Genomic DNA, 57,671 nt, shown 5'->3' on the forward strand with positions numbered 1-57,671 from the left:
TTTGCAATCGTATCGCGCCTGTCTTTAACAGTTTTATCAGCGGCAGTATCTTTAACCACAGTATCCCTGGTGGCAAATACAAAAAACTCACCCATTTGCTCAGTTACTGCTTTATATGGAATTTGTACCCGCTCGCCCGACTGGCTGTTTAGCACCTGCAAAACGCAGCTCATGCCATCCTTTAGCACATCATCCTCATTCGGGAACTGGATCCGCACTTTAATACTACCGGTTTGGTTGCTTACCCCCCTGTCAATTGCCAGCACTTTACCTGTCTTGTTATATTTGCTACCATCGGGCAGTACCAGTTTAAAGGTGCTATCGGTACTTGACTTTTGCAGACCATAAAAGCGGTTGATATCCTGCTCGTTGATCACTACATCGACACCTATAGGGTGCTCAGCAGATATGGTGTTCATTAATGTAGTACCTGCTACAACCTGTGTTCCGAGCCTTACCTGTGATATACCTATGCGCCCGGTAAAAGGTGCAGTAATAGTGGCATATGACAAATCGGTACGGGCAGATTCAAGCGCAGCTTTGGCTACAGCAACCTGGCTTTTATTAGTTTCATAAGCAGCCTGTGCCTGATCTACCGTTTGGCGGGCAATAGCATCGCTTTTCAACAGCATATTATACCTGTCAATGTCTTTTTGCGCTTTAACCAGATTGGCTTCGGCGCTTAATACATTGGCTTTGGCCTGATCAAAAGCTGCCTGGTATTTGCGTTTATCTATTTCATACAATACTTTGCCTTTTTGTACAACATCGCCTTCTTTAAAAAAGATCCCGGTAACAAAACCCGGTACCTGGCTGCGCAGTTCGACAGTATTTACCGAAACTACAAGCCCCTGGTATTTATCATAATATACCGCTTCAGCTGTTTTAGCCTCGGCAAGATATACAGGTGTTGGGGGCATGGCCGCCGGCCCGCCCTTTTGAGGTTTACCGCATGATGCCCATGTTAAAAGTACTGCAGGGGCTAACCAATATATGTATGTATGTTTCATGTAGAAATAGGTTGTTCGTTTGTTGCTGTAGTTTTTGTTTTTATTACGATATTTTATGGTTGCTGAACAGGCAGGATACCCAAAGCTTTCTCCAGATCAATTTTACTGCTTAGCAAATTGAACAAGGCATTGTAATAGCTCAATTCGGCAGTACGCAGATCGGCTTGCGATATTATTACATCGAGGTACGTTTTCACTCCCTCGCGGTATTGCAGGCTTACTACCTTATATACATCCTTTGCAAGGTTCACATTTTCGCGAATAAGCTGGTAGCTGGTGTAATTACTTTTGTACGCGGCCAACGCTTGAGTATACTCGGTATAAATGCTATTTTTTGTGTTGATCAAATCCAGATCAGTACGCTCAACCTGTAGTTTGGCTTTAGCCAGGTTTTGGAGGCGTTTAGTCCCTTGAAAAATTGGTACCGCCAACGTTAGGCCAACATATCCTGTAGGAAACGAACTGTTGTACAGGTCAGAAAAATCGTGACTAAAGTATGCATGCTGATAACTGCCTACTGCCGATAACGAAGGCAAAAAACCAAAACGGTAATAATTTACATTGAGATTGTTGAGTGCCTTTGTTGTCTCCAGCAAACGGTATTCAATGCGGTTATTTACATTCAGCGCCTGCAAAGTATCAATACTGGCTTCCTGTTCATAACGGGTTGAATCATAAGAAAGGCTTAGCTGAGTAGCAGCGCTTACGCCCATAATCTGCTTCAGCAAAGCAGTTTTACTTTTTATCGCCTCTTCCGTTTGTTTACGGGTAGCCAATGAATTATTTAAAGAGATGGTGGCCTGCTTATAATCTGTAGGATCAGATACTCCGGCAGTGTACCTGCTTTTGGCATCTTTCAGGCTTCTTTGTAACCTGACGATATCTTCGTTGGTGATGTCGAGCTGTTTTTCCGAAAGTAAAACATCAAAAAAGGCTTTACTTACATCACTCACTACGTCGATCTGGCTGCTTAAGGTGTTTTGCTTATAATACTCACGTGAGTATTTCTTGGCCCTCGAAGCCAGGAACACATCATTGTTATATAAAACCTGAGATGCCGTAACTCCCAGCGTTGAAAGGTTACGGATGGTACCAGCATTGCTTGGGATATTAGCTCCTGATGCTCCTGCCTGCGGGCTGCCTTTATAATAATAGTTATAAAGCCCCGATCCGTTTACCTGCGGCAGCCAGGCCGACAGGCCTATTTTAATGTCGCGCTCGTTGATCTGCCCATCAATTGAAGCTTGCCTTACTGCTGGTTGGTTACGCAGCGCAAAATCAATAGCCTGTTTTAGCGAAACCGGGCCACTGATGCTATCAGCAGCATTTTGGGCATAACTATTGCTATGTAAACTAAATGTTAAATTAAGTACAATAAGTGCTAAAAAGTACTTGTGTTTTTTCATACGGTAGCTGTAAATAACGATGTATATCAAGCAAAAATCATAAAGAAAAGTTTTATAATTACTGCAGGATTTATACGGGGGAATGCGAATATGTAATTAATATTACGATTTTAAAATCCGGAACAAGAATTTTACGTAAAATTTTACAAAAACGCGGGATAGTGCGGGCTTTTTGGGCTTTTGACAAAAAAATGAAAATAATAGGCTCGATATAAACAAAAAAATTAATTAATTTGCCGTGTAAGAATTTGTGTGCTTCTTAAGTAGTATTGATACGTTAATAGGCATTATTTTAAAAAAATTTACACACACCGTATAAGTTATATGCTTATTCATGGTATTTTTACACAAAATTTAAGCAGAGTTAATATACATGGTTAAAAAACTACATGGGAAAATCGCTCAGTTTCAAGTGGCAAATATGCTGCGGGAACGGGGGTTATATCCTTATTTCAGGCCTATTGAGTCTGCACAAGACACTGAGGTAATTATTGACAACAAGCGGGTATTAATGTTTGGTTCTAACTCATACTTAGGCCTTACCAATCATCCAAAAATCAAAGAAGCTTCAAAAAAAGCAATTGACAAATATGGTACAGGTTGTGCCGGTTCACGTTTTTTGAACGGTACACTTGATATCCACATTGAGCTTGAAAACAGGCTGGCCAGCTATGTAGGCAAAGAAGCCACTGTTTTATTCAGTACAGGTTACCAGGTAAACCTTGGTGTACTTTCATGCGTTACCGGCAGGAATGACTATATCATACTTGATGAGTATGATCATGCCTGTATCATTGACGGCAGCCGCCTGTCGTTTTCAAAAGTGATCAAGTATACCCATAATGACATGGCCGATTTGGAGCGCAAATTAAGCATACTTCCTGAAGATGCCGTGAAGATTATTGCCGTTGACGGTATTTTCAGCATGGAAGGTGATATCGTTAAGTTGCCTAAAATTGTTGAGCTTGCCGATACTTATGGCGCTAACATAATGGTTGATGATGCGCACAGCCTTGGCGTAATTGGTGATAAAGGTGCAGGTACAGCCTCACACTTTAATTTGACCAACGAGGTTGACCTGATCATGGGTACCTTCAGTAAATCATTAGCATCATTAGGTGGTTTCATTGCCAGCGACCAGGACACTATTGATTATATCAAACACCGTGCACGTTCATTGATGTTTAGCGCAAGTATGCCTCCGGGCTCTGTAGCCAGCGTAATTGCCGCATTGGATATCATTGAGTCGGAACCTGAACGTATCGAGAAATTATGGGATAATACCAATTATGCCATGAAGCTTTTACTGGAAGAAGGTTTTGACCTTGGCCCTACCGAAAGCCCTATTTTGCCGATCTACGTTCGTGATAACGAAAAAACTTTCGCGGTTACCAAACACCTGCAAGCATCCGGTGTATTTGTTAACCCGGTTGTATCCCCTGCCGTTCCTTCCGATTCGTCGCTGCTTCGTTTCTCATTAATGGCCACCCATACCTTTGAGCAAATTGACGAAGCTGTTGAAAAACTGTCAAAAGCCTTTAAAGAAGTTGGTGTAGCCGCTTCTGTTAAAGAAAAAATATAATGAAGAACTCTGTTGTGCATTTAGCTGCTTTTATTTTAAGGTAAGCTAAATGCACATTATTATTTTAAAGCATGCCAATTTGCTTTATTCAATCATTTACCACACATGATTACAATTGTAACGGTTAAATCAAAAAAAGAACTGGCTTCATTTATTGATTTTCCGCATGACCTGTATAAGGACGATCCTTACTATGTTCCCGAACTGTTTATTGCCCAAAGGGACCTGTTAACCAAACATCCTTTTCATAAACATAATACGGTACAACCGTTTTTAGCTTATGCTGGCGATAAAATAGTTGGCCGTATAGCAGCCATCCTTAACAACGGCCATAATGAATATAGCCATGTTAACGATGGCTTTTTTGGTTTTTTTGATTGCATTAACGACACAACGATATCTGACCTGCTTTTTGAAACCGTTACCAAATGGCTTAAAGAAAAAGGCGTAACCGGCAAATTATTAGGCCCTACCAACTTTTCAACCAATGAGCCTTGCGGTTTGCTGATTGAAGGTTTTGACAGTTCACCATTTCTGATGAACACTTATAATTTTGCGTATTATGCCGGCCTGGTTGAACATTTTGGCTTTAAAAAAGATGTTGACCTGATTGGATGGCATTGGGAAGGGCAAGCCTATGATGACAAATCAGTAAGGTTATTAAATGCGCTTGAAGACCGGTTAAAACGCAACGATATCATTATCCGCAAAATCAACCTTAAAAATTTCAAGGAAGAGGCCGCTAAGCTTCGCGACGTTTATAACTCGGCCTGGGATAAAAATACCGGCTTTGTGCCACTCACCAACGAAGAATATGATTACCTGGCCAAAGATCTTAAACTGATCCTTGACCCTGACTTTGCCATTGTTGCCGAACAGCGCGGTAAAATAGTTGCATTTGGCCTGGCCCTGCCCGATTACAACGACATCTTCAAAAAAATAAAACGCGGCCGTTTACTGCCTACAGGTATTTTCAAATTATTGTTCGGTAAAAAGAGCATCACAGGTATCCGCATTTATGCATTAGGGGTTATTGAAGATTATCGCAAAATGGGCATCGAAGCCTGCTTATACGGCACTATCATAAGGGAATATAAGGCCAAGGGCTATAAGCATGCCGAAGCCGGCTGGACACTGGAAAACAACGACATGATGAACCGTGCCATTGAAGCCATTAAAGGCGATCCATATAAAAAATACAGGTTATATCAAAAGGCAATATGAGGGAACGGGTTTTAATAACCGGCGGAAGCGGATTTGTTGGATATCATTTAATTGAAGAGGCTTTACAAAACAATCTGGAGGTTTTTATAGCCGTCAGAAAAAGTAGTAAAATAAGTCACTTAAACGATTTAGATATTCAATATATTTACCCCGAATTTAACAATAAGGAAACATTAAGTAAACAACTGGCAGAAATTAAACCCGATTACATTATACACGCTGCAGGCGTAACCAGCGCCCGCTCCGAAGCTGAATATAACCGCATAAACGCTACGTACACTTATAACCTCGCATCGGCAGCTCAAGAATCCTGCCCCGATCTGAAAAAGTTTGTACTTATTGGCAGCCTCGCATCAGTTGGGCCGCTTAATTCACTAACCGGTACCATTACCGAAGCAACTACTCCGCACCCGGTTACAGCTTACGGCCGGAGTAAATTACTTGCCGAAGAAAAATTAAAAACAATAACCGGCCTTAATTATACTATACTAAGGCCCACCGCGGTTTACGGACCACGGGATACAGGCATATTTATATTTTTTAAACAGGTAGTAAAAGGCATTGAGCCCTACATTGGCAATACTCCGCAAAAGCTGAGCTTTATATATGTTAAAGATTTGGCCAAGGCAAGTATCAAGGCTTTGTATGGTGGTAATAACAAGACATTTAATCTGAGCGATGGGAATTTTTATGACCGTTATGAGTTAGGCAACATTACCAAAGATGTGCTTAAACTAAAAACGATAAAGTTTCATCTGCCTGTAAATTTTGTAAAAATCATTGCAGCTGTGGCCGAAAAAGTAAGTTCTTTGAGCAACAAGGCTGCGGTACTAAATATAGAAAAGCTTAATGAACTGACCGCCATTAACTGGAATTGTGATATTGAAGCAGCTAAATCCGACCTGGGTTTCTATCCTTTATACAATCTGCAAAACGGTATGGCCGAAACGCTAAAATGGTATAAAGCCAACAAATGGCTTTAGCCAGTTAATTTTAAATAAATAATAGTTACATAAATGAAAATCAACATTACACCTGCCAAAGGTAAGCTTGGTATCCTGATCCCAGGGTTAGGCGCCGTGGCAACTACCCTGATTGCCGGCGTTGAAGCCGTTAAAAAAGGCATCTCGCAGCCAATTGGCTCCCTTACTCAAATGGGCCACATACGTTTAGGAAAAAGGACCGAAAACCGTAATCCTAAAATTAATGAGTTTGTTCCGCTCGCTAACTTAAACGATTTAGTTTTTGGTGGCTGGGACGTTTATGAAGATAACGTATTTGAATCTGCATCAAATGCGCAGGTACTTGAACCATCTCTTTTACAAGCAGTTAAAGCTGAATTGGAAGCTATAAAACCAATGAAAGCTGCGTTTGATAAAAACTACGCTAAGAACCTTGATGGTACCCACGTTAAAACCGGAACCAGGCTTGAGCTTGCTGAACAGGTTATGGAAGATATCAAAAACTTTAAAGAGGCTAACGGTCTTGACAGGGTTGTTTTGGTATGGTGCGGTTCAACCGAGATCTATTATGAAGCATCGGCTGTACACCAGTCATTAGCTGCTTTTGAAGAAGGTTTGAAAAATGATGATAAGCTGATCGCCCCAAGTATGATCTATGCTTATGCAGCTTTAAAATTAGGCGTTCCTTTTGCTAACGGCGCTCCTAACTTAACAGTTGATATCCCTGCATTGATCGAGCTGGCTAAACTGACCAAAACTCCAATTGCAGGTAAAGATTTCAAAACCGGTCAAACTTTAATGAAAACTGTATTGGCCCCAGGCCTGGCAGCACGTTCATTAGGTGTACACGGCTGGTTCTCAACTAACATTTTGGGTAACCGCGATGGCTGGGTACTTGATGATCCGGATAACTTCAAAACTAAAGAAGTATCAAAACTGGGTGTGTTGGAAGATATCTTCAAACCTGAAGATAACCAGGATCTGTATGGAAACATTTACCACAAGATCCGTATCAACTACTACCCTCCGCATGGCGACAACAAAGAGAGCTGGGATAACATCGACATTTTTGGTTGGTTGGGTTACAAAATGCAGATCAAGATCAACTTCCTTTGCCGCGATTCGATCCTTGCCGCCCCTATCGCGCTTGACTTAGCTATCTTCTGCGACCTTGCTAAACGTGCCGGCATGAGCGGTATCCAGGAATGGTTATCATTCTACCTGAAATCGCCTCAAACTGCACCAGGCTTACACGCAGAAAACGATATCTTCAAACAACTGATCAAATTGGAGAATACCCTTCGTTACCTGATGGGCGAAGACCTGATCACCCACTTAGGTTTGGACTACTATGACGATATGTTCGCTACTGAATAATCGTTAAATTACTAAATACCGTCAAAACAGCCGTAAGCAGTTGAACCCCTGCTTCACGGCTGTTTTGTTTTTGTGAAGTAAAAAAATCATGACGAGGTAACATTATTTTAAAGCAATAATCCTATCGGCACTAATGTTTATTTGTTAAATAATGTTATTTGTTAGTCCAAAAGACTTCATTTCTAAAGGCAAAAAACAGAAAATAAAATCTAAATATCAGCACATTACGTAATTATCAATGTATAAGCAGCCAACAACAGGGATACTAACAGCGGTTGAAAGCCGTTGTTTGGATTCACTTATAGTTATAGTAATATGATAGTATAAACAGGTGTAAACAATATTTGACTTTTTGACCACATTAGTCTGTAGTGATTTTTTTTACCTTTGGCCTGTTAATTGTAAACTCCATAATAACCCATCTGCCGGGAGTGTACAAAGCGTGGTAAGCGGGGAAGGATTAGGGGGGCAGAACAATGAAAAACATACGGAGGCAGGCATAATCAATCTGCCAAAAATATTTGAATAACTGATACATACCTCTTTATCTGATAATAAAAGTGTTAAACCGAAAAAAGAAGTTTGTATTTGCACAATGCACAAAGTACATGGATTGTAAAAAATTTTATAAAAGCTTATTTTTCTTAATACTGTTCTTTTCTGCTTCGGCATTATATGCACAGCAAACGGTTATAACAGGTACCGTTACCGATGCCGGCAACAAGCAAACCTTGCCTTCTGTTAGTATTTCCTTTACAGGTACAACAACTGGTACCACTACCGATGTTAACGGTAAATATCGCCTCGTAACAAGTAATCAACAGTATAAACAAATCAAAATTTCATTTTTAGGTTACAAAGATGCCTTTTTAGCGGTTGTACCGGGTAAAGAGCAGGTTATCAACGTAAAATTATTTCCAGCTTCACAACAACTTAATGAGGTTGTGGTAAAATCGGGCAAAAAACCTAAATACCGTAACAGGGATAATCCGGCTGTTGAGCTGATCCGCAAGGTTATCGAAAACAAAGAAAAGAACCGTCCTGAAGCATATAACTACGTAGAGTACAAGGAATACGATAAAATGATGTTTGCGTTGAGCAATGTATCGGCACAATTTTCGGATAGGAAATTTTTCCGCAAATACAAATTCATTTTAGATAACCGTGATAGCTCGCTGGTACCGGGAAAATCGTTGTTACCTATTTATCTTGATGAAAAACTGCAACAGGTTTATTACCGCAAAAACCCTGAAAAAACCAGGGAAAATATAACAGGTCAAAAAAGTGTGAATTATGGCCCAGGTATTGATAACGAGGGGCTTACCCAGTACTTCAAGCACTTGTATAACAAAGTTGACATTTATACCAATAACGTATTTTTAATTACCAGCCAGTTCCTGAGCCCAATCTCTGATAACTCGCCAAACTATTACAAATACTTTATTGCGGATACTATTGTTGATGCTCATAATAACAAACTTGTAAAGCTTGATTTTACGCCTCGTAATACCACCGATGTACTTTTTGAGGGTAGTATCTACATAACGCTTGATGGTAATTATGCTGTACAAAAGTGCGATCTGACAATCAACAAACACATTAATATCAACTTCATCAGGTCGATGACCGTGAACCTGGAGTTTCAGCAAAACCCTGATGGCCGTTACCACCTGAGCAAGAGCACTACCATTGCTGATTTTGGCGCATCCAAAAAGGATGCAAAGAGTGGTTTGTTTGGTATAAGGGCAATAACATACAGCAACTATGTTGTAAACAAGCCCCGGCCGGATACAACTTATCAGGGTTCGGAATACGCCGAGTTGAGTGACGAGGTAAAACATCGCCCCGACTCATTCTGGCAGGAAAACAGGCCGGATACTTTAACGCTTGCCGAATCAAAAGTTTATAAAAACATTGATAGTTTGCGTAACATGCCGTCGTTTAAACGAACGGTTGATATAGCAACGCTGTTACTTGCAGGTTACAAAGGCTTTGGTAAGTTTGAATTAGGCCCCGCCAATACATTTTATAGCTTCAACCCGGTTGAGGGTTTCCGCTTACGTGTTGGTGGCCGTACAACGCCCGAATTAAGCAAGCGTTACTATTTCGAAACTTATGCGGCTTACGGTTTTAAAGATGAGCGCTGGAAATACTTTTTAAGTGCAACTTATTCACTTAACGATAAATCTATCTATCGTTTCCCGCAAAACTATATCAGGGCAAGTTTTCAGCGTGACACCAAAATTCCGGGTGCAAGCCTGCAGTTTGTGCAGGAGGATAACTTCCTGCTATCGTTTAAGCGTGGTGTGAATGATAAATTCCTGTACAACGACTTTTACAGGTTTGATTATGTACACGAGCTGGAAAGCCATTTCTCATATGCTGCAGGTTTCAAAAAATGGACTCAGGAGCCGGCAGGGTCATTATATTTTGATAATGTTGTTAATGACTTGCCAAATTCTATTCATCATTTAACCACCACCGAGCTTACCGGAAGCGTTCGATGGGCACCTCATGAGCAATTTTACCAGGGCAAAATCTACCGTATCCCTATCCCTAACAAATACCCGGCATTTGAACTTGACTATGCACAAGGCATAAAAGGGTTCTTTAATGGCGAATACAACTATCAGAAACTTGATTTCCGCGCCGATAAACGTTTCTACTTTTCGCAGTTAGGTTATGCGGATATCAATGTTTCGGCGGGTAAAATCTTCGGTTCGGTACCGTACCCATTGTTAACTATTCACAGGGCTAACCAAACCTACGCTTATGACCTCGACTCATATAACTTAATGAACTTTTTAGAGTTTGTAAGTGATAAATACGCAAGCTTCAGGATAGACCAGCACTTTAGCGGTTTCTTCTTCAATAAAATACCTTTGTTAAAGAAACTGAAATGGCGCGAAACTGCATCAGTAAAAGTATTATACGGTGGCCTGTCTGATCAAAACAATCCGTCAATACATCCGTCATTATATCAATTGCCAGTTGGTGCCGATGGCGTACCCATCACTTATACTTTAGGCAAAACACCTTACGTTGAAGGTAGTGTTGGTATTGAAAATATATTTAAATTTATACGCATAGATTTTGTGAGGCGCTTTACCTACCTTGACCAGCCAAACGTTGCCCAATGGGGACTGAGGACAAGGGTTAAATTCGACTTCTAATCATTGCACCTAAATAAGCAGAGAGAAAAATGGAACAGCAAACAACAACACTTAGGAGATCATTCAGAACCAACTTGCAATTAGGCATTTATAAGGTTATTGATCCGTTTGTGAAGGTCCTTATAAAAATAGGCTTAACCCCTAACGCCGTTACTACCATTGGTTTTGTACTTAACGTAGGTGTTGCCGGTATATTTATTTTAGGTGCCGAAGAGGGTAACCGCGGCGACCTGAGCTATGTAGGCTGGGCTGGTGGCCTTATCCTTTTTGCTGGTTTATTTGATATGCTTGACGGCCAGGTAGCCCGCTTAGGCAACATGAAATCAACCTTTGGCGCCCTGTATGATTCTGTACTTGACCGCTACAGTGAGTTGATCATGTTTTTAGGCATTTGCTATTACCTGGTGGCACATCACTACTTCGTGAGCTCGATAGCGGCCTTTATCGCGCTGATTGGCTCAATGATGGTTAGCTACGTACGCGCCCGTGCCGAAGGTTTAGGTGTTGAAATTAAGGGTGGCTTAATGCAAAGGCCCGAGCGTGTAGTAACCATCGGTTTATGTGCAGCCTTATCTGGTATAGTAGCTCAGTACATTGGCGGTAACTACAAATTGTTTGTTCCCGGCATTAAATTCCATGTATTTGAAACCATATCGATATTTACTATTCCGCTGGTAATACTTGCCGTTTTGACCAATATTACAGCTTTTAACAGGTTAAGAGATGCTAAAAAAGCTTTAACGAAACTGGAAGAAGGAGAAGAATAGTTTTCAGTTGGCAGCGGCAGTTGGCAGCTTCCGAGTCGACCGCGAAGATTTAAATTCTCGACGTAAGATTTTCTACTCAAGACTTAGAACTTCGAACTTACGACTACCGGCAAAATATCATATCTTCGTAACAATAAAATAAAGGCATTTACTGGTAGTAATATCTTTGCTAAAATTGCCTTTTGTTGGTTTAAGGCCAGCCATTCTGAACAATTTTAACACCATAAACAGGCAGAGAGATCGTAAAACATTTTAAAACCTGATTATAACAATGAAAAAGAAATACATATCCAACTCGCAGGAATCTGTGCGAATGTTTAAGAGCGACTTTTTAGAAGGCTTATCAAAGGTACATTATACCGTGCCCCTGTACATTTTTGTGCCGGTTATTGGATATTGCAGCTATAAATTCTTTGATTTAGGGCTAGATGTGTTGACTTATCTTGGCTTGTTTATTTTCGGCCTCTTCATTTGGACCATTACCGAATACATTATGCACCGTTTTGTTTTTCACTATCAGCCAAGTGAAAAACTGGAATGGGCGCAACGCCTGCACTTTATTATGCACGGTGTACACCATGATTACCCGAGTGATGCCAAACGTTTGGTATTACCTCCGTCGCTGAGCATCCCGCTGGCTACAGGCTTTTTCTTTTTGTTTAAATGGATGCTGCCTATAAACTACATCTGGGGCTTTTTCCCGGGCTTTATTTTAGGATATTTGTTTTATGACATATCTCATTATGCCATGCACCACTTTAATTTCAAAAGCGGGCTGTTCAAAAAAATAAAGCAGCACCATATGTTGCACCACTACCAGGATCCTGAGAAGGGTTACGGTGTAAGTTCGCCTTTTTGGGATAAAATTTTCCGTTCAGATTTCTTAAAAAAGTAGCAATGACCAATGCCAACAACGGCGTAACGGTAAATATCCGCTCGATAGTTATTGTTTCGCTGCTTTCCATTGCTTACTTGGCGCTGTCAACGTTCCTTATTGGTTATAAACCGGATGAGCTTACGCTGGTAGTCATTTTTAATGTGCTGTTTTATGCATCGGCCATAACCCGCAAGTTTATATTGGGCTTCACTATTTTTATAGTGTACTGGATCATTTTTGATTACATGAAGGCCTTTCCTAATTATAACTATAACCCGGTACATATCGCGCAGCTCTACAATGCTGAAAAATACTTGTTCGGCATTCATTTCAACGGGAAACTGCTCACCCCAAACGAATACTGGCTGGCTAACAGTAATACTTTTATTGATGTAGTATCGGGCCTGTTTTACCTGTGCTGGATCCCTGTGCCGCTGGGTTTTGCAGCTTACCTGTTTTTTAAAAACAAAAAGCAGTTCCTCAATTTTTCGCTCACCTTTGTTTTGGTGAATATTTTAGGCTTTATAGTTTATTACGCCTACCCTGCTGCACCGCCCTGGTTTGTACAATACCATGGCTTTCATTTTATCCCTTTAACTATGGGGAATACGGCAGGGCTGGCCAGGTTTGATGCTTTTTTCCACGCAGGGATTTTTAAAAACATTTATACCAAAGGTTCAAACGTATTTGCAGCTATGCCATCGCTGCATTCCTCCTATCCGGTTATAGTGCTTTACTACGGCATAAAAAACAAGCTGGGACTTATTAATATCTTCTTTGCTGTGGTTACTGTAGGTATCTGGTTTACCGCTGTGTATGCGAGCCATCATTATGTGCTTGATGTGTTAGCTGGCATTACTTGTGCGGCATTAGGCATTACGCTTTACAATGTGTTGTTAAAGAAATTTGACGGCTTACGATCGGCCTTAAATAAATACGAACGGGTGATATCATAGCATCACAGTTCAGCATAATCTTCTTTTGCATACACATTTCACCTTTAAAGGTATTGCTGTGGAAAACATATTAATAATTGTTGATTACTATTTTCAGTGCTATCTTCCTGAAAAACAGCCCATACAGCTCAAAAACAAACAAAAAACTTTATAACCCTGCAAACAAGCATAGAAGTGATCTTAAACAGGCACGCTATTTGCCTAATTATAAGCAGATTATTGTTATTTTCGAGTAATCTGTTATATGAAGAGACTTATTACCTTACTTTTTATTCTGACAGCCGCGTTTAAATTGTCTGCACATGCAAGTGATCTGGATAGTCTTAAGCAAAAATTACAGGTCACCGGCGACTCGCTGAAAGGTCCTATCTACACCCAAATAGCAGCTTATTATTTAACGTACGATACTGTATCAACCAAGCGGATGAAATACTATTTCCAGACCGAGGCGCTTAACTATACCATGCTCGCGCTGCATTACTATTCTACATATAATGATACTTTAGGCCAGCGTACAAGCTTTAACGCGCTGGCGAAGGTTTACCGCTCACAACGAAAGTTTATCCAGGCCAAATGGTTTATATTACAATCGAACACTATATCACGCCAAAGAAAAGACACGCTCAATATCATCACCTCACTTATCGAGCTCGCAGCCATAAAAAGTGATATCAAAGACTACAAGCTAAGCATGAAGGATTTGAACGATGCTTTAAATTTATCACTCAAAACGCATGACCCTAAAAAAGAATCGGTAGTGCAGGTAGGTTATGCCGAATTGTACCGAAAAATGAATGATTTTGATAAGGCAGCCGCAGCAATTAAACGCCATGAATTTTTGGACGATAGCCTCAACCAGGTTACTGTTGACAGCATTGCCAAAGTAGCTGCCGCAGATTCGATAAAGATCAAAAAGAAAGATTCGGTATTGGCTAAAAAAAAAGTATATACCAGCAACTTCAGGCGCAGGCCAATGCTAAGATACGCCAGGCACATAACGTCATTGTCGTTCTCGCCTGCACCACTATTGTTCTCGTCATTATAGCTTTAATTATCATTTACAGGCGAAAGAAAACCGGTCGCTGGCGTTCTGCCATCAGGCGGCCCAAACAATAATTTAAACCCCAAGCGTTTAAGATTGTCAAACCTTCAAGATGAAAAAGTTAATCGTGTTATTTGCTGCGCTGATATGCCTGGGTCATGCTTACGGCCAAAGCAGCAAACGTTTCCGAACTGAGTTTTTAAACAGCATTAATGCTACCCGACAAAAGGGTTGTAACTGTGGTAGCAAATACTTTCCGCCAGCACCCCCACTTACATGGAACAACGACCTGGAAGATGCAGCCGAAGGGCACGCCAGGGACATGGCTCGTCAAAACTATTTTAGTCATGATAGTAAGGATGGTCGCAGTATGGAAGATCGGATTGTTTATGCTGGCTATAAATTCAAAGGCTTCAAAAGTTTTGCCATAGGCGAAAACATAGCACAAGGCCAGCAGAGCATTGCAGAGGTAATGGCGGGTTGGTTTAAAAGTGAAGGCCACTGCCGCAACCTCATGAACCCCGACTTTAAAGAGGTTGGCGTTGCCGAATACAAAACCTACTGGGTGCAGGATTTTGGCGGCCGTACATCGTTTTCGGCTCAGCAGCAAAGGTTGATTAAATCAGGGAGGTATAGATTGATACAGGAAAAACCAGTGGAAGGGCACTGAACCGGGATTTTATCGGATTTTCCGGATGACAGGATTTTCTTTTCTAAAATCCAATTAACTTCCTCTTTGCGTCTGCAAAGCAAATCCAATAAATCCGGTTAATCCCCCCAAATCCCGGTTCTACTTCCCCGCCTCCGGTTTCGGTTTTGGCTCCCTCGGACCACGTTTATAAATGATCAGGCCATTCAGAAAATTCCGCAGGATTTGATCGCCACAGGGTTTAAAGTTGGGATGGTCATCAGCACGGAATATAGCGCCGATCTCCGCTTTGGTAATCCTGAAATTGGCCAATGCCAAAACCTTGATGATATCATCATCAGTAAATTTCATAGCCACCCGCAGCTTCTTCATGATATCGTTATTGCTCATTATATCTTTCTTTTTAACAAAATTACCTCGAAATTTCCATCTTCACCTTTTTGCCTTTAATTTTTTCGGCTTTTATCTGCTTTACCACACCTTCTATCCTATCCCGTTTTATGGCAGCATATGACGAGTAGTCCAGCACTTCTATGAGGCCAAGGTCCTCCTTTGCCAGCCCTCCTTTTTTGAGCAGCAGGCCAACTATATCAACCTTGTTTACCTTACCCTTTTTTCCGGCGGCTATATACAACGTAAGCCATGGTGATGCCGGTGGCAATATCAGTTTCTTAGGCAATTCTTCAACCTCGGGCAGTTGTTTTAAATATGGCAGCTTTTCGTCAGGTGTTAACATCAGGTATGATGTGCCTTTCGCGTTCATCCTTGCCGTGCGACCGTTACGATGTAAAAAAGCTTCCTCATTGTGCGGCAACTGGTAATGCACCACATATTCTATCTCAGGGATATCCAGCCCGCGCGAAGCCAGATCAGTGGTGATTAGTAACTTATGACTTCCGTTTCTGAATTTGATCAGGGCGCGCTCCCTATCCTCCTGTTCCATACCGCCGTGGAAAACATCATGCTCCAATCCCATATACCAAAGCGACTCACTAATCCTGTCAACCGCTTCGCGATGGTTACAGAATACGAGCGTTGCATTACTACCTATTTTGCAAAGCAATGCAAAAAGGGCTTCAAGCTTATCCGCAGCTTCGGTTATAACAGCTTTTTGTTTAATATCCGGTGCCGAAGTAACATTACTTAAAAAGTTAACTTCAACCGGTTCATCAATACCGGTAAAAGCAGGGATCTCATCCATTTTTGTAGCCGAAGTCAGGATCCGCTTTTTAATAGCAGGCAATTGCCTGATGATATATGACATATCCTCCTGAAAACCAAATTCAAGGGCTTTATCAAACTCATCGAGTATCAGGGTTTGAACAGTATCAGTACTGAAGTTTTCTTCGCGCAGGTGAAAGGCGATACGTCCGGGCGTACCAACCAAAACCGCCGGCGGATGTGAGAGGTTGTTTTGTTCAACTTTTACTGCATGTCCACCGTAGCAGCAATTGATTTTGAAACCGGTACTCATTGCTTTCCACACCTGTTCAATTTGCAATGCAAGCTCGCGCGATGGCACCAGGATCATCACCTGTACCGTATCAATATCGGCCCTAACTAAGTTTAACAAGGGCAATAAAAACCCAAGTGTTTTTCCTGAACCGGTAGGCGATAAAAGAATTACGTCGCCTTTTTTGGCGGCACTAAGCGCGGCAAGCTGCATGGGGTTAAGGGCAGTTATGCCGAGGTTACTCAATGCCTTATCAATCATGATTTATTTTTGTTGAGGCGCAAAGATACGGTAAAAAATATTGGCACCATTAAGCACTACCCGCGCAGGTTTAAGCGTCCTTCGCTTGAATCTTCCGGAAAGTTAAGCGTGGACGCTCCTATTCGTTGGCATTCAAGCGAAGGACGCTTGAACGTGCATATCTATCTTCTACTCAGCTACCTGCTCGCTAAAATTATGTTTAATAAACCTTGCTATCTTTTTTGCTTCCCGATGGCTTAAATTCCCCATGCAGGTATATTCCCATTCGTGCATCTTATCATCAAAAACAATATCTCCCAAATCTGTTTCGCCCTCACTTAAACTGAATACACCTGTTGCATACACATGTGTACCGGGTATAAGCTGGTGTACCGCTTCAATGCTGATCCGGCGTATACCGTCTTGGGTATCCAGATCATAAATCACCGACTTTTCCATGTATTTAACTACAATATTAAACCTGTTTTGTTTAATATTTGCCTGGTGGTTAGTACCCTTACCAGCCCATAATTTCCATAACACGCGTAAACTCGGGCTGAAGTTGGGCTTCTATTTTTACTACATCATTAGTTACAGGATGTGTAAAGCTCAACTGCGAGGCATGCAGCAACATGGTGGTCATCTCCCATTGCTCTAAAAAGAGTTTATTTTGTTTGTTACAGCCATGGGTACGATCACCTATAATCGGATGAAAAATATGGCTCAGGTGTTTACGGAGCTGATGCATCCGCCCGGTGGTAGGCACAGCCTCAATCAGCGAATATCTTGAAGTTGGATGTTTACCAAGAGCAATATCAAGTTCGGCCCTCTTTAGGGTTGTATAAGTTGTAAAAGCATCCTGCAGGGTGCCGTTTTCTTTGCGTAAAGGATAATCTATATCCTCCATATCGGGCGTATGGCCACGCACTATAGCCAGGTATTTTTTGCTTACCCGGTTCTCCATAAATGCCTTTTGCATGGCAATTTCAACTTCTTTATTAAAAGCAAAAAGCAGGATTCCGCCTGTTTTACGGTCTATACGGTGAACAGGGTTAACTTTAATACCAATTTGATCGCGAAGTAATTGCAGGGCAAACTCTGAAGCATCTGCAGCTATGGGCGAACGGTGCACCAGCAAACCATGCGGCTTATTGATGGCAATGAGGTGTTCATCGCGGTAAATGATCTCTAACATCGGCATAATTACAAGACCGCGAATTTACGGCAGCATTTTGGATTTATTTTTGAAATCTTTTTAAACCACTTTTAAAAGTCCATCTATATAAAAAAATAATTTTAAATAGTGTTGCTTTTCCTATCTTTAGTTCAAACCTGAAATACACTTAAACTAATGGCTACCACAGCAAACCAGGCAAGCGCCAAACAGGCCGACGATATTAATACCGCCCCTACCCGTTTATTTTCATTGGATGCCCTGCGTGGCTTCGACATGTTTTGGATTATGGGTGGCGAGGAGATTTTTCACGGTATGGCCAAAGCTACCGGTTCACCTTTTTGGGGCGCAATAGCCAACCAGTTCACCCATCCCGATTGGAATGGTTTTCACCTGTATGATCTTATTTTTCCGCTGTTCCTGTTCATGGCCGGAGTATCAACGCCATTTTCTGTAGGGCGCGAACTGGAGAAAGGTAAAACCCGCCAGCAGTTATTGCTCCGGGTTATAAAAAGGGCATTTATTTTGGTGCTGCTGGGCCTTGTTGTTAACAACGGAATAAAAATTATGCCTATTGCCGAAATCAGGTTCCCGAGTGTACTCGGTCGCATAGGTATTGCTTATATGTTTGCCAACATCATTTACCTGTACAGTAAAGAGCGTTGGCAAATGTTTTGGTTTTGCTTTTTTATTGTTGGCTACTGGTTGCTACTTAAATTTACTTCGGCCCCCGGTTTCCCAATGGGCGACCTCACCATGAGGGGCAACTTCGCTTCATACGTTGACCGCAGCATATTACCGGGCCGTTTGTATTTAGGCATCCACGATCCTGAAGGACTTTTCTCAACAATTCCGGCCATTAGTACAGGCATATTAGGGATACTTACCGGCCTGCTGCTAAAAAAGGGCGGCGTTACACAAATGCGTAAGGTAACTACTATGGCTGTGGTTGGTGTTATCTTCATGATCCTCGCCCAAATCTGGAACCTTGATTTCCCGATTAATAAAAACCTGTGGACAAGCTCATTTGTGCTGCACGTAGGTGGGTTAAGCTTGTTACTGATGGCACTATTTTACTACATTATCGATGTAAAAGGATATCAAAAATGGGCTTTCTATTTCAGGGTGATAGGAATGAATTCCATCCTCATCTATATATCCGGTCACTTTATTAAATGGGACTATACTACCGAAGGCTTCTTCGGATGGATAGGTCAGTTAGTTGGCGATCCGTACAATATTGTGGTAATGGCTATTTGCTACGTGATGGTAAAATGGCTGTTTTTGTATTACTTGTATACTAAAAAGACATTTTTAAGAGTCTGAACCGCTGATAGGTGTGATTTCGCTGATTGCGTTGATTTTTTCCGGAACCTTGATTAATGGATTTGTAGGATTTTATGGCATCCGGCAAATCCTTCAATTAAAAAACCCGATGTTAAAGTAAAACCCGCTCAATCCTCAAAATCCTTCCAAATCCAGGTTCAGGCATCAGCGAAATCAACGCAATCACAAATAAATCAACGGTTAACTTTACCCCACACTTGCTGCTCAACAGGTGTTAAATAAGTCCAGGCCATAATACGGCTTACCTTTTGACCTTGCGACATGTTGATAGTTTGCACATCTTTAACGCCTTCTTTTTGAAGGGCATTGTATAAAATGCGGAGGTTCTCTTTTTTAGATACCAGCGTTGTGAACCATAAAACCTGTTTCTCAAATGGCTTACTTTGCGCAGCCATTAGCTTCAGGAAAGCCGCCTCGCCGCCGGGATACCAAAGCTCGGTGTTTTGACCACCGAAATTCAATATTGGTTGTTTATCTTTTCTCAAACCCAGGTTATCCCATTTACGGGCCGAACCGGCAGCAGCCTCTTTGGCCGAAGCGTGGAACGGCGGGTTACAGAGGGTAAGGTCAAATAACTCGCCGGGCTTGATGATCCCCTTAAAGATATCAGCCTTTTTGCTTTGCTGCCTTAACTCAACAGCAACCTTTAAATGGCTGTTTTGCTCCACAATGCTTTGTGCCGATGCCATCGCCTCCAGGTCAAGCTCGGAGCCAACAAAGTTCCAGCCATATTCTTTAAATCCCACTATTGGATAAACAAGATTAGCCCCTGTTCCGATATCAAGCACGCGCACTTTGCGGCCTTTGCGTACAACCCCGTCATTAACAGAAGCAAGCAGATCGGCAGCATAGTGGATATAATCGGCACGTCCCGGAATAGGCGGACATAAAAACCCTTCGGGAATATCCCAATGATTTACACTATAATAATGTTGCAACAGCGCCTTATTAAGCGTTTTTACGGCCTCCGGATTGGCAAAGTTAATGGTAAAATTATCGTATTCATTGGTACGCACAAATGGCCTTAAGGCTGGCGTGGTTTTTATTAATGCCTTAAAATCATACCCCTCGCGATGTTTGTTGCGTGGGTGCATATTGGTTTTAGCCTCAGGCTGATTGGGTTCTTGTGCTGACAATGGAATAGTATTTTGATATAAATTAACCTACGATACCTTTCAGATCGGCAGGCGAATAATTGATAGATTTTAATGTTTTATGATCAGATGTGCGGTACACCAGGTAAAGGCCATCTATTTCTTTATAGTACGCGTCTGTATTGGCCGTATTTTTATAATGATCGATGGTTTTTTCGGCCTCTTCAACTGTTTTGCAGGCTTTACTCATATTTGAGCGGTGTACCTCATCAAACAGCTCTTTAAATTTTGAACCTAAACCAAATTCAAGCACAGCGCCCGACAATACATACTGCAAGTCGCAAAGGGCATCAGCCACTTCAACCATGTTATTATCATTAACGGCCTGCTGCAACTCTTTCAACTCTTCGGCGATAAGCTCAATACGCAGATCGCTGCGTCCTTTTGAGGGTATTGCAGGTTTTTCAACTATAGGATGCTTAAAAGTGGTATGAAATTCGGCTACCTGTGTTAATGCGCTTAAATCTTTGATCATGTTATTTTAGGGCGATAAATAAACGGCTAAGTTATGAATTAACTTAAAGGCTTTCAAAAAATTAGTGTAAGCTGTATTGTATTACCATGTTATTCAGCATAAAAATAAACAAGCAGTAAATAATCAATAAGCCTGATTATCAGTTAATAAAAACTTAACATATACGTCAGTTGTTAACACAAACATAATATTAAAAACATATTATATTAACCTAACTTTGCATCGCGAAGAAAAAAATCCGCTTCAAATCGATTTTCTAATCCATTCACATGACAAACATAAAAGATAAGGCCGCTACCAAACAAGCCCGCAAAGCTCTTAAAAAACAATTAAAAGAAAAATTAGTGATCCAGATTGAAACCCTGGTGAGCGAATTTGGCCCCGATATCAGCAAGGCTAAAAAAGCTATCGACAAAGCTGCAAAAAACCTGGCAAAAACATTGGCGGGTAAATTAAGCCCTGAAGTACATGCTGCACCTGCTGAGCCAAAAGTAAAAAAAGAGAAAAAAGCTGCCCCTGCAAAAGTCGCTGCGCCTAAAAAAGCGAAAGTTACCGAGCCAGAAAAAGTTGTTTAATTAAAAAACAACAGCAAAAGGGCATTCCATTTATTTTTTAAATCCCATAAAAGCCAATTATTAAAGATTAATCCTCTTTAATAATTGGCTTTTTTACTATTATTTAAAATAATTAAATAAAAAACAGACAAATACATTAATATTTTACCTTATTCCATAAAAAACATAAATTCAAAATACGAATTTTCAAATAAAATCAATACAGCATTGAAAATTGTTTAATAATTATTAACTTACATTAAAATAAACATTATCAATTCAGCCAAAACCTCCGTTTTATGAAGAAAATTTTACTATTTATCCTTATTATGCTAACCATAACTCCCCTATTGGTGTTAGCACAAAAGAAAACTATAACCGGAACCATTACCGATGCGGCAAACAGCGCGCCGATGCCCGGCGTATCAGTACACATTAAAGGGAGCAATTTAGGCACAAGCACCAATGCTAAAGGAATATTCTCTATTTCTGCGGCGGCAACCGATGATCTGGTCATAAGCTACACAGGCTATAAAACCTTGACGGTAGCCATCAGCGGGCGCAGCAAAATTGATATTACTTTGATAAGCGACGTAGCCCAGTTAAACGAAGTAGTATTAATAGGTACGCGGTCGGCCGGGCGGGTAAAGCTGGAAACTGCAGTTCCTGTTGATATCGTTAATGTAGGCAAAGCCGCTTCTGTTACCGGCCGTATGGATATTACCGATATCCTTAATTACTCAGCTCCGTCATTTAACTACAATAAACAATCGGGCTCGGATGGTGCCGACCACGTTGAATTGGGTACATTGCGCGGCTTAGGCCCCGATCAAACCCTGGTTTTAGTAAATGGCAAACGCCGTCATTCCACTGCGTTCGTTTCTGTATTTGGTACCCGTGGGCGCGGTAACTCAGGTGTCGATCTGAGTTCTATCCCAACCGCATCTATCGACAGGATCGAGATCCTTCGTGATGGCGCTTCGGCCCAATACGGCTCTGATGCTATTGCTGGTGTTATTAACCTGGTGTTAAAGAAAACTACCGGCGTATTTAATGCCAATGTTGGTTATTCAGGATATTATGACCCTGCCTTTAACAGCGGCAAAAGTGTGGTAGCTTCACAATACCCGCATGGCGGCGCCATTGATGGTAACGGTATCACCATTGATGCCAACTACGGCTTAGCCTTAGGTAAAAATGGTGGTTTCATCAATTTCACCGGTGATTATGCTAAAAATGGCAAAACCTTCCGCCAAACGCATGACACTACCACATCAAACCCTAAGGCCTTGCCTATAAACCCTTACAGGCGCGCCAATGGCGATGGCTCTGCCGAAAGCGGTACTTTCTTTTTCAATCATGAATCGCCGCTTGCAGGCACCCGTACAACTTTATACAGCTTTGGTGGTTACAGCTATAAAGCATCTGATGATTATGCATTCACCCGTAATTTCTCCGGTCGCCCCGAACGTTTCCCGACAGACAACAGCGGTAATATAATCCCGGTTAGCGGCATTATTTTTACTACTCCCGACGGCGAATCCTATTATAACCCTATCATCCGCACCCACAATACCGATATAGCTGTAGCAGTTGGCGCTAAAGGTACTTTAGGCGATGCCTGGGATTGGGACCTGAGCAATAACATTGGCAACAACAAGTTCCATTTTTTTGGTTACAAAACATTCAATGCCTCTTTAGGGACCGATAAAACCAATTTTGACGATGGCGGGTCGGAGTTTTTGCAGAACACCAGCAACCTTAACATCAACAAGCATTTTGGCAATGTAATGCAGGGGCTTAACCTCGGCTTCGGTGGCGAATACCGTTACGAACGCTACAAGATCTTTTCGGGCGAAGAGGCATCCTACAAAAACTATGATCCAACCGGCGTAAAAGCGGCAGGCTCACAGGGATTCCCCGGCTACCAACCCAGCGATGTAGTAAATGCCCATCGCTCGGTTGAAGGTGTGTATGTTGATCTCGAGGGCGATATCACCAAACAATGGCTGATTGACTTTGCCAACCGGTACGAGCATTACAGCGATTTTGGCTCAAACTTTAATACCAAACTGGCCACACGTTACAAAATCACCGATAACTTTAACATCCGCGGCTCGTTAGGTACCGGCTTCCGCGCGCCATCATTACAGCAAATCAATTACAGTTCAACTTTTACCAACGTACAGGGCACTGTGATATCTGAAGTTAAAATAGCCCCCAACTACAGCCCTATAACCAAGGCGGCAGGCATCCCTAACCTTAAACAGGAAAAATCAAAAAATGCCGGTTTGGGCTTTACCTTTAAGCCACTGCCTGAGTTAAGCTTTACTGTTGACGGATACTATATTAAAGTTAACGACCGCGTAGTACTTTCAGGCCAGTTTAGTGCCGATGACGATACCCTCGACCCTACATTTACCAACGCCCTTAAAAACCTGCATGTAAGTTCTGCTCAATTTTTTGCCAATGCCGTAAATACCACCAACAAAGGGCTTGACGTAGTTATTGACTACAATAAAACCATTGGCGCTAACAGATTCAGGGTGTTATTTACCGGTAATTTTCAAACCATGAAAATTGATAAAGTAAACTATCCGCCTATTTTAGGTACTACCCCCGCATTGCGCGAAACTTTTTTGAGCGAACGCGAAAAGAAATTTATCCTGGCATCTGCCCCGCCTCAAAAGCTTAGCCTAAACCCTGAATTTAGCCACAAAAGCTTTACCGTAGGCACTCGCTTTACCTACTTTGGTAAAGTTGTGATTGATGGCTATGGCGACGGTACAACCCTTACCCCTACTGTACCAACTGATGATGGTTCGGCGCAGCTACCCGATCAGTATATCTACAGCGGCAAAGTAGTGAGCGACTTGTATTTTGCATATAAAGTGGCTAAATCGGTTCGTGTATCTATCGGTGCCGATAACATTTTTAACGTACACCCCGATCTGGCTTATGTAAAGGGAGCTAAGGGATGGGCTTATAACAACGAACCATCAGGCCCGTTTGATGCCGTGCAAATGGGCGAAAATGGCCGCCGTCTTTTTGCAAGAATAGGCTTTACATTTTAAAACTATTAACTGACAGATCTCATAGCTTCAGCTGCCCCGGTTTTTCCGGGGCGGCTTTTTTGTTTTAGGGGCAATATATAAATATCAAAGGCATTGTAACTTTATCCGCGGATAAAACTCTAAACTTGCAAACTGTTAAAACATGTTAAACAAGTGCGAAAATTATTTTTTGTACATTCTTTAACTTAGCCTTGCAGATAAAGAATGCCTGCACCAAATCAGCATATCACCCATACCGACGAACAGTTATTGCAACTGATGGCCCTCGATAACCGCGATGCCTTTACCGAGCTGTATAACAGGTATTGGGACAAAATCTTTGCGGTAGCTTACCATCGCCTGGATGACGAACACGAGGCCGAAGAGGTGGTTCAGGAAGTATTTTTAAGTATCTGGCAACGCCGCGCAAGCCTTAAATTAACCCATACCGTGGCAACTTATCTTTCGGTTGCCGTTAAATACAAGGTGATTAACCATCTTGATCGCCAATACAGGAAACAACAGCATTTAGATGAGCTTGCTTTCACTTCTTCGGAAACGGAGAATAGTACCATTCTATGGCTGGAAGAAAAGGAGTTACGGGAACGGCTTGCCCACAGTATCAGCCTGTTGCCCGAAAAATGCCGAATTGTATTCCTGCTTAGCCGTGATGAAAATAAAACCTACGCCGAAATAGCGACAGAACTTGATATTTCACAAAAAACTGTTGAGGCGCATATGTCTAAGGCTTTAAGTTCGCTCAGGCAGTCGCTTGGAGTTTCTTTACCGGTGTTAATTTTGCTGCTTAGCTAATATATGTTTCAATTTTTAACATAATGAAGCGCAACGCAGCCCGATTCAAGTATCCTTGAGCCGATTAGCTTTAGCCCTAAATTTTCTTTTAAACCTGCCGCTTCCAGCAGGCTTCTTCCTTCGCCTACAATTACAGGATGTATAACATAGTGGAATTCATCAACCAAACCAAGCTCTATCATTTGTAAGGGCAGGTTTACGCCTCCTATCGAAATATTACCGCCCGGTTGTTGTTTCAGTTTAAGGATTTCGCCACTGAGATCTGCATTTGTAACCCTGGTGTTTTTATCTTCGGCAATGGTTAATGTCCGCGAAAAAACGAGTTTTTGAATACCATCAAATGCCTGTGCAAACTCTCTTTCCTCTTTGGTTGAGTTAGGGTCCTTTACAGTATCCGGCCAATAAGGAACCATAAGCTCGTAGGTTTTACGACCGTATACAATCAGGTCTACGCCATCCATAAGCCGGGTAAAATATTCTAATATATCCCTGCCACCGCTAAATTTGATATGGTCGCAGCATCCATCCAAGCTCAGGTTGATACCGTAAATTACTTTTCTCATTTGATTGGCTTTTATTTGGCTTAGCTAAAATTAATGATTTTTCGGCCAGTATAGCTTACTCACGTTTCAATCGAAAAAGAAAAACACCATTATAAAAATATTTTTCATTTTCCACTAAGGGTATCCCAATCCTTTGCTGACTATATGTGCAAAAGGTTGAAAGATCAGTCACAATGAAAAACAACACCTACAACGTAAAGGAGCTTGCTCATAAGTTAATGCAGGGCACCATCAGTCCGGACGAAAAAATCTGGCTTGACGCCTGGTATGCCAACTTTAGCGATGAGGAAGTTTTGTTATCCGCCTCAAAATATCAAACTCCCGAACAGCTGCGGGAAAGTATTTTAAGTAAGATAACCACAGAAACGGAAACACCAGGAAAACCTGCACATAAGGTGATTACTCTATGGCGAAGCATTGCTGCTGCAGCAGCTGTTGTATTGCTGGTTACGTTTGCGGCACTTTACAAAAATGAGGTTTTGGAGGCTATTGATCCTGCCAAACAGGTTGAGTTGGTAACCGCCCCGGGCAAACACCGGCAGCTCAGTTTGCCCGATGGCACCCGGATCTGGCTTAGCCCCGGCAGCCACATTAGCTACCCCGACAAGTTCAGGGCTAAAGAACGTTTGGTAAAACTTGAGGGTGAAGCATTTTTTGATGTTGTTCATGATGAGAACCATCCTTTTGTGATCCAATCGGGCCAGCTTAAAACCGTAGTGCTTGGTACCAGCTTCAACGTTAAAGCCTACCCCGACCAGATTATATCAGAAGTAACCGTGATCAGCGGAAAAGTAGCCGTACAGGAGCATAACCTGCCCAAAAGCAAGCAGGCTATCATGGTGCTCAACCAACGGGCGGTTTACAACAAAACCGACAGATCATTGATTAAAGAAAATTACCCCAACGCCTCAAAATTTCTTTCGCAACGTACCGGCTTGTTCAGTTATGATGGGGCCTCGCTGCAAACTGTTGCCGATGACCTGGCCAACCAATACGGCATCAGCATAAATCTTGCTCTGGGTATTGCTCAAAAAGGATTTTACGGGCATATCAATACAAATGAACCGGTAGACAAAACACTTGATAAACTTTGTGCCGTAATGGACCTCCGCTGGAACAAGCTCAATAACGGTTACTATCTGCAACCTTTACCATCCAACAATTAACCTTTTTTCAAAACATCTCCCAAAAGGAAAACTAACCACATCAACAATTTAAAGCATTTATGAAAACTAACAGACCGGCATGGCTACCCATGCTGATTTGCGAAATAACGCGAATACCCCTCCGAACGGCACTTTGCATGTTGTTATTTTTGACGATAGCCAAAGCACAGGCCCAGGGCCCTTTAGATAAACCCGTAACAATAACTATAAATAACGAACCGCTTAAGCAAGCTTTAGATAAGATCGCCGCCGTCAGCGGGGTAAGGTTTACCTACAATGAAACGGTTGCAAAAAGCTCTGCAAAAATCAGCATTAACGCTCAAAACCAGCTATTGGGCAATGTATTGCGCAATGCACTTGCTCCGCATCCCTTTAGTTTTACGGTGCTCGATAACGAGGTACTGATTAAATATGATGCGAGTAAAGCAAAAAAGCAGGTAGCCGCCCCGGCAGACGGAAAATATACCGTAAGCGGCACCATTAAATCAAAACAAACCGGCGAAACGATCATCGGCGCAAATATCCGGGTTTCAGGCGCAAACACAGGTACATCCAGTAACGAGTACGGCTTTTATTCGCTCACACTGCCTGCCGGCAGTCACGAACTTTCGGTTAGTGCCATGGGGCAAAAAACTATTGTGATGCCCATATCACTTCATGCTAATCTTAAGCTGGATATTGCCCTCGAAGATAATTCCCAGTTGTTGCAGGAAGTAACCATCAAAGCGGCACCTGCAGGCGCCCGCGATCTGGCCAGCCCCCAAATGGGCGTCGAGCACCTCAGTATCCAGGAAACTAAAAACATCCCGGTGTTACTTGGTGAGCGCGATGTGATTAAAACCATTCAACTATTGCCAGGTATTAAATCGGCAGGGGAAGGCAGTGGTGGCTTTTTTGTACGCGGCGGCGCTACCGATCAAAACCTGATCTTGTTGGATGAAGCACCGGTATACAACGCATCACACTTGCTGGGTTTCTTCTCTACCTTTAACTCCGATGCCATCAAAAACATGAATATTTACAAGGGCGATATGCCTGCGCAATATGGTGGCCGGTTATCGTCGGTTTTGGATGTTAAAATGAATGATGGCAACAACCAAAAATTCGGGGTGAGTGGCGGTATTGGTCTCATTGCAGCCAGGGTAAATGTGGAGGGCCCTATTCAAAAGGGCAAATCGTCCTTCCTGATCTCTGCACGGCGTACTTATGCCGATGCATTCTTAGCGCTTTCAAAAGACAGTATCGCTAAAAAAAGCCAGCTTTATTTTTATGACCTTAATGCCAAGGCCAACTATGTTTTAGGAGATAAAGACCGTTTGTTTATTTCGGGATATTTTGGTAAAGATGTGTTAAAAGCTGCTGATATAGCCGGCATTAACTGGGGCAATACTACGGCCACCCTCCGTTGGAACCACATTTTTAACAGTCAGCTGTTTTCAAATACCTCACTCATCTACAGCAATTACGACTATAAGCTTAATATTAAGCAGGATGTAAACGAATACAATATCTATTCACAAATCCGCGACTTTAACTTTAAGGAAGACATGCAATGGTATGCCGGAAGCAAAAACACCATCAGTTTTGGTGTAAACAGCATTTATCACACTATTAAGCCGGGCGAAATTTCGGCCACAGGTAACTCGGGGGTAATATCTCAAAGCCTGCAAAACAGGTATGCCCTTGAAAATGCTGCCTATGTTACCAACACCTGGAAAGCGACCGACCGCTTTACCTTAACCTACGGCGTACGGCTTTCGGCCTTTACCATACTGGGTTCGGGCGATTATTATGATATTGATACCGATGGCAACATCGTAGGCTCAAAACATTACACTTCCGGGCAGGAGGTTAAAACCTATGTTAATCTGGAGCCCCGTGTTGCTGCGGCATTTCAGTTAAATGACGTAAGTTCTATCAAGGCGTCATATGCCCGCAACGCGCAAAACCTCCATTTGATCTCCAACTCTAATTCAGGCTCGCCAACAGATAAATGGGTAGCAAGTACCAATATCATCAAACCAGAACTGGCCGATCAGTTTTCGGTAGGCTACTATAAGGATTTCAACGATCATAATTATGAGTTTACGGTTGAAAGCTATTACAAAAAGCTTCAAAACCAGATTGATTACCGCAACGGCGCCAACGTGTTTACCAACCAGCCCATTGAAACGCAATTACTTTACGGCAAAGGTCGCGCCTACGGTACTGAGTTTTTGCTGAAGAAGAAGACCGGCAGGCTTAACGGCTGGATCAGCTATACGCTGTCAAAATCTGAACGGATGATTGATGGCATCAATAATAACCAATGGTATAACGCCCGGCAGGACCGCACTCATGACATAGCCATTGTAGCTATTTACAAAGCAAGCGACAAATGGACCTTCTCGGCCAATTTTGTTTACTACACCGGTGATGCTGTAACCTTCCCGAGCGGCAAATACCAGGTTGATGGCGTAACTTATTACTACTATACCAACCGCAATGCCGACAGGATGCCTGCTTATCACCGCCTGGACCTGGGTGCTACAAAACAGCTCAAAAAAACAGCGAAGTTCCAGTCTGATTTAACATTTAGCCTTTACAATGCTTACGGCAACCCCAACGCATACCGCATATTTTTCCGCGATAACAAGACTGATGCAAGCCGTACCGAAGCAGTGCGCACCACTTTATTCACCTTTGTACCTTCGGTTACCTATAACTTTAAATTTTAAGCCGATGAAAAACACTATAAAATATATAACCATTACCCTGTTTGCAGCGGCCCTAAGCAGTTGCGAAAGGGCCATCGACCTAAAACTGAAAGACACCACCCCACAATATGTTGTGGAGGGCGTATTGACCGATGCAGCCGGCGGCTGTAAAGTATTGCTCAGCCAAACCAAAAACTTTACCGACAACAACGATTTTGTTGGATTAAGCGGGGCCACCGTTACCATGACCGATGATAACAATAATGTTTACCCGCTTACTGCTACAAGCACCGGCATTTACCAAAACAGCACAATGACAGGCACACCCGGTCATACGTATTACCTTAATGTGCGTATTGATGGCAAAACGTTTACCTCAAGCTGTTTAATGCACCCAACTGTGCCGTTAGATAGTATTTATTTGGTTAAAGACGAGCTTAATAATAATAAGGACGGCACCCCGCGTAAATATGTTACCGTGCGGTATGACGACCCTATAGCTACCAAAAACTATTACCGCTTTGTACAATATGTAAACGGCCGCAAAGAAGAAACAATTATGCTGGAAGATGATGAATTTACCAACGGGCAGGAAGTGAACAGCAACCTCCGGTTTGACAACAGTAACGATAACCCGGCACGCGATATCCGCCCGGGCAATGAGGTAACTATCGAGATGATGAGCATTGACCAGGCCGTTTACAAATATTTTTACAGCCTTAGTAACAGTGCCAACGGCGATGGCAATAATGCAGCTCCGGCAAATCCGCTAACCAATATTAAAGGTGGGGCCTTAGGATATTTTAGTGCGCATACTGTAGTGAGGAAGACTTTGATAGCGCCTTAAAATAAAAAAGTCTCATTGCGAAGAGGAATGACGAAACAACCGCATGCTATGCAGGCAGGCTCTGTATAGTATGCGATTGCCCCACTTCGCTCGCTATGATATGTTTTTTTTGATTAAAAGGGTTTATTTATAATACACCCTATCCAAACAAATTATTAGTAAACTCTACTTTTATCCTTGTTTGAAAGTTATCTATAGTCCTAAATATTTCTTTTAGGGCTACCTTTTCAATTTTGGTGAGGTTATCCGGGTCGATGTAGTTGTCTGGCTCGGTGCGGTCCTGGATAATTTGGGAAGCCTGGTTACGAAGGCGCAGGCCCATTAAAAAATAGTACGACTGGATCAGCTCGTGAACCTCTTTTTCATTGAATACGTCTTTCTCTTTCAGCGCCTTCAAGCGCTCGCCGGTATTAACTTCAAAAATACGATGACGCAGGGCATACATCCGCACCAGGTCAACAATAGGCGTCATTGATTTTTTAATATCGAAAACTTCCTGGCTACCTTTGGTAAAAGTTTTGATGTTTTTGAAAAAGGTGAGCGGCGGTTCATATTGCAAAGCATTTTTAGCCATGTGGAAGAAGATCTTACCCAATGGTTTTTGCAGTTCCTCGTCCAGAAACTCTTTTAGCTCGTCCATAATGCTGGCTTCACCATACAGGTAACGGCAATCGAAAAACGTAGAGAACTGGATCACTGTTTCGGGTACAGCTTCGGTCATCCAGCTTTCGTAATTGCGTTTCCAGTGTGATAGTGAGTGTGTCCACTTGGGGTTTTGAGCCATGTAGCCACCTGTACAAAAACTGAAGCCTATGTGGTCAAGCTTTTCGGATACCTGTTGGGCAAAACTCAGGAAATACTCACGGACTTCTTCGCGGTGCTCATTGGCCTTATCTTCATAAATAATGGCGTTATCCTGGTCGGTTTTAAAGGTTTGTTCTTTACGGCCTTCACTGCCAAGTACCATAAAAACAAATTTAGCAGGTGGCTGCCCCATGGTTGTAATAACGCTTTCAATTACCTTTATGGCAATGGTATCGGCAATGGTGGTGATCACCTGGTTCACGATTTCGGCGTTTACACCACGACCGAGCAATTGTGTTACCATTTGCGGCACCGATTCCCATTTGCGTTTAAGCTCCTGTACCGATATAGCCTGTTTTACCGATTGAATAAATACCAGCGGCGATTGCGCCTGCTCGGCCAGGAGCTTATTCCTGCTGATGCTGCCTACAAATTCATCGCCGTTTTTGATGAGCAGGTACCGGGTTTTGGTGCGGAACATCATCAAAATGGCTTCATATACATAAGCATTTGTGCTGATGCAAACGATGGGGTTGTCCATAATGTTGCCAACCGGCTGGGCTGTATCCGCCTGTTTGGCAACCACATTATCACGCAGGGTAATATCAGTTACATAGCCTACAATTTTGGCTTGTTCATTACGGATAAAAATGCAGCTTACCTTATGTTTCGCCATTAACCGGGCTGTTTCGTAAACCGGGGTGCTTTGCGGGCAGGAAACTATCTCCCGGTATTCAATGCTTTCAATTTTACGGGAGTACAATTGTTCGGAAGCTATATAGCTTTCTTCAAAAGTTGCCGGGCGTTTATAAAAATGGGCAAACTCATCATTAAGCATGCGTTTGCCAAAATCAGCAGTAAAATATTGTACAAAGTCCTCGTAGGCTTTGCATAACGACCGAAAATCCTTGCGATGTAAAAAAAATACAGTCGTCCCTTTCTTGGCGATCACTGTACGGATAGATTGCTTACGGTTAAGCAATACCGAAATGCCTCCATAACAATAGCCCGGATGATGATGCTCCAACAGGCGTTTATTTTGCTGGCTATCGTAAAAGAAGGATTCGTATTCGCCCTCGGCAATGATATCTACGCCGCGCATTTTGGTTACTTCCTGTTGGTAAATAACCGTGTCTTTACTATAACGGATCTCCTGCAACTGATCGGCGACCTGTTCCAATACATCGGCAGGAAGCAGGTTAAAAGGGGCTACTTTACTTAAAAATTCAAGACGTTGAACCATATAACCAAAAAGCTATGATGATGATCAAAATTAAAACGATGGCTGCAGGCAAAAGGTATTTTTTTTCGGACCGGATTTTTTGCAGGTAAACCTCCTGGTGCTGTACACTGTCGTCGGTAATATCGCCGCGTTTCAGCATCTCAAAGAAGCATTCGGCAGTAGCCTCTGCATCTTCAAGTGCGTTATGCTGCCGGTCTAAGGTTTTGTTAAACAGTACTTCGTACAGCTGGTTTAACCTTAAATATTTGGTTTGCGGATTTTGTACCCATTTGGTAGTAGCCAGCATGGTACAAAAGGTTTTTAAATTTTGAAGCGGATTAGTGATGCCTGTGCGGTAAAATTCAACGCCTGCAACGTTCAGGTCGAGTTCAATAAAATGACCTATTACCAGTGGTTGATATTCCTGCAGGTCGTTGGCCAGCATGGTCATTACATCCTTGCGCCATTCGCCGTGCTCAACCAAATACTCCTGGGTAAGGCCATGAACAGCAAACGCTTTTGGGCTTATGGTAAAGTCATTGTCTTTAATATAATGATCTTCACGCTTTACTTCAACCATATCACTGGTATAAACTATCCATGACACCTGCAGCGCATAAGGCCAGTTGTCGTTGTCGCAATAAGGCAGGTCCCACTTTTTGGGCAGGCCGGAAGTTTCGGTATCTATGAATAAAAGGTAATCTTGCACATGATAAATTTATGAATTTATTTGAATGATGGTAGTGTTGCCGGTTTTGTAACCGATTTGTGAACCATCTTTTTTGAAAATTACCCCTATTTTAGCCGCTACCTTTTAAAACCGATCTGCCAGATGCTCAAAAAAATCACTGTTTCCCTTATCCTGTGCCTTTTCAGCACTTTAATTTTCGCGCAAACTACTATTAAACAAAGTATCAATACCAACTGGGCCTTCCATAAAGGAGATATTGCCGGTTTGCCCGCTGCAACAACGGATGCATCGGCCTGGCAAAAGATCAGTTTGCCGCACAGTTGGAACACTACCGATGCTAACGACGACGAACCTGGATATTACCGTGGCATAGGTTGGTATAAAAAGACCATCTACCTACCCGCACAATGGAAGGATAAGCAGCTTTCTCTCTTTTTTGAAGGGGCCAATGAAGTAGCCGAAGTATATGTAAACGGTAAGCTTGCCGGTAAGCATACCGGCGGTTACACTGCGTTCAATATCCCTGTTAATACATATTTAAAGCCTTTTGCAAAAGATAGCTTAACGGCAAACGAAATCATGGTAAAACTGGATAATAGCCACAACGAAGATATTCCGCCGCTTGATGCAGATTTTACCTTTTACGGAGGTGTTTACCGCGATGTATATATCGTGGCCTCAAACCAGATAGCATTTGATAATGAACTGGCTTCGCCCGGTATCCGAATAAAAACGCCTTCAGTAAGTGCTCAAAAAGGGGAATTGCTGATTGAAGGGATTGTAAATAATCTGTCAGCAAAAAAAACTAAAGTTAAGGTTATAAGTGAATTAGTTGATGCTGATGGTAAAGTTGTCGCAAAAATACAAAGTGCGCTTGGTTTAACTGCCGGTGCTAAGATTGCGTTTAGCCAGAAGCAAATAGTCGCCAATCCGCATTTATGGTCGCCGGAAGCGCCTTATTTGTATCATGTGGTTTCAAAGATCATTGATGCTTCAAGCGGGCAGCAACTGGATGGAAGCAGCAGTGCGTTTGGTTTTAGGTGGTTTAGTTTTGATGCCGATAAAGGGTTCTTTTTAAACGGGAACCCGGTTAAGCTGATAGGTACTAACCGTCACCAGGACTTCCAGGGAATGGCTAATGCCATACCCGATGCCATTAATATCCATGATATGGAATTACTGAAAGCGATGGGCGCAAATTTTATCCGCATAGCACATTATCCGCAGGATCCATCAGTATTGGAGGCTTGCGACAGGTTGGGAATCCTGGCATCGGTAGAAACTCCCGAGGTTAACCGGATCACCGAAACCACTGCCTTTGCCAACAATGCCAAACACATGCAGCTGGAAATGATCCGCCAGAATTTTAACCATCCAAGTATCATTATCTGGGCTTATATGAACGAGGTGGAGATCGTGCCGCGGTATAAATCAGGATCGGATGAACAGAAGAAATATTTTGTGAACCTGGTTAACCTGGCCAAACAAATAGATAGCCTCACCCGTAAGGAAGATCCGTCGCGTTATACCATGATCCCCTGCCATGGCGATTTCGACAGGTATTATAATACAGGCTTAGCTGCTGTGCCGCAAATTGTTGGCTGGAACCTGTACTACGGCTGGTATGCTAAAGATTTTGCCGGACTGGATAAGTTTTTGGAGAAACACCACCAGATGCTGCCAACCAAACCTATGATCATCACCGAGTTTGGGGCCGATGCCGATAGCCGCCTGCACAGCGTCGATCCGGAGCGCTTTGACAAAACTGTTGAGTACGAAGTAAAGTATCACCGGTACTATCTCGAACGTATCAATAAGCTGCCATTTGTAGCCGGCGGTGCTATCTGGAACCTTGTTGATTTTAATGCCGAACAAAGGCAGGAAGCTACACCGCATATCAATACCAAAGGTTTGTTAACTAATGATCGCCAGCCTAAAGAAGCATACTTTTTTTACCAGGCTAATTTGCTCAGACAACCTTTTATCAAAATAGGCACAAGCGCACTCAAAGCCGGTAACGCTGATGAAAACAATGTTTGTTTACAACCGGTAAATGTGTACAGCAACCAGCCGCAGGTAAAACTATGGCTCAATGGTAAGCTGCAGGAAAGTAAAACCGTTCAGGATGGCATGGCCACTTTTACTGTTCCTTTTACATCAGGCAAAAACACACTTAAAGCAACAGCCGGCGAAGGTGATATTCAGGAAGATTTTATGGCGGTTGATTTTAACCTCATCCCGCATGATCTGAACAATCTGCAAACACCATTTACCGAGCTTAACGTGAGCCTTGGTGACAGGCGACAATTGGTTGATGATAAGCTGCACCAGGTTTGGGTACCGGAGCAACCCTATACTAAAGGCAGCTGGGGCTATGTAGGCGGTGAGATATTTACTCTCGGTAAAAACGGTCAATTGCCTTATGGCTCAAACAAAAACATTCTCGAAACCAATTACGATCCCATTTATCAAACACAACGCGTAGGTTTAAGTGATTTTAAACTGGATGTACCGGCCGGTGAATATGAAGTTACCCTGCACTTTGCTGAGCTAACCACTAATGATAATTCGCCGCAGTTGGTTTATAACCTCAATAATTCAACCCAAAAACAAACCGCTGCGGCGCGGAGCTTTGATGTGCTCATCAACGGACAAACCGTTATTGAAGGGCTAAGCAACAGCAATTATCTTGAACCGCTGAAGGCTTATTCAACTAAAATTCCGGTTAGTGTTGGTGGTGATGGGATTACAATCAGCTTTAAAAGCATAACCGAGCAGGCGATACTAAATGGGCTACAGGTGAGGAAGGTTTATTAAAAAGATAAAAATATCATTGCAAGCGTAGCGTGGAAATTGCACACAAGCGCATCCGCTCCGTATGGCTGCGAGATCGCCGCGCTACGCACGCAATGACATTCTTTTACCCTCCCATCTCCTCCAACCTCGCATAAATTTCAATCATAGCTGCCTGGTCAATCAGGCTTTTGATACGATGAGGGCCAAGCAGGTTTTTATCATCCCGTTCCTGCTGCCAGGTGCGGTTGGCGTCGTCAACAAAAAACCGGAATTGCTTTTTGTCCTTATCAACACGGTATAGTTCCTGGTAACCACGTAGTAAAACAGCATTGAACCAGTAGTTGCCCGGCAACCTGTTGTTGCGGTAAAAATATTGTTCAGAAGCTTTGGCGATGCAGCGGGCTTCAATCAAATATTTTTTGTCGTGGGTGATGTTATAAAGCAGCACATTGGCTTGCAGCATTGTGCCTGCATTATAGGTATAAATAGCTGAATCAATCTTTAACGACGGCACCTTAATATTATCATAAAACAATCCTGATGGTGCCTGTAAGTTTTTATTTGTCCAGTTATAGGCCAGCAATGCGGTGTCCAGATATTGTTTGCGCCCTGTCGCTTTATATAACTGTAAAGCCACTAATATCCCCGGACCATTTGAGCAGGTGTTTTTACTTTTCAGATTACCCTCTTCCCAATAAAAACCGCCGCCTGCTTCATTGGTATAACCGGTTAATAAAAACCGATAGATCATTTTTGAGGTTTCCAGATATTGCTTATTATGGGTACGGTTATAGGCATCCATTAAAGCGATAGCTACCCACTCGTTATCATCATAAAACCGTGAATCCTGTTTTTCTTTTGCTACCATGGCCTGGTAAGCCGGGGCGGGTGAGCGAGGAGAATAATACTGCTGAATAGCAATCATAACCGGTTTAAGATATTGCTTTGAAGGTTCAAGCACTTCCATCTCATTAGCAGCCTGTACTAAAGCACAAAGCGGCCATAAAAACGAATGGTTGCCTTTATTCTCGGCAGAATCAGTAGTTTCGAGATACAGGCCGCTTTTTGTATCAGCAAAACAGGCGTTGATGTTTTGATTGATGATCTTTATCCGCTCCTTGTAGTTAGGTGTTTGGGCTCTCGTACTAAAAGCTGTGATAATACAAAGCAGGACGATAAGTTTAATTTTCATAGATAATTGTATTTGAGACAGGTATAATTTAAATACTAAAATAAGCCATAAAAGTATTCAACTACTTTTATGGCTTTTATTGTTACAAAACCGTTTTTTAAAATTTGCCTGCAGCTTTCAGCGTTGCGGCAGCTTCAACCATCATTACACCGCTTAGTTGCGTAGTTAAATCGGTTGTACCAGATGGTTGTTTTTTCCAATCGGGACTTATCATCAGCGATGGCCGTTCGATCCCCGCCGTGTAGAGTGTTTCGGCATTAAATTTCAGGAAGCTGATAAACTTACTTTTATCTGTTTCAGCAACATCCGGATCAAGGGCCAATAATGTCAGATACCTGATCAGGATCCCTTTAAATAAACCACCATCGCCCTGCCCTTCCGACTTCAGGATTCCGCCCGGCGAAATATCGGTGTCATTAATGGTTGCATTAGCTGTATTTACAGCATCGGTAAGGTAGGCGGCATCTTTGGTGACGTGATAAAGCTCCAAAGCAGCACCAATAAATACCCCCTGGTTGTAAGTGAACTTCCATTTGCTGATTTGCCCATCGCCATTGGCGTTTATACCATCCCAGATAATGCCAGATGGATCGAGCAGGGTTTTCTTTAGCCAGGTGTACAGGCGTTTTGCTGTCGCGAGGTCGGCCTCATTTTTTTCCAGCGCATATAAACGTGCAGCAAAAATGATGGCCGGAGCGTTGGCTGGTGTATTTTTATAATCCAGCTGATTTTTGCGCCAGGCTATACCACCTCCCTGGTTATTGTTTTCGCCGGTTTGGATATCTGCCCAAAGCGTATGCGCTGCGGTTAAATAAGCGGCATCATTTGTGGCACTATTAGCCCTCAGCACAGCCAACGACAACCATTCCATATCATCATAAAAATTATTGGAAAGACCACCGTTAGTGGTTTTTATCCCGGCTAAAAGCGAGCTCATCCTTTGCTTGTAAATATCATTTTTGCTACGCAGATAGGCATCCGTAAAAACATCAAGCGTATGGGCATTTGGCCAGTAATTAAAAGTAGTACTGCCGGCATTGTTAGCCACAAAATAACTTCCGTTTGCCGATAGAAATGTGGTATATGTTTTTTCCTGTAAGGAGTCGGCTGTTTCAGCGTATTTATATTCCACCTTTGCCGAGGCCTTGTTGCCATACAGTGGGAAAGGTTTATCCTTTAGACACGATGAAAAGCTTGCTACCAGCCCTCCTGTGAGGGCAATGGCAGCTAATTTTCTGAATACTTTATTTTTCATAAAATATATTTATTGTGAACCTGCCGCCGGTAAGGCGACAGGTGCTAATCATTAATTATTTTACAGTAACACTATGGGTATAGGCAGCCGCATCAGCACTAAAATCAACCACGATATCTGCATTGTGATTATCGGCAGCCCCGGTAAACTTAAAGCAGAAATCATACTGCGAATTGTTAACCGGCACCATGTACCAGAATGATTTGGCCGTATTAGCATCCGGGCGGCTATTATCTGAGTTTTTGCTGCCATAAAACTGTATTGAGCTATTACCTGCGGCGTCTTTAAACGTAAAGCGGAATTTATAACGCTCATCCCTACCCCATGACTCCTGGTGGAAAACGATAGAAGCATTATCAATTTCCCATTTACCACCTGCTTTGTAAGGGATCGGAAACCAAACTTTATTATCGGCAGCAAACCATAAACCAACTTCTGTCACTTCGGTTATCGCGGCTGAGGCCGAAGTAAAGTCAACCACAATACGTTCAACCTTGGTTGCCCCGGTTACAGTAGTATTACCATCTTTTAAAAGTTTAACGCCATCGATAGAATAGGTAGCAGGCGTGCCTGTGTTACGCTCAGCAAAATGATAAGTACCCGCTTTTAATGATGTCCAGGCTTCAAATACACCGGCGGCGGTTTGCTTAAAGTGCACAGCCTTACTTAAGTCTTCGCCGCCCTCGGTAGCAGAACCGGTCAGGTACAGATCAGCAGGAATATCGGTAAAGCCTGCAGCACGTTGCACTTCAATAATGCTTGATACTGTTGCTTTGACCACATTAATACCTTTTGACGACATTACAGTCCATTTCAATTTACCGGTAGCCTGCGGCTGGATCCCGGCCAGATCGGCCACTTTGTTCAGGTCTTTATAGGAGATGGTCAGTTTGTTGTACAAACCATTAGCATCTGAAGGAATGGTGTAGATCGGTTTTGAAAAATCGCCACTTTCTTTATCAAAAGCTACTTCATACAAAACCAATCCATTATCTTCCGCATGCGCTTCGGCCCATTCAAAGGTAGCAGAACCGGTTACCGGCTCCAATTGGATGAATTTGTTATTTGCAGGAGCAAACAGGTTATTTACTGCCGATACCTGTGTATGCTGTAAGGTTTTGTCCTTTTTACAGCCTGTTACCATTAAAATGGTTATGATGCCTGCCATAAGGCAGTATGTAATATTTTTCATGATCGCAATTGATTATAATGTCTTTTTTATAAATAATTATTGATTTACCAGCCGGGGTTTTGAGTGAGGTTAGGGTCAACGGCACGCTCATCGCGTGGGATTGGCCACAGGTAGTTTTTACCTTTGTCAAACGTGCGCAGGTTCGCCCTGATGTAACCATTATCAACAGATGCAGGGCCATATTTGGCTCCGTGAGCCCAACCGTTCAGTACAGTTTCGGCAGTGTGCCAGCGGCGGATATCAAACACCCGCAGGCCTTCCATAGCCAATTCTACGCGGCGTTCGTTACGAACTATCTCCCTTAAATCGGTTTGGCTGCCGGCTGCGAAATTTAATGCAGGGGCATCGGTAAAGCCGGCACGGGTGCGCAGCGCTTTGATGGTTTTATCCCAAACACCGGCATCCAACTGGCCAAGCTCATTTTTTGCCTCGGCATACATGAGCAGTACATCGGCATAGCGGATAAGGATGAGGTTTAAAGCTGATTGAAAATTCACGGCAGATGCAGGGTCGTAATATTTACGGGTATAATAAGCAGTAGGCGAGCTTACTTTGCCCGGTGCATATTCGTCAGGCTTGGTAGCGCCCGGATCATCGCCTGGTTTGGTATAAATAACCTGAACGTTGTTATCCGGCTTTTTCCATTTATAACCATTGTATACAACCGTGTTAGTAAGCCTTGGATCGCGGTTTACATAGGGATTGTTTTCGTCATAACCGGAACCCGCATCGGTGATCTTTTTACCGTTTTCCATCAGGTAGCTGTCAACCAGTTCCTGGGTTGGGGCAAGGGCATTTAAACGAGCTCCAACGGCAAGCGGGGCCATATCAAAAAAGTTACTGTATGTGCGCACATCCGGAACAAACTCCAGATCGAAGATCACCTCACTGTTATATTCATTTTGTGGTAAAAACAAACCCTCGTATGATGGAAAAAGACTGTAGGTACCGTTACTGTTATCATTCATCAACTTTTCGCAGGTGGTAGCTACGTCTTGCCAACGGCTTTCATACAGCAGCACTCTTGCTTTTAAGGCTATAGCAGCACCTTTGGTGATCCGACCTCTGTCGGCATCTTTATAAGCGGTATTAACCGGTAAATCAGTTGCGGCGGCATCAAGCTCTTTCAGCACAAAATCAACAACCTGTGCTTTCGGGGTACGGGCAATGCTTTTTGATTGGTCAATGCTGATGTCTTTATCAAACAAAGGCACATCGCCCCACCAGGTTTCAAGCATAAAGTAATGGAAAGCACGGATAAACCTTGCTTCGGCTTTCATGCGGGCTTTCAGCGTTGCATCCATAGCGGTTACCCTGTCTACATTCTCTAAAAAGATATTACAGGTTTTTATACCGCTGTAATGGAAACCCCACTCCTGTTTGATGCGCCCCAATGATGGGTCATAAGTACCTGCGGCAAGCGAGGCCGCACCCTGGTTATCTCCGCGACCATTATAGGCATTATCCGACGCTCCTTCATTATAAAAGAAATAGTCGTTGCTGAACATTTGCGAATAGGCTGTATTAAGTACCGCATCGGCCTTTTCGGTGGTTGTCCAGAAATTGCTGTCGGTGAACTTATTGGTTGGCGCCAGATCGAGTTTTTTACAGGCCGATAAACTGGCCAGTAATACTAAAAAGGCGGTTTTATATGTCGAATATTTTTTCATGATGGATAGTATTATAGGGTTACATCTAAACCAAAACCGTAGTAAATGGGCGTTGGGTAAGACCGTGCGCTGTTAGCGCCACCGGCCCCCAGGTTACTGTTAAACTCTGTCGATTCTGGGTCGATAAACTTCACGCCCGAAAACGTAAGCAGGTTTTGGCCTGATACATAAGCCCTCAATTTTTGTAAACCCAGCAATTTTGCCCATGCATTGGGAAGTGTATAACCTACCTGTACATTCTTTACGCGCAGATACTTGCCATCAAACAAATACATATCTGAGCCACGCCTGAAGTTGTTTTCGTTTGATTGACTGCCGCTGGCCGCAAGCCTCGGGAAACGCGCATCCGGATTTTGAGGTGTCCAGAAATCAAGCTCGTGCTGATAGATAACTTGTGAGTAGTTTACGTGGAAAGGCTCAACCTGCTCACCACGGATAAACATACTGCGTTTACCTACACCCTGTAAAAACAGGTTAAAATCAAACCCTTTATAACTTACATTGTAAGTAAACCCAAAAGTTAAACGGGGGAACGGGCTACCGAAAACAAACTTATCGTTATCATCAATTACTCCGTCCCCATTAACATCAACATAGCGGTTATCACCAGGCGATACGGTTAAGCCGGTTGGCTTAGGCCCGTTTTTAATATCATCGAGGTTTTGAAAATAGCCATCACGTTTTAAAGCTACATATGAGCCTATCGGCAAACCTACGCGGTTAATCACCTGCATCTCATCATAACTTTTCAGCTGATCGCCGCCTTCAAGGTAAAGCACCTTGTTTTTGCTGTCGGCCACGTTGAAGCTAAAGGAGTGTTTAAAGTTTTGCGTAGTGAGGTAGTAGTTAACTGTTAGCTCCCAGCCGTGGTTTTGTACTTTACCTGCATTGTAGCTTGGCAACCCGGCACCAAACGTTCCCGGCACAATGGGCGGTAGCAGGATATCGCGGGTGGTTTTATTAAAGTAGTCAATAGCTACAGTCAAACTATTTTTCAGGAAACCGGCATCAACACCTATGTTAAGTGTTGCAGCACGCTCCCAGCGCAGATCGGGGTTGGCAAAGGATATGGCCGTGCCACCCACGCCCGAGTTGTTAAAGCCATAAGCATTTTGGAAGGGGCCGTAAGTGCGCAGGTACTGGTAATCGCTAACGCTTTGGTTACCCAAAATACCGTATGATGCACGCAATTTCAGATCGCCGATATTGTTACGATAGTTTTGCATAAACCGCTCTTCGGTAAGGCGGTAGCCACCCGATACCGAAGGGAAGAAAGCACCGCGGTTTTGAGGTGCAAATTTTGACGAAGCGTCTACACGAAAATCAAACTCACCGTAATACTTGTTTTGGTACGAATAGTTTGCCCTGCCAAATAACGAGTTAAGACTGGTTTCGGTAGTTCCATTATTAGATGCTGATGAAGTAGCCGGATCAATAATAGTACCGGTGGTTGGTGTTCCCAACTCTGGATCGGTATATTTAAGGTGGATGCTGTTTTGCTTAGCCGTGGTAGATTCGTTAGCCACACCTACCAATACATCAACATTGTGCGATTTGTTGAAAGTTTTGGCAAACTCGGCCAGTAACTGCGTATTGGTGAACAGGGTTTTGTTATTATCATCATTGGTGTTACGATCTGCCCCATAAGTTCCGGATGGATAAAAATTCACCTGCTTAACGCGGGTAAACTGATGATCGGACAATAACCTGCCGCCAAAAACAGCTTTCAGTTTAAAATCTTTCGTAACCAATAGCTCGGCATTTAAGTTACCCAGCAGGTTATCATCGTCATGAGTACGGTAACCGCCCTGTTCCAGGATGCCCAACGGGTTAAACTCGGTCAGTACATCATTGGTGAGGTAACGGCCCTGGTCATCTTTAATTTTATAATAGGTTGGGGTACGGCCTGCATCAACAATCAAAGTTCCGGTATTGTAGGAGTGTTCACGGATCTCGGAGCGCGAGTAGGCAAGGATACTTGTGAGCTTTAACTTACCATAGTTGCTGGTTAAGTTCATGCGGTAGTTATAGCGCCTTAAACCATAGTCAGGCCCAACAAGGTTACTGCGCTGATCGGTCACCCCGGCCGATACCAGGAACGAGGTGGTAGCATTACCACCCGTTAAGCTCAGGTTATGACTTTGCTGCCACGAATCTTTTAAAATGGCATCTAAAAACCATTGCTGATCACCCTGCTGCTGAAAGTTTCTGATATCCTGCGGACTATAAATTGGCTGCAAACCGGCGTTAACCATAGCCTCGTTGCGCAGAATGGCATTTTCATAGCTATGTACCGGCTTATAACCTACATGCGGCGACTGGATCCCCGCCTGCCCGTTATAATTAACAGTGGTACGAGAGTTATTTTTACCTTTTTTGGTGGTAACCAAAATAACCCCATTTGCCGAGCGCGAACCATAAATAGCCGCCGATCCGGCATCTTTCAATACCGAAACACTTTCGATATCCAGAGGGTTAAGCAGGTTGATATCACCACCAGTGATACCATCAATAACTACCAGCGGTGTGTTATCATTAAGCGTACTTACCCCACGAATGTTCACATTGGCATAAGCTCCCGGCTCGGAGCTTGTTTGCTGTATAATAAGGTTGGGCGATGTACCCTGCAATGCCTGTGTAAGATTGATTGAAGGTTTTGACTCGATAGCTTTGGCACTTACCTGGTCAACCGCGCCGATAACATTTGTGCGTCGCTGGGTACCGTAACCCACCACCACTACCTCGTTAAGCGAAGTACGCTCGGGGACCATCTGTACATTTATAGTAACCTCATTACCAATAGACTGCTCCTTAGCTGCATAGCCTATAAAGTTAAATACAAGGGTACCATTGGCATCAGGCACATCAATGGTATAATTACCATTAATATCGGTTACCGTGCCTATGGTTGTACCTTTAACCCGTACGCTTGCGCCGGGTATAACTAAGTTGTTCTCGTCCGTAACTTTACCTTTAACTTTGATGGGCTGCCTGGGACCATGATCAATCCCTCCTGTATTGCTTTCAATCTCAGGCTTTTCATCAATAACTATAACATCGTCGATGATCTTATAGCTGAGATTAAAGGGCGTTAGCACCTGATCAAGTACTTCCCTGATACTTTTGTCTTTAACCTTAAGGCTTACAACATAAGTAGGTTTAAGTACATTATCGGCGTAGGCAAATTTGATATGCTTTTCGTTCGAGATCTTATCCAGCGCATCGGTTAGTTTGGCATTTTTGAGCTTGAGCGTAACCGATACCTCCAGAAATTTTTGCCCGAACGTGTTGTTTGCCACGGCCGTAAAGCACATGAGGCAAACCACAAAGCAGGCAAGCGAGGTAATTTTCATTAATATTAATACATGACGAATTACTCCATTTGAAAATAGAGATATATTCATAGATTTGAGAAAATTAAAGTGTTTGAAATTCAAGTGCTTCGTTCTGAATTGGACCTCTAAACGCTGCACTTATTAATAACCCGGCATTTTAGTTTAACCCTGTCAAAATCCCTTTTGAGCAGGGTTTTTTAATGTAATTATGTTATCATAGCTTGTATTTAGGTTAACTGATAATTGGTTTATCTCTTTTTATTAATTGGTTTTAGCGTTAACAACCCCGGCCTTTTAGCTGATAAGCCGAACCTTTTTGCATGGCTTTGCCTTTTACCAGTTTCGATATGATCTTCATGATATTCTCCAGCGAAACATTAGTAAAATTGGCTGTAATCGAACAACGCGCCAGGTTAACATCGGCTTTTACAGTTACGTTAAAGTGGCGGTTAATGGTGTTGAGCACTTCAGGCAGCGCCGCGTTTTTAAATACCAGTTCGCCATCTTTCCATCTGCTTAGTGCATTCACATCTACCTGTGCATTTTTTATTACGGATAGCTTATTCTTATCAAAAACAACTTCTTCGGCAGGGGTTAAAAACGTTGTTGTACTCGTAGTCTTGCCTGAGGGGGTAACTACCCCTACCTTTCCGCTTAAAACATCAACCTTAATAAAACTTTCGTTAGCGTAGGCTTTAATATTAAAACTGGTACCCAATACCTGGGTGCGTACTTTTCCGGTATGGATGATGAAGGCTTTGGCTGGGTCATGGGCCACATCCAAAAAAGCTTCACCCTCAAGCCTGATCTCGCGTTTTTCACCACGAAAAGTTTCAGGATAGGTAAGTTTACTGCCCGCGTTTAACCATATTTTGGTACCATCGGCAAGGGTGAAGTTTACGGTTTGCCCGTTAGCTGCAACCAATTGCTTACTGGCGATAGGATCCAACCGGTCAAGCAGGGCATAACGGTAATGATAAGCTGCCGTTACCGAAATGCACAAACCAGCAAGAAGCGAGGCTGCAACCATCCATGTTTTGGATTTACCAGGGTTTTTCTTCTCTGCATTATCTAAAGCGGCATTGATCCTGCTATATACGCCATCGGCATTAAATTCCACCTCGTCCCCGGCTTCGTTTTGTACGCTGCTGAGATCAAGCTCATCGAAATACTTGTTTACAAGTTCTTCCTGCAAATGCCTGTCATTTGCACCGGAATGTTTTTTTCTGAAAGGGAACTTTGCCATGGTTTATAACTGCAGGATGCAATAAACCGGGGTATCCCCCAAAGCAATTGAAAATATTTTAGAGAGAGAGTTTATTTACCGAACATCTGGAGCAACAGCAAGACTATTACCGATGGCAGATAGTCTGTTAAACCGGTACGCAGATACCGTAAAGCGATAGTGATCTGGTTTTCGACGGTTTTGATGGAGATGTTTAGCCGGGCGGCTATTTCTTTATTGCTGAGATATTCCTTACGGCTCAGGGTAAAGATCTGCCGGCATTTTTCGGGGAGTTGCGCTACGCCATCATCCAGTAAATGAGTAATATCATCCTGGAACAACTTGCTATCGGCCGAATATTTTTCGACCAGTGTTTCAATCACGGTGAGATCTACAGAGGCCTTTTTAGTGCGCAGATAAAATAACACGCGATGCCTGATCGCTACTTTGAGATAAGCCTCAAGCGAGGTGATATTTAATTGGCTGCGCTTTGTCCACAGATCAATAAATAATTCCTGCACCAGATCTTCACAAACATCTTTATCCCTGAAAAGATTATAGGCCGCATAAAACAACTTCGACGAATATTTATGGTACAGAATTTCAAATGCCTTACGGTCATCAAGCCTTAACTGCTCCAATAACCGGGCATCAGGCCACATTTGATATTCCTTGTCGTGGAGCATAAGCGGGCGGTAAAACGGTTTACTGATTGGTGGGGCATATTTACAAGAAAATTTTTAAATAAAAAAACTTTTGATATCACTCATCAGCAAACATGGCTAACCTACCGATATTTTTTGTCAGTTCATTGATTCAATTGTCTTAAACAAAAAACGCCTGGCAACTATAGCCAGGCATTGAAAGGTTTTAGAAGATGCTTAAAATTTATGAATGTTGTTTGAGTAGTTTTTATGTAGAGACGCATCACATGCGTCTCCCGTAGCATAAGCCGTTTCAATCATTAACTCCAGAAATTTGCATACAGGAGACGCATGTGATGCGTCTCTACATTTTAAAACAATTAATTTCAAACAGCGTCTTAAGAAGAGAGCATTACTTTATGGTCGTGATAATAAGTGCCGAGTTAAGCAGCAGCAATATAGGCTGTATTAAAGTCGAAAAATTCTGCAATTTTTCATTACGTAACGACTTCTTGTTTTGCTCAATGTAAATAACATCATTGTTTTGCATCATCATGGCCGGGCTTGATAATGAAGCCACATCACTCAAATCAAGCTCTATGATCTGCGGGTTAACAATCCCGCCACGCACAACCCTAACATGCTTTTCATTGCCTTTGTCGGTTATACCGCCGGCTTCACCCAGCATATCTATTAAACTGGCATTATCTTTTATCAGCTGATAATTACCGGGTCGTCTTACTTCGCCGAGTACGGTAACTTTAAGGTTGATGATCTTTACATCGATAATGGGATTTTTGATAAGATTTTTGCCATACAGGTCCTGAATTTTATTGGCAGCCTCCAGTCTTGATAAACCGTCTACCTTTACGCGGCCAATTACTGGCAATGCAACAGTACCGTCTTCGGCCACTTCATAACTTTGCCCCACAGCAGCAGCACCGCCGCCTGATGATGAAGGGGCCGTGCCGGCACCCGTTGGGATGTCATCAACTATGTATTTAATATTTTGCAGGTTGCGCACCTGCAAAACATCCTGCGGTTTTATTTTATATACCTGAGCATTACCAGTGAAGCCTGTTATAGGCAATGCTGCGTCTTTCCTTTCCAGGAAAGCCTGGTTTTGCTTGTAGGAGCATGAGCTGAAAAAACACAGCAGCAAAAACGCCATTAAAACCAATTTTAATGGCTGGGGGGAAATACATGTGATCATTTTTAAATTGGGGGGAATAAAATTGAATTGTTGTTTAAGCGTTTTCGAGATAGAGGGCAACTTCCACATTTCCGGGCAGTGCTGACTGAGTTTTTTTCTTGCTCAGTTTAATGCTTTCGAAGTGGCTTGCGTATTGGTTTACGATATTTTCGCAGGTATAAACCGTTTTTATCTTATTGGTATTATTAGCCAAAAAGTGTTCATATACCTTATCGGCCTTATTTACAGCGCGTAAATGCTCGGCCACATCCATGGTGCTACTAAAATAAAAGGCGTCATCACCTAATACTGCCCGGTTAAATTTATTATCGTGCGAGCAAATAAGACCGCTTGAAGCCATTGCTTCAAGTAAAGAAGGGTTTGTGCCGCCAACTGTATGTCCGTGGAAATACAAATTAGAGTAGTAACGCAGGTTATTAAGTTTCGCCATATCATACACACCTCCCACAAACCTGATCTTATCAAAAGGTGCAAATTTCAATTTAAGATATTCACCAAAATCATTGGCGGTATTGCCAACCACCAGGAACGGCCTGTCGTTATTGGCACGTACAACTCCATCAAGTATTGTTTCTATGCTGTTTTCGGGTTCCATCCTTGCAATCAGCATATCGTATTCATAGGCCTTTATTGCATAGTCATTCAGTATTGCCGGGTCCGGGTTTTCAAACATCTCGGCGCCATAAGGTATAAAAGTTGCGTTCTTTTTATATTTGTTCCCCAAATAGCGCTGAATCTCGGTCGAATCGGCAATCAGGTGGTCGCTGTATTTTACAGCAAGCTTTTCGGCAAAATGCAGGAAACGTTGCACAGGCTTTGAATATTTGGCCCGTTTCCATTCCAGCCCATCCATATTGGTGGTTACCACCGAATTACGCGGGAAAAGCCATGACCAAACAGAACTACTGGTGTACCCCAGCTGCAGTATGATATCGAAATTACTTTTCTGTAAATCTCTGATGCAATTTAGGTCGTAAAAAAACTGGCCTATGGTACCCAGCTTGCATTCCGGGTCATAACAATGCCGTATTTCAACGCCATTCCATTCCTTTTGCTGGTATGGGTGATTATGCGAGTTGTAAACCACAACTTCATAACCCTTTTTTACTAAACCAACCGATAAGTATTCGGCACATTGTTCAAAACCACCGTAATGATTTGGGATACCTCTGGTTCCGATAATAGCAATCCGCATAAGCCAAATTTTTGATATTATATAAATATTAATTTAAAATACATCAGCTTTAATACCTGCATTAAAAACAAGTGCCCGAACTAATGAATGACTAATATTACGCACAAAAACCCGATTTTTGCGCTTTTTAAAGGCATATGAACGGAATGAACGGGATGAACAGATGTGAACAAAACAAACAGCGATAAAATAATAATTTACAAATAATAATATTTTACGATTATTATTTAACAGACATTTTATGTATCTTTAGCCCACTGCAAATTAAAATCATGAGTTTAAAATTTAACAACCATGCGGGATGCGAATGAAGTGGTAATTGTATATATTTAAATAAGCTCGCAGTTATTTAAACCTTATTAGTAAATGAGCAAAACACTGAAACTACTTTCGCGGATCAACCTGAAAAGCATTGTTTTTAATTTCAAATATTTTCCTTTTAAAACGGCCATAAAACTACCCGTTTTAATTTCGAACAATATTTACCTGCACGAAACCAAGGGAAAGGTTACCATAAACGGCCCCATCAAAACGGCGCTGATACAAATTGGCTACGGTAAAGTTGGCATCTCCGATTTTAAAAGGGCCCGGGGCGTTTGGCAGGTATTTGGCGAAGTGGTTTTTAACGGCCGTGCCTTCATTATGCATGGCTGCAAAATAAACGTGGGCGAAAATGGGCAACTCATTTTTGGCGAAAACTTTAACATGAGCACCGAATGTGCATTAGTAGCCGAAAAGAAAATCACCATTGGTAATAATAGCGGTATAAGCTGGGAAAGCCTGGTAATGGATACCGATTTCCATCACATTTTTGATGAAAACGGCCAGGTTTTTAATCACCCCAAAGAAGTTGTTATTGGCGATAATGTTTGGGTGGGTTGCCGCTGCACCATTTTGAAAGGAGCTAATTTACCCAACGGAAGCATTATTGCAGCTGGGTCCTTAGTTACCAAGAAACTGGTTGGCGAGAAAAGCATTTTTGGCGGTAACCCGATGCGGGTGCTCAAAGAAAATATTACCTGGAAATATTAAAAGTCAGATAATTGGCAAAATGGCATCGCCCAAGTCGTAGTTCAAATTTTCATTTCGTTTGGCGATAACTTTAGCAGGTACCCCGCCAACTACGGTGTATGGTGCAACATCGCGGGTAACAACAGCTCCGGCGGCAACAACTGCCCCCTCACCTATAGTAACTCCCGGTAAAATCACAGCCCGCGAACAGACCCAGGCATAGTTGCCAATGGTAACCGGGGCTCCGGTTTGCGCAAAATTACTATCATTATAATCATGATGTAAAGTCCAGATCATCACCTCGTTACTCAGATTAACATTATCACCGATAGTTAAACCGCAACGCGCATCAAGCAATGCCCCGTGACCAATAACTGAACTATTGCCAATGGTTAAAAGCCGCGGACGCCTCACTTCAAATCCTCTATAAATACCGGTACGCTTACCTACTTTTGCTTTCAGCATACGTAAACAAAAGATCCGCAGGGTATGAAAAGGAAGATAACCGATTACACCACAGATCATATAAATAAAAGAACCTTTTAATTTATCAAATGGTGTCGCCACAACAGCCGGCGTTTGGTCTGTTGATACATCCATTATATTTTGTTCGGTTATATTCATGTTGAATCGAAATTCTTTTATCGTTCTATGCTACCTTCCCTACACTAATCACCTTACGGTTTTTCAAAACTTTTCCCGGCACACCGGCCACTACCGAATCATTATCAACCGACCGGGTTACCACGCTCCCGGCGGCGATCACACATCCATTGCCTATAGTAACCCCGGCTAAAATGATAGCCCCGGCCCCTATCCAGCAATCGTTTTTGATGATCACTCCGTCACGGGATACGCCCTGATCTTTAATATTCGTATTGAGATCCGAGAAATTATGATTTTCAGAAAACACCTGTACCCCCGGACCAATGATCACATTATCCCCAATTTCAATGCCGCCCTGCCCGCCAAGATAAGCACCGGCATTGATGCCCGTGTTATTGCCTATGCTTATGCCTTTACCTTTTTGCGATATAATTCCGGTACCTACCAGGGTGCAATTGCGGGCAATGGATACATTATCTTTTACCATTATACCATCGTATGAAAGCGCATTGATGAATACATTATCCTCGATGATCAGGTTTTTACCGGCCGAAAAAAGGTAAGCATGCCTTATTTTTACATTCCGACCTATAAAAAGCAGGCCTTCAACATGTTTCAGAAACAGGCGGGTATATCCGCCCCGCATTATCTGGCCAAACCTGCCCGATAATATTACCCCCATATCTCTGAAGGTATACTTGCTTTCCCATTTATAATCGGGGTTGCGCTTGAGCTTCCGAATAATTTTCTCTACCAGCATAAGCCTCAGTAATTAAGGTTAATATTTCGTTTGCAGCTTTTGTCCATGAAAATTTGCGTGCCTGGGCAATGCCCTGGTTTACCTTTTCATGGTACAAAGCCGGGTCGGTTAAAAGCAATTCTATTTCAAGAGCAATCTCACTTTCATCATCCGGATTAGCATAAAGAACGGCAGTTCCGCATACCTCGGGCATAGCCGTTCTGTCTGAAACTACAACCGGTACACCGCATTGCATAGCCTCAAGTGGTGGCAAACCAAAACCTTCTGCATATGACGGAAAACAAAATACTTTTGCCCGCGCATAAAGCAAATGCAGGTCGGCCTCGGGTACATGGCCGGTAAAAATTATGCGGTCCCAAAGCTGTTTTGAGGTTACATATTCATCAAGCTCAGGATAGTTACCGCGCTCACCGGCAATAACCAACATCAGATCAAAATTTTTCAACAGGTTTAATGCCTTAACCAAACCAATAAGGTTTTTGCGGATATTTACCCGACCGACATACAGCAGGTAATTTTTTGGCAGATTATATTTCGCTTGGATGGTTAGAATATCATTTTCATTATACGCATGAAGCGGTTTAAACGCCTTGTTAATTCCGTGATAAACCACATTGATCCCTAACGGGGCATTTATACCATGCTTCTGCATGCGGTTTTTTTCGCACTCAGATATGGTGATGATCTGATCGGCCTTAGTTGCAAAACGGATCATCTGCTTAAAATAAGTAGCCTCGGCTTTGGTGTAATATTGCGGATAATCAAGAAACAGCACATCATGAATATAGGCTATTTTCAAAGCCCTGGCCGGCCATGCACTGCCAAAATTCTGAAACAGCACAACATCGATATTGTATATCAATGTCATTAGCGGCACCAGGAACAGGTTTGATAACAGGTTTGGGATTCCCGGTAAAAAAATCAGTTTTACCTGTGCCGGAAAATGAGATTGGGCTTTAGTCTTACTTTTATTAACAAGGAAAAGACATACCTCAAAACGATCATCACCAGTACGGATAATTTCATCCACCAGGTTTTTCACCACCATGTGCCCACTCGGCGGGCCATCGAAATACCATTTGGCATCTATCCCTAACCGTATCTTCATATCCTGTCCCCTCATATCATAAAGCAATTAAGTTTTCATTTGCTACCAGGCAGGCGGTACTTTGCTCCCGCAATCTGATAGCCCTGGTATAAATATCATCCAGGGTATCTAACCTTTTATCCCACTTAAACGCCGCAGCATAATCAATTGTAGATTGAGCCAAATCCCGCAAAAACTGAGGTTTAGCAAACACATCATCAAGGTTTTCCGCAATGCTTCTTATCATAAAAGTGTACTCACCAACCGGTATCTTAATACCGTTTTTCTTACAGATGACATCGCCCATACCATGATGGTCAATAGTAAGCGAAGGAACGCCACAGCTCATGGCTTCAAAAACCACGGCCGGGTTATCCTCCGCTATGCTGGTAATGATGTGCAGGTGAGATGCAGCCATCATACTCATGGCTTCGGTTCGTTTTAACTGCCCATGCCATATAATTTTATCCTGCAAACCCAGTTTGGCGGCATACTGCTTTAGTTTACCGGTAAGCGGCCCGGTACCCAGCACATTAAGCACCCAATTATTATTTTCTACCAGCGAGAGAGCGTCAAGACAAAGCTGCAGGTTTTTACGTTCGATATGGGTGCCACACCATATCAATTGCACTATATCACTGTTAAACTTCGTTTGGTTCAATGACATTTCGCCTATGATCCCCTGCTCAGACAGGTAATAACTATCACGATCAAACCTGTTCATGATGGTTTGCTGTCCGGTTTTAGTTGCCGAGATCAATACATCGACTTGTTCAAATGCTTTCTTTATCCGCGTTGAATGACCAAGCTGTATTTTGTTGATAATATTCTTCAGCATGAATTTTACCTTGGTAGCCAGCGGCTTATTTTGCATCAGGCGCTCATCAATAACCATCATCCCACCTATCGGTCCCCAAACGGTTGGCTTACCCAACTTGTATAAAAAGCCCGGTTCGCGGTAGCCTATGGGCCCAAGTTGATGCACCACGTCAATATCAACAGTTTCCAATAGTTTTTGGGCTGCTTTATATGCTTCCTTTTGCCACAAATAATAGGCGAAATAAAAGAACCAGCCTAAACCCACTTTGTTAAGCAGGTTAATTGTTTTTGCGATAAAGCCAGGCTGTACCTCAATGAAACTTACATTAGCGATCCTGTTTTCTGACAGATATTTGCGCATGGTTTGCGTATCGCCCATATGATCGTCGGACATGCCATACAACACCCATAATTTGTGCCTTGTGGAAAGGTTCATAACCGTATTCCAGGCGGCACCATATTCAGAACCTTTACTGGGCGATATTGCATATGCGGATATAAGTATATTTTTATTCATAGCTTATGCCTGTAAACTCATCGGTTTCCTGAACGGATCTTTATAAAAAAAACGCCAGCGTAAGCGGTTAAGGTAATTAAACAGGTACGAGAGCATGTAATTGATACCATGCAAATGCCTGCGCATCACCTTTAGTTCTTCGCGATGCATTTTAGCGGTGTCATTACTTACACCATCGGTACGCATGTAGGCAATTACCTTGTCGATGTATTTTATGTTATAACCAAATCTTTTGATACGTAAAAACATATCAAAATCCATAGCTATCCTGAGCCCGATATCATAATTACCTACGTTTCGGTATACTCCTCTGCGCACAAAACAACTCGGATGCATCACATACATGCCGAAATTGAGCCAGCCTACCTTGCTTTTTTTATCCCGCTCTGTTCCGTTACCGCCTATCAACCTGATATTGCCACAACACACAAAATCGTCTTTTGAAATATGCTGCATGATACTTTCTACAGCGTTTTCTGCGTACCAATCGTCGGCATTGATCATACCTATCCACTCGCCCGAGGCCATGGAGATTCCTTTATTAAATCCGTCGCCAATGCCTTTATCAGGCTCACTGATAAACCGGTCAATCCTATTCCTGTATTTTTCAATGATCTGCAATGTGCCATCAGTTGATCCGCCATCAACAATGATGTATTCTAAGTTTTTATAGGTTTGATTAAGAACGCTCTCTATAGTGCCTTCAATGGTATTTACGGCATTATAAACTACCGTAATAATGGTTACTTTTTGTGAGTTATAAATTTGCTCCATATCCTATCCTCGTTAAACATTTAAGCCAGCCAACTGAAATTCTGTAAACTGTTGCCTTGTTTTTAATTGATGCATCAATACATGTACATTCAGGTAGCTGTAGCCAAGCAATACCATTACTACGCTCATTTCCATATTGAAAAAGGCAGTTACGATATAATTGGTGAGCAGCAAACTCAACACACACCCGATAATAAAAGCCGAAAAAATCCGGATAACCGGCTTGCCCTTCACATCCGCGTATGAACGCCATTTGGTTGCAATCAAACCCAAAAAAATACTCATATAAACCAGCACACCAACGGCACCTGTTTTTACAAGAATATAAAGCCATCCGTTATGCAAAACCGGGATATATTGAAAATCGGCATCTTCGCCAAGATGTACAAATGTTTTGAGGTCGATAAGCTTGCCGAGGCCGCCGAAAATCCAATCGCGCAGCCCGCCATCCAGGTAGCCTTTAAAAGCCATGAATGATTCATAACCGCGGTAGCGGAGGTTAATATCCTGCTCGGTATTAAAGTTCCCCACGCTCACTTCGTTAAACGAGCCCATGATTTTGTTAAGGAAGGTACTATCTGAGCTTACACTTACGGTAATAAATGGCACCACAATAACAAATAATCCAAGCAGGAATATAATTGGGAAAATCCACACCCGTTTTATCCTGTCGGCGATAAGCAGCAGCATAAAGCACAGGGTGATGATGAGATAGGTTCGCGAGGCAAACATATAGATACCAAAGGCGTTGACGCCCAAAAACAGCCTGAACAAATTGCGCCGGAACAACCTGATATCAAACTTCCAGGTAAATAATAAACACGCAAAAGCAATTGGCGGCGCGGGTGTACCCACAATACCAATAGCATAATGGGCCGAATATGGATCGGTTAACGCACCTACCCCCATATATGAAATGGAAATTCCCGTTACAAGGAATGATACCAATACACCTGCTATAACAAGCGTTTTCAAAAACAGCTCAACTTCAATGCGGCGGGCCAGCACAATGCCTGCCAGCACAAATAATATTGGTATTGAGAAATAATAGAAATCCTTAAAAATAAGATAAGTACTATTCTGATATCCTGCTATCAAGCCCAACAGCGCGGGTACAAATAACACCACAAACACTCCGGCCATTTTTATTACAGCAAACTGGTGTTTAACCGGCGGCAAAATAATGAGCAAGGCAAGGCCAAGTACAGGCGCCTGCATGTGAAAGAATGATGCCAGCACCATTACCAGAAACAAAAGGGCGTAAACGGTTTGATTTACCTGCTGCATGTTTCCAACTCCATTTTATAAGTATCACGTACATAAACTGCCGGGTTTCCCGCCCAGATCTGCTCATCAGGTACGCTCTGAAAAACTACCGAACCAGCCCCAACTATCGAATTTTTGCCGATGGTTACCCCTTTCAATATGGTGGTATGACCGCCTATAAAAGCTCCGTCTTTAATGATAACCGGTTTAGTACGCAAACCATCCAGGCGTTCGGGAATATCGTTTCGGGCTTCGGCGTACAGCGAATGGAAATCGGTATCGTAGATTACCGTATTGATGCCGATCTTCACATGATTGCCGATCTTGATCTTATCGTGGCAAATGAACGCCACAGAAGTACAGCCCACATAGTCGCCAATACTTAGCTCACCACCGGCTGCCACTACAAAATAGCATTGCTGTTGCCTGCCTCCCATAGCGTGATACTTGCCGCTGTTAAACCAGAAGTTTTTGCCTATACTAAACTTCCCTTGCATGTTAATATCAAGAATGGGAATACCATAACCGGTGAAATCTTTATGATACTCAACCCCGTTTAACCAGAATTTGAACGTGGTTACCGCATGAGAATAGCTACGAGCCGACCTGAAATACACCACTCTCAAAGCCCGGTAAAATTTTCTGATGATATAACTTAGTCCCATTTTCCTGTTCTCCTTACCGGTTAAAAACACCCGTTGCTTTACGGTTAATGATTTTGTTAGTTTGAGTAGAAAAAACTATCCCCATCACCACAAAAATGATGGCATTGGCTAAAGGAATCCCCGCTACGCCTATCAGCTTTCCTAATAAAATGGAAAGCGGAATATTAATTACCGAGGTAGTTATCCCCAGGTACAGCTGCAGCCTGATTTTGCCTATTCCATTTAAAAACTGCACGTGAATGGCCTGCCATATCAACGTTATAATGTAAATGCACATGGCTATAGAAAGGTTCAGCGGTACTGAAACGCTTTTACCTACCCATATGTCATATAGCCAGGGCGACAGCACAGTGAGCACTACTGTACATAAACTAAGGCCCAGCCAAAGCTTGTTTATTTTGGCAAGGGTATTTTTGATCCATTCATACTCGTTTTTAGTGTAAGCCTCTGTAAACGCGCTCCAGAAAGGCGTTATCACCACCACAAAAAACATCAGTACCACCGAAAATAATTTGTAGGCAATATTGAATACAGTTACCTCCTTTGGCCCAAACAGCTGAGTAATAACAATATTATCCGACTCGTACATGACCAGCGCACAAATCTGAATGATAAAAAACGTGCTGCCAACGCCAAGCATTTGCCTGGCGCTTTTAAAATTCACTACGCTGATGGCGGGTGCCAGTAACCTGTAATCGCCTTTGAACATTAGCATACTTCCCCCAAGCATTACTAATAAAGGCACACCCGCCATCACCATCACCAGCCAGGTTAATGAACCTGGCACCAATTTCATCAATATCAATATGGCCAGTAACGAAAGTATCTGCCCAACAAAATTCAACTGTGCTGTTTTGGCCGGCTCCTGGTTAGCCGCCAGCACTGTGTTAATAAGCTGCACCACAAACTGAAAGCAAAAGAAGCCGAAGATGATCAGTACAATTTTATTCAGATAGCCGCTGCCATCATCAGGTACATTTAAAATGCTTGTCCATTTTATATAAGGATTAACAAAGTAAAAAACCGCGAACATGAGCAGCCCGATAACACTCATAATGGCATAAGTTGAGCTGATGTAAACTCTACCTTTTTCGGGCTCGTTAAGGGCTATAGCCTGCGCCAGTTTATTCTTGAGGCCATTACCCAAACCCATATCAAACAAGGCAGCCCAA

At 42.6% G+C, this 57,671-nt stretch carries 47 protein-coding genes (2 of these 47 only partly in view); 19 read left to right on the forward strand and 28 right to left on the reverse strand.

Annotation, left to right across the window (positions count from 1 at the left end):
• Together AC59JO_RS01310 and AC59JO_RS01315 are read right to left on the reverse strand one after the other, a co-directional pair.
• On the reverse strand, positions 1 to 1,010 hold the 5' portion of the coding sequence (locus AC59JO_RS01310; RefSeq protein ID WP_497302862.1) for an efflux RND transporter periplasmic adaptor subunit. Its footprint begins 166 nt before the window's first position; the window shows 1,010 of its 1,176 coding nt (coding positions 1-1,010); its start codon is at positions 1,008 to 1,010; the stop codon falls past the left edge of the window.
• Positions 1,011 to 1,063: 53 nt separating this feature from the next.
• A complete protein-coding gene (locus AC59JO_RS01315; protein WP_497302864.1) occupies positions 1,064 to 2,416 on the reverse strand; it encodes a TolC family protein in 1,353 nt (450 codons plus the stop codon).
• Between the two features lie 373 nt (positions 2,417 to 2,789).
• On the opposite strand from AC59JO_RS01315, the gene spt reads away from it, so the two are divergent.
• From spt to AC59JO_RS01365, 10 genes are all read left to right on the forward strand, one after another.
• On the forward strand, positions 2,790 to 3,998 hold the full coding sequence (spt, locus tag AC59JO_RS01320; RefSeq protein ID WP_497302866.1) for a serine palmitoyltransferase: 1,209 nt from the start codon (positions 2,790 to 2,792) through the stop codon (positions 3,996 to 3,998).
• A 105-nt stretch (positions 3,999 to 4,103) separates the two neighbouring features.
• The gene (locus AC59JO_RS01325; RefSeq protein WP_497302868.1) at positions 4,104 to 5,222 is read left to right on the forward strand and encodes a GNAT family N-acetyltransferase; all 1,119 of its coding nucleotides are present in this window, start codon (positions 4,104 to 4,106) and stop codon (positions 5,220 to 5,222) included.
• Positions 5,219 to 6,205, forward strand: a complete 987-nt coding sequence (locus AC59JO_RS01330) for an NAD-dependent epimerase/dehydratase family protein (protein ID WP_413668829.1) — start codon at positions 5,219 to 5,221, stop codon at positions 6,203 to 6,205. The genes AC59JO_RS01325 and AC59JO_RS01330 overlap by 4 nt, the downstream gene beginning before the upstream one ends.
• A 33-nt stretch (positions 6,206 to 6,238) precedes the next feature.
• The gene (locus AC59JO_RS01335; RefSeq protein ID WP_497302870.1) at positions 6,239 to 7,561 is read left to right on the forward strand and encodes an inositol-3-phosphate synthase; all 1,323 of its coding nucleotides are present in this window, start codon (positions 6,239 to 6,241) and stop codon (positions 7,559 to 7,561) included.
• 608 nt (positions 7,562 to 8,169) lie between these two features.
• Entirely contained in the window at positions 8,170 to 10,734 is a 2,565-nt protein-coding gene (locus AC59JO_RS01340; RefSeq protein WP_413668831.1) for a DUF5686 family protein, read from the forward strand.
• A 29-nt stretch (positions 10,735 to 10,763) separates the two neighbouring features.
• A complete protein-coding gene (locus AC59JO_RS01345) occupies positions 10,764 to 11,501 on the forward strand; it encodes a CDP-alcohol phosphatidyltransferase family protein (protein ID WP_413668832.1) in 738 nt (245 codons plus the stop codon).
• Between the two features lie 271 nt (positions 11,502 to 11,772).
• A complete protein-coding gene (locus AC59JO_RS01350; protein WP_413668833.1) occupies positions 11,773 to 12,396 on the forward strand; it encodes a sterol desaturase family protein in 624 nt (207 codons plus the stop codon).
• A gap of 2 nt (positions 12,397 to 12,398) precedes the next feature.
• Positions 12,399 to 13,334 (forward strand): phosphatase PAP2 family protein, encoded by a 936-nt coding sequence (locus AC59JO_RS01355; RefSeq protein ID WP_413668834.1) that lies wholly within the window; start codon positions 12,399 to 12,401, stop codon positions 13,332 to 13,334.
• 244 nt (positions 13,335 to 13,578) lie between these two features.
• Positions 13,579 to 14,379, forward strand: a complete 801-nt coding sequence (locus tag AC59JO_RS01360; protein ID WP_413668835.1) for a hypothetical protein — start codon at positions 13,579 to 13,581, stop codon at positions 14,377 to 14,379.
• Positions 14,380 to 14,488: 109 nt separating this feature from the next.
• Positions 14,489 to 15,046 carry a CAP domain-containing protein gene (locus tag AC59JO_RS01365; RefSeq protein WP_497302874.1) on the forward strand — a complete coding sequence of 186 codons (558 nt, stop codon included), beginning with the start codon at positions 14,489 to 14,491 and terminating at the stop codon, positions 15,044 to 15,046.
• 120 nt (positions 15,047 to 15,166) lie between these two features.
• Here the strand turns inward: AC59JO_RS01365 and AC59JO_RS01370 are convergent, their stop codons facing one another.
• From AC59JO_RS01370 to AC59JO_RS01385, 4 genes are all read right to left on the reverse strand, one after another.
• Positions 15,167 to 15,415, reverse strand: coding sequence for a DUF1456 family protein (locus tag AC59JO_RS01370; RefSeq protein WP_091210774.1), 249 nt, complete (start codon positions 15,413 to 15,415; stop codon positions 15,167 to 15,169).
• 22 nt (positions 15,416 to 15,437) lie between these two features.
• A complete protein-coding gene (locus AC59JO_RS01375) occupies positions 15,438 to 16,739 on the reverse strand; it encodes a DEAD/DEAH box helicase (protein ID WP_497302876.1) in 1,302 nt (433 codons plus the stop codon).
• Positions 16,740 to 16,907: 168 nt separating this feature from the next.
• Positions 16,908 to 17,261: a hypothetical protein gene (locus tag AC59JO_RS01380; RefSeq protein ID WP_413668838.1), complete on the reverse strand. Its 354-nt coding sequence runs from the start codon at positions 17,259 to 17,261 to the stop codon at positions 16,908 to 16,910.
• Complete coding sequence (locus tag AC59JO_RS01385) at positions 17,236 to 17,913, reverse strand: pseudouridine synthase (protein ID WP_413668839.1); 678 nt, start codon at positions 17,911 to 17,913, stop codon at positions 17,236 to 17,238. Before AC59JO_RS01385 ends, AC59JO_RS01380 begins: the two co-directional genes overlap by 26 nt.
• Before the next feature lie 156 nt (positions 17,914 to 18,069).
• Between AC59JO_RS01385 and AC59JO_RS01390 the strand changes: the two genes are divergently transcribed.
• Positions 18,070 to 19,218 carry an acyltransferase family protein gene (locus tag AC59JO_RS01390; protein WP_413668840.1) on the forward strand — a complete coding sequence of 383 codons (1,149 nt, stop codon included), beginning with the start codon at positions 18,070 to 18,072 and terminating at the stop codon, positions 19,216 to 19,218.
• 194 nt (positions 19,219 to 19,412) lie between these two features.
• On the opposite strand, the gene rlmF is transcribed toward AC59JO_RS01390, so the two are convergent.
• The gene (gene rlmF, locus AC59JO_RS01395) at positions 19,413 to 20,375 is read right to left on the reverse strand and encodes a 23S rRNA (adenine(1618)-N(6))-methyltransferase RlmF (protein WP_413668841.1); all 963 of its coding nucleotides are present in this window, start codon (positions 20,373 to 20,375) and stop codon (positions 19,413 to 19,415) included.
• 22 nt (positions 20,376 to 20,397) lie between these two features.
• Positions 20,398 to 20,868: a pyrophosphohydrolase domain-containing protein gene (locus tag AC59JO_RS01400; RefSeq protein WP_413668842.1), complete on the reverse strand. Its 471-nt coding sequence runs from the start codon at positions 20,866 to 20,868 to the stop codon at positions 20,398 to 20,400.
• A gap of 269 nt (positions 20,869 to 21,137) precedes the next feature.
• On the opposite strand from AC59JO_RS01400, the gene AC59JO_RS01405 reads away from it, so the two are divergent.
• The 3 genes from AC59JO_RS01405 to AC59JO_RS01415 all read left to right on the forward strand — a co-directional run bounded on the left by AC59JO_RS01405 (position 21,138) and on the right by AC59JO_RS01415 (position 25,288).
• Positions 21,138 to 21,443, forward strand: coding sequence for a hypothetical protein (locus AC59JO_RS01405; protein ID WP_497302880.1), 306 nt, complete (start codon positions 21,138 to 21,140; stop codon positions 21,441 to 21,443).
• Between the two features lie 278 nt (positions 21,444 to 21,721).
• Positions 21,722 to 24,496 carry a TonB-dependent receptor gene (locus AC59JO_RS01410; RefSeq protein WP_413668844.1) on the forward strand — a complete coding sequence of 925 codons (2,775 nt, stop codon included), beginning with the start codon at positions 21,722 to 21,724 and terminating at the stop codon, positions 24,494 to 24,496.
• Positions 24,497 to 24,700: 204 nt separating this feature from the next.
• Entirely contained in the window at positions 24,701 to 25,288 is a 588-nt protein-coding gene (locus AC59JO_RS01415) for an RNA polymerase sigma-70 factor (RefSeq protein ID WP_497302882.1), read from the forward strand.
• Between the two features lie 8 nt (positions 25,289 to 25,296).
• Here the strand turns inward: AC59JO_RS01415 and AC59JO_RS01420 are convergent, their stop codons facing one another.
• On the reverse strand, positions 25,297 to 25,851 hold the full coding sequence (locus AC59JO_RS01420) for a dihydrofolate reductase family protein (protein ID WP_497302884.1): 555 nt from the start codon (positions 25,849 to 25,851) through the stop codon (positions 25,297 to 25,299).
• A gap of 173 nt (positions 25,852 to 26,024) precedes the next feature.
• Here AC59JO_RS01420 and AC59JO_RS01425 point away from each other — a divergent pair, with 173 nt between their 5' ends.
• From AC59JO_RS01425 to AC59JO_RS01435, 3 genes are read left to right on the forward strand one after another with little or no spacing between them, the layout of a single operon-like run.
• Complete coding sequence (locus AC59JO_RS01425) at positions 26,025 to 27,017, forward strand: FecR family protein (RefSeq protein ID WP_497302886.1); 993 nt, start codon at positions 26,025 to 26,027, stop codon at positions 27,015 to 27,017.
• A 59-nt stretch (positions 27,018 to 27,076) separates the two neighbouring features.
• A complete protein-coding gene (locus AC59JO_RS01430) occupies positions 27,077 to 29,734 on the forward strand; it encodes a TonB-dependent receptor (RefSeq protein WP_497302888.1) in 2,658 nt (885 codons plus the stop codon).
• A 4-nt stretch (positions 29,735 to 29,738) separates the two neighbouring features.
• Positions 29,739 to 30,560: a DUF4249 domain-containing protein gene (locus AC59JO_RS01435; protein WP_497302890.1), complete on the forward strand. Its 822-nt coding sequence runs from the start codon at positions 29,739 to 29,741 to the stop codon at positions 30,558 to 30,560.
• Positions 30,561 to 30,699: 139 nt separating this feature from the next.
• On the opposite strand, the gene AC59JO_RS01440 is transcribed toward AC59JO_RS01435, so the two are convergent.
• Both AC59JO_RS01440 and AC59JO_RS01445 read right to left on the reverse strand, forming a co-directional pair.
• A complete protein-coding gene (locus AC59JO_RS01440; protein ID WP_497302892.1) occupies positions 30,700 to 32,607 on the reverse strand; it encodes a DUF294 nucleotidyltransferase-like domain-containing protein in 1,908 nt (635 codons plus the stop codon).
• Positions 32,591 to 33,295, reverse strand: a complete 705-nt coding sequence (locus AC59JO_RS01445; protein WP_413668852.1) for a 3'-5' exonuclease — start codon at positions 33,293 to 33,295, stop codon at positions 32,591 to 32,593. The genes AC59JO_RS01440 and AC59JO_RS01445 overlap by 17 nt, the downstream gene beginning before the upstream one ends.
• A 123-nt stretch (positions 33,296 to 33,418) precedes the next feature.
• On the opposite strand from AC59JO_RS01445, the gene AC59JO_RS01450 reads away from it, so the two are divergent.
• Positions 33,419 to 36,094 (forward strand): glycoside hydrolase family 2 TIM barrel-domain containing protein, encoded by a 2,676-nt coding sequence (locus AC59JO_RS01450; protein WP_497302895.1) that lies wholly within the window; start codon positions 33,419 to 33,421, stop codon positions 36,092 to 36,094.
• A 103-nt stretch (positions 36,095 to 36,197) separates the two neighbouring features.
• Here AC59JO_RS01450 and AC59JO_RS01455 read toward each other — a convergent pair whose 3' ends face one another.
• The 9 genes from AC59JO_RS01455 to AC59JO_RS01495 all read right to left on the reverse strand — a co-directional run bounded on the left by AC59JO_RS01455 (position 36,198) and on the right by AC59JO_RS01495 (position 48,994).
• On the reverse strand, positions 36,198 to 37,265 hold the full coding sequence (locus tag AC59JO_RS01455) for a glycoside hydrolase family 76 protein (RefSeq protein ID WP_497302897.1): 1,068 nt from the start codon (positions 37,263 to 37,265) through the stop codon (positions 36,198 to 36,200).
• Between the two features lie 97 nt (positions 37,266 to 37,362).
• Positions 37,363 to 38,520, reverse strand: a complete 1,158-nt coding sequence (locus tag AC59JO_RS01460; protein WP_413668855.1) for a glycoside hydrolase family 76 protein — start codon at positions 38,518 to 38,520, stop codon at positions 37,363 to 37,365.
• 55 nt (positions 38,521 to 38,575) lie between these two features.
• On the reverse strand, positions 38,576 to 39,712 hold the full coding sequence (locus AC59JO_RS01465; protein ID WP_413668856.1) for a SusE domain-containing protein: 1,137 nt from the start codon (positions 39,710 to 39,712) through the stop codon (positions 38,576 to 38,578).
• A gap of 44 nt (positions 39,713 to 39,756) precedes the next feature.
• A complete protein-coding gene (locus AC59JO_RS01470) occupies positions 39,757 to 41,382 on the reverse strand; it encodes a RagB/SusD family nutrient uptake outer membrane protein (protein WP_413668857.1) in 1,626 nt (541 codons plus the stop codon).
• Positions 41,383 to 41,393: 11 nt separating this feature from the next.
• Positions 41,394 to 44,735: a TonB-dependent receptor gene (locus tag AC59JO_RS01475; protein WP_497302900.1), complete on the reverse strand. Its 3,342-nt coding sequence runs from the start codon at positions 44,733 to 44,735 to the stop codon at positions 41,394 to 41,396.
• A 259-nt stretch (positions 44,736 to 44,994) separates the two neighbouring features.
• Complete coding sequence (locus tag AC59JO_RS01480; protein WP_497302902.1) at positions 44,995 to 45,963, reverse strand: FecR family protein; 969 nt, start codon at positions 45,961 to 45,963, stop codon at positions 44,995 to 44,997.
• A gap of 71 nt (positions 45,964 to 46,034) precedes the next feature.
• Positions 46,035 to 46,628: an RNA polymerase sigma-70 factor gene (locus tag AC59JO_RS01485; protein ID WP_497302904.1), complete on the reverse strand. Its 594-nt coding sequence runs from the start codon at positions 46,626 to 46,628 to the stop codon at positions 46,035 to 46,037.
• 370 nt (positions 46,629 to 46,998) lie between these two features.
• Positions 46,999 to 47,757: a polysaccharide biosynthesis/export family protein gene (locus tag AC59JO_RS01490; RefSeq protein ID WP_497302906.1), complete on the reverse strand. Its 759-nt coding sequence runs from the start codon at positions 47,755 to 47,757 to the stop codon at positions 46,999 to 47,001.
• Positions 47,758 to 47,833: 76 nt separating this feature from the next.
• Positions 47,834 to 48,994 carry a DUF1972 domain-containing protein gene (locus AC59JO_RS01495; protein ID WP_497302908.1) on the reverse strand — a complete coding sequence of 387 codons (1,161 nt, stop codon included), beginning with the start codon at positions 48,992 to 48,994 and terminating at the stop codon, positions 47,834 to 47,836.
• 366 nt (positions 48,995 to 49,360) lie between these two features.
• Here AC59JO_RS01495 and AC59JO_RS01500 point away from each other — a divergent pair, with 366 nt between their 5' ends.
• Positions 49,361 to 50,026, forward strand: a complete 666-nt coding sequence (locus tag AC59JO_RS01500) for an acyltransferase (RefSeq protein ID WP_413668862.1) — start codon at positions 49,361 to 49,363, stop codon at positions 50,024 to 50,026.
• A gap of 3 nt (positions 50,027 to 50,029) precedes the next feature.
• Here AC59JO_RS01500 and AC59JO_RS01505 read toward each other — a convergent pair whose 3' ends face one another.
• The 8 genes in view from AC59JO_RS01505 to AC59JO_RS01540 are tightly spaced (at most 25 nt apart) and all read right to left on the reverse strand, a layout consistent with a single transcriptional unit that may run on beyond the window.
• Positions 50,030 to 50,629, reverse strand: a complete 600-nt coding sequence (locus AC59JO_RS01505; protein ID WP_497302910.1) for an acyltransferase — start codon at positions 50,627 to 50,629, stop codon at positions 50,030 to 50,032.
• A gap of 25 nt (positions 50,630 to 50,654) precedes the next feature.
• Positions 50,655 to 51,371, reverse strand: coding sequence for an acyltransferase (locus tag AC59JO_RS01510; protein WP_121230009.1), 717 nt, complete (start codon positions 51,369 to 51,371; stop codon positions 50,655 to 50,657).
• Entirely contained in the window at positions 51,322 to 52,479 is a 1,158-nt protein-coding gene (locus tag AC59JO_RS01515) for a glycosyltransferase family 4 protein (protein WP_413668864.1), read from the reverse strand. Before AC59JO_RS01515 ends, AC59JO_RS01510 begins: the two co-directional genes overlap by 50 nt.
• A 16-nt stretch (positions 52,480 to 52,495) precedes the next feature.
• Positions 52,496 to 53,794, reverse strand: coding sequence for a glycosyltransferase family 4 protein (locus tag AC59JO_RS01520; protein ID WP_413668865.1), 1,299 nt, complete (start codon positions 53,792 to 53,794; stop codon positions 52,496 to 52,498).
• A 3-nt stretch (positions 53,795 to 53,797) separates the two neighbouring features.
• Positions 53,798 to 54,568, reverse strand: coding sequence for a glycosyltransferase family 2 protein (locus AC59JO_RS01525; RefSeq protein ID WP_413668866.1), 771 nt, complete (start codon positions 54,566 to 54,568; stop codon positions 53,798 to 53,800).
• A 12-nt stretch (positions 54,569 to 54,580) separates the two neighbouring features.
• Positions 54,581 to 55,855, reverse strand: a complete 1,275-nt coding sequence (locus AC59JO_RS01530) for a hypothetical protein (RefSeq protein WP_413668867.1) — start codon at positions 55,853 to 55,855, stop codon at positions 54,581 to 54,583.
• Positions 55,843 to 56,499, reverse strand: a complete 657-nt coding sequence (locus AC59JO_RS01535) for an acyltransferase (RefSeq protein ID WP_497302914.1) — start codon at positions 56,497 to 56,499, stop codon at positions 55,843 to 55,845. The genes AC59JO_RS01530 and AC59JO_RS01535 overlap by 13 nt, the downstream gene beginning before the upstream one ends.
• A 13-nt stretch (positions 56,500 to 56,512) precedes the next feature.
• Positions 56,513 to 57,671 carry the 3' portion of a lipopolysaccharide biosynthesis protein gene (locus AC59JO_RS01540; RefSeq protein WP_497302916.1) on the reverse strand. It continues 203 nt past the right edge of the window, so only the last 1,159 of its 1,362 coding nucleotides appear in the window; its start codon lies beyond the right edge, outside the window — the gene reads right to left on this strand; it ends in the stop codon at positions 56,513 to 56,515.

Source organism: Mucilaginibacter sp. A5337, assembly GCF_059690695.1.

Coding starts and splice junctions, on each gene's coding strand:
- AC59JO_RS01315 (WP_497302864.1), bottom strand. CDS start 2,416: ATGAAAAAACACAAGTACTTTTTAGCACTTATTGTACTTAATTTAACA.
- spt (WP_497302866.1), top strand. CDS start 2,790: ATGGTTAAAAAACTACATGGGAAAATCGCTCAGTTTCAAGTGGCAAAT.
- AC59JO_RS01325 (WP_497302868.1), top strand. CDS start 4,104: ATGATTACAATTGTAACGGTTAAATCAAAAAAAGAACTGGCTTCATTT.
- AC59JO_RS01330 (WP_413668829.1), top strand. CDS start 5,219: ATGAGGGAACGGGTTTTAATAACCGGCGGAAGCGGATTTGTTGGATAT.
- AC59JO_RS01335 (WP_497302870.1), top strand. CDS start 6,239: ATGAAAATCAACATTACACCTGCCAAAGGTAAGCTTGGTATCCTGATC.
- AC59JO_RS01340 (WP_413668831.1), top strand. CDS start 8,170: ATGGATTGTAAAAAATTTTATAAAAGCTTATTTTTCTTAATACTGTTC.
- AC59JO_RS01345 (WP_413668832.1), top strand. CDS start 10,764: ATGGAACAGCAAACAACAACACTTAGGAGATCATTCAGAACCAACTTG.
- AC59JO_RS01350 (WP_413668833.1), top strand. CDS start 11,773: ATGAAAAAGAAATACATATCCAACTCGCAGGAATCTGTGCGAATGTTT.
- AC59JO_RS01355 (WP_413668834.1), top strand. CDS start 12,399: ATGACCAATGCCAACAACGGCGTAACGGTAAATATCCGCTCGATAGTT.
- AC59JO_RS01360 (WP_413668835.1), top strand. CDS start 13,579: ATGAAGAGACTTATTACCTTACTTTTTATTCTGACAGCCGCGTTTAAA.
- AC59JO_RS01365 (WP_497302874.1), top strand. CDS start 14,489: ATGAAAAAGTTAATCGTGTTATTTGCTGCGCTGATATGCCTGGGTCAT.
- AC59JO_RS01370 (WP_091210774.1), bottom strand. CDS start 15,415: ATGAGCAATAACGATATCATGAAGAAGCTGCGGGTGGCTATGAAATTT.
- AC59JO_RS01375 (WP_497302876.1), bottom strand. CDS start 16,739: ATGATTGATAAGGCATTGAGTAACCTCGGCATAACTGCCCTTAACCCC.
- AC59JO_RS01385 (WP_413668839.1), bottom strand. CDS start 17,913: ATGTTAGAGATCATTTACCGCGATGAACACCTCATTGCCATCAATAAG.
- AC59JO_RS01390 (WP_413668840.1), top strand. CDS start 18,070: ATGGCTACCACAGCAAACCAGGCAAGCGCCAAACAGGCCGACGATATT.
- AC59JO_RS01400 (WP_413668842.1), bottom strand. CDS start 20,868: ATGATCAAAGATTTAAGCGCATTAACACAGGTAGCCGAATTTCATACC.
- AC59JO_RS01405 (WP_497302880.1), top strand. CDS start 21,138: ATGACAAACATAAAAGATAAGGCCGCTACCAAACAAGCCCGCAAAGCT.
- AC59JO_RS01410 (WP_413668844.1), top strand. CDS start 21,722: ATGAAGAAAATTTTACTATTTATCCTTATTATGCTAACCATAACTCCC.
- AC59JO_RS01415 (WP_497302882.1), top strand. CDS start 24,701: ATGCCTGCACCAAATCAGCATATCACCCATACCGACGAACAGTTATTG.
- AC59JO_RS01420 (WP_497302884.1), bottom strand. CDS start 25,851: ATGAGAAAAGTAATTTACGGTATCAACCTGAGCTTGGATGGATGCTGC.
- AC59JO_RS01425 (WP_497302886.1), top strand. CDS start 26,025: ATGAAAAACAACACCTACAACGTAAAGGAGCTTGCTCATAAGTTAATG.
- AC59JO_RS01430 (WP_497302888.1), top strand. CDS start 27,077: ATGAAAACTAACAGACCGGCATGGCTACCCATGCTGATTTGCGAAATA.
- AC59JO_RS01435 (WP_497302890.1), top strand. CDS start 29,739: ATGAAAAACACTATAAAATATATAACCATTACCCTGTTTGCAGCGGCC.
- AC59JO_RS01440 (WP_497302892.1), bottom strand. CDS start 32,607: ATGGTTCAACGTCTTGAATTTTTAAGTAAAGTAGCCCCTTTTAACCTG.
- AC59JO_RS01450 (WP_497302895.1), top strand. CDS start 33,419: ATGCTCAAAAAAATCACTGTTTCCCTTATCCTGTGCCTTTTCAGCACT.
- AC59JO_RS01455 (WP_497302897.1), bottom strand. CDS start 37,265: ATGAAAATTAAACTTATCGTCCTGCTTTGTATTATCACAGCTTTTAGT.
- AC59JO_RS01460 (WP_413668855.1), bottom strand. CDS start 38,520: ATGAAAAATAAAGTATTCAGAAAATTAGCTGCCATTGCCCTCACAGGA.
- AC59JO_RS01465 (WP_413668856.1), bottom strand. CDS start 39,712: ATGAAAAATATTACATACTGCCTTATGGCAGGCATCATAACCATTTTA.
- AC59JO_RS01470 (WP_413668857.1), bottom strand. CDS start 41,382: ATGAAAAAATATTCGACATATAAAACCGCCTTTTTAGTATTACTGGCC.
- AC59JO_RS01475 (WP_497302900.1), bottom strand. CDS start 44,735: ATGAAAATTACCTCGCTTGCCTGCTTTGTGGTTTGCCTCATGTGCTTT.
- AC59JO_RS01480 (WP_497302902.1), bottom strand. CDS start 45,963: ATGGCAAAGTTCCCTTTCAGAAAAAAACATTCCGGTGCAAATGACAGG.
- AC59JO_RS01485 (WP_497302904.1), bottom strand. CDS start 46,628: ATGCTCCACGACAAGGAATATCAAATGTGGCCTGATGCCCGGTTATTG.
- AC59JO_RS01490 (WP_497302906.1), bottom strand. CDS start 47,757: ATGGCGTTTTTGCTGCTGTGTTTTTTCAGCTCATGCTCCTACAAGCAA.
- AC59JO_RS01495 (WP_497302908.1), bottom strand. CDS start 48,994: ATGCGGATTGCTATTATCGGAACCAGAGGTATCCCAAATCATTACGGT.
- AC59JO_RS01500 (WP_413668862.1), top strand. CDS start 49,361: ATGAGCAAAACACTGAAACTACTTTCGCGGATCAACCTGAAAAGCATT.
- AC59JO_RS01505 (WP_497302910.1), bottom strand. CDS start 50,629: ATGAATATAACCGAACAAAATATAATGGATGTATCAACAGACCAAACG.
- AC59JO_RS01510 (WP_121230009.1), bottom strand. CDS start 51,371: ATGCTGGTAGAGAAAATTATTCGGAAGCTCAAGCGCAACCCCGATTAT.
- AC59JO_RS01515 (WP_413668864.1), bottom strand. CDS start 52,479: ATGAAGATACGGTTAGGGATAGATGCCAAATGGTATTTCGATGGCCCG.
- AC59JO_RS01520 (WP_413668865.1), bottom strand. CDS start 53,794: ATGAATAAAAATATACTTATATCCGCATATGCAATATCGCCCAGTAAA.
- AC59JO_RS01525 (WP_413668866.1), bottom strand. CDS start 54,568: ATGGAGCAAATTTATAACTCACAAAAAGTAACCATTATTACGGTAGTT.
- AC59JO_RS01530 (WP_413668867.1), bottom strand. CDS start 55,855: ATGCAGCAGGTAAATCAAACCGTTTACGCCCTTTTGTTTCTGGTAATG.
- AC59JO_RS01535 (WP_497302914.1), bottom strand. CDS start 56,499: ATGGGACTAAGTTATATCATCAGAAAATTTTACCGGGCTTTGAGAGTG.